At 50.5% G+C, this 57,671-nt stretch carries 50 protein-coding genes and 1 riboswitch (2 of these 51 cut by a window edge); of the genes, 16 read left to right on the forward strand and 34 right to left on the reverse strand.

The window, feature by feature from the left end; genetic code table 11:
- A protein-coding gene (locus EC843_RS06010; RefSeq protein WP_232886676.1) for an autotransporter domain-containing protein crosses the window boundary here: on the reverse strand, window positions 1–1,053 show its 5' end (the start). It extends 1,092 nt beyond the left edge of the window; only the first 1,053 of its 2,145 coding nucleotides appear in the window; its start codon is at window positions 1,051–1,053; its stop codon lies off the left edge, out of view.
- Between the two features lie 886 nt (window positions 1,054–1,939).
- Here EC843_RS06010 and yegS point away from each other — a divergent pair.
- A complete protein-coding gene (yegS, locus tag EC843_RS06015; RefSeq protein WP_064545154.1) occupies window positions 1,940–2,839 on the forward strand; it encodes a lipid kinase YegS in 900 nt (299 codons plus the stop codon).
- A 75-nt stretch (window positions 2,840–2,914) separates the two neighbouring features.
- Here the strand turns inward: yegS and fbaB are convergent, their stop codons facing one another.
- A complete protein-coding gene (gene fbaB, locus EC843_RS06020; RefSeq protein WP_064545152.1) occupies window positions 2,915–3,967 on the reverse strand; it encodes a class I fructose-bisphosphate aldolase in 1,053 nt (350 codons plus the stop codon).
- 263 nt (window positions 3,968–4,230) lie between these two features.
- On the opposite strand from fbaB, the gene EC843_RS06025 reads away from it, so the two are divergent.
- The 3 genes from EC843_RS06025 to EC843_RS06035 are packed head-to-tail and all read left to right on the forward strand — an operon-like array spanning window position 4,231 to window position 7,473.
- Window positions 4,231–5,508 carry a nucleoside permease gene (locus EC843_RS06025; protein ID WP_133521901.1) on the forward strand — a complete coding sequence of 426 codons (1,278 nt, stop codon included), beginning with the start codon at window positions 4,231–4,233 and terminating at the stop codon, window positions 5,506–5,508.
- Window positions 5,508–6,524 (forward strand): ADP-ribosylglycohydrolase family protein, encoded by a 1,017-nt coding sequence (locus EC843_RS06030; RefSeq protein WP_133521902.1) that lies wholly within the window; start codon window positions 5,508–5,510, stop codon window positions 6,522–6,524. The genes EC843_RS06025 and EC843_RS06030 overlap by 1 nt, the downstream gene beginning before the upstream one ends.
- The gene (locus EC843_RS06035) at window positions 6,511–7,473 is read left to right on the forward strand and encodes a PfkB family carbohydrate kinase (protein WP_064545146.1); all 963 of its coding nucleotides are present in this window, start codon (window positions 6,511–6,513) and stop codon (window positions 7,471–7,473) included. Before EC843_RS06030 ends, EC843_RS06035 begins: the two co-directional genes overlap by 14 nt.
- Before the next feature lie 110 nt (window positions 7,474–7,583).
- On the opposite strand, the gene EC843_RS06040 is transcribed toward EC843_RS06035, so the two are convergent.
- The 3 genes from EC843_RS06040 to thiM form a co-directional block, all read right to left on the reverse strand.
- Window positions 7,584–8,330, reverse strand: coding sequence for a GntR family transcriptional regulator (locus tag EC843_RS06040; RefSeq protein WP_064545144.1), 747 nt, complete (start codon window positions 8,328–8,330; stop codon window positions 7,584–7,586).
- A 70-nt stretch (window positions 8,331–8,400) separates the two neighbouring features.
- Complete coding sequence (gene thiD / locus EC843_RS06045; protein ID WP_121815245.1) at window positions 8,401–9,210, reverse strand: bifunctional hydroxymethylpyrimidine kinase/phosphomethylpyrimidine kinase; 810 nt, start codon at window positions 9,208–9,210, stop codon at window positions 8,401–8,403.
- On the reverse strand, window positions 9,207–9,995 hold the full coding sequence (thiM, locus tag EC843_RS06050) for a hydroxyethylthiazole kinase (protein ID WP_133522073.1): 789 nt from the start codon (window positions 9,993–9,995) through the stop codon (window positions 9,207–9,209). The genes thiD and thiM overlap by 4 nt, the downstream gene beginning before the upstream one ends.
- Before the next feature lie 34 nt (window positions 9,996–10,029).
- Window positions 10,030–10,126: riboswitch (TPP riboswitch) on the reverse strand.
- A 255-nt stretch (window positions 10,127–10,381) separates the two neighbouring features.
- Between thiM and EC843_RS06055 the strand changes: the two genes are divergently transcribed.
- From EC843_RS06055 to fimZ, 3 genes are all read left to right on the forward strand, one after another.
- The gene (locus EC843_RS06055) at window positions 10,382–10,984 is read left to right on the forward strand and encodes a LuxR C-terminal-related transcriptional regulator (protein WP_133521903.1); all 603 of its coding nucleotides are present in this window, start codon (window positions 10,382–10,384) and stop codon (window positions 10,982–10,984) included.
- Between the two features lie 369 nt (window positions 10,985–11,353).
- Window positions 11,354–12,085 (forward strand): LuxR C-terminal-related transcriptional regulator, encoded by a 732-nt coding sequence (locus EC843_RS06060; protein ID WP_064545136.1) that lies wholly within the window; start codon window positions 11,354–11,356, stop codon window positions 12,083–12,085.
- 554 nt (window positions 12,086–12,639) lie between these two features.
- Window positions 12,640–13,272, forward strand: a complete 633-nt coding sequence (fimZ, locus tag EC843_RS06065) for a fimbria biosynthesis transcriptional regulator FimZ (protein WP_133521904.1) — start codon at window positions 12,640–12,642, stop codon at window positions 13,270–13,272.
- An 83-nt stretch (window positions 13,273–13,355) separates the two neighbouring features.
- Here fimZ and sfmF read toward each other — a convergent pair whose 3' ends face one another.
- From sfmF to EC843_RS06115, 11 genes are all read right to left on the reverse strand, one after another.
- Window positions 13,356–13,847 carry a fimbria assembly protein gene (gene sfmF, locus EC843_RS06070; RefSeq protein ID WP_064545247.1) on the reverse strand — a complete coding sequence of 164 codons (492 nt, stop codon included), beginning with the start codon at window positions 13,845–13,847 and terminating at the stop codon, window positions 13,356–13,358.
- Window positions 13,848–13,878: 31 nt separating this feature from the next.
- Window positions 13,879–14,883 (reverse strand): type 1 fimbria D-mannose specific adhesin FimH, encoded by a 1,005-nt coding sequence (gene fimH, locus EC843_RS06075; RefSeq protein WP_064545132.1) that lies wholly within the window; start codon window positions 14,881–14,883, stop codon window positions 13,879–13,881.
- A 27-nt stretch (window positions 14,884–14,910) separates the two neighbouring features.
- The gene (locus EC843_RS06080) at window positions 14,911–17,511 is read right to left on the reverse strand and encodes a fimbrial biogenesis usher protein (RefSeq protein ID WP_269811543.1); all 2,601 of its coding nucleotides are present in this window, start codon (window positions 17,509–17,511) and stop codon (window positions 14,911–14,913) included.
- On the reverse strand, window positions 17,511–18,206 hold the full coding sequence (gene fimC / locus EC843_RS06085; RefSeq protein ID WP_121815241.1) for a type 1 fimbria chaperone FimC: 696 nt from the start codon (window positions 18,204–18,206) through the stop codon (window positions 17,511–17,513). Before fimC ends, EC843_RS06080 begins: the two co-directional genes overlap by 1 nt.
- Window positions 18,207–18,321: 115 nt before the next feature.
- A complete protein-coding gene (gene fimA / locus EC843_RS06090) occupies window positions 18,322–18,873 on the reverse strand; it encodes a type 1 fimbrial major subunit FimA (RefSeq protein WP_064545243.1) in 552 nt (183 codons plus the stop codon).
- Between the two features lie 10 nt (window positions 18,874–18,883).
- Window positions 18,884–19,018 carry a hypothetical protein gene (locus tag EC843_RS24960; protein ID WP_255424152.1) on the reverse strand — a complete coding sequence of 45 codons (135 nt, stop codon included), beginning with the start codon at window positions 19,016–19,018 and terminating at the stop codon, window positions 18,884–18,886.
- Window positions 19,019–19,390: 372 nt separating this feature from the next.
- Window positions 19,391–21,301: a PTS sugar transporter subunit IIA gene (locus tag EC843_RS06095; protein ID WP_133521906.1), complete on the reverse strand. Its 1,911-nt coding sequence runs from the start codon at window positions 21,299–21,301 to the stop codon at window positions 19,391–19,393.
- An 8-nt stretch (window positions 21,302–21,309) separates the two neighbouring features.
- Window positions 21,310–23,943 carry a mannosylglycerate hydrolase gene (gene mngB / locus EC843_RS06100; RefSeq protein WP_133521907.1) on the reverse strand — a complete coding sequence of 878 codons (2,634 nt, stop codon included), beginning with the start codon at window positions 23,941–23,943 and terminating at the stop codon, window positions 21,310–21,312.
- A gap of 30 nt (window positions 23,944–23,973) precedes the next feature.
- Window positions 23,974–25,077, reverse strand: a complete 1,104-nt coding sequence (locus tag EC843_RS06105) for a PTS fructose transporter subunit IIC (RefSeq protein WP_133521908.1) — start codon at window positions 25,075–25,077, stop codon at window positions 23,974–23,976.
- Between the two features lie 13 nt (window positions 25,078–25,090).
- A complete protein-coding gene (locus EC843_RS06110) occupies window positions 25,091–25,414 on the reverse strand; it encodes a fructose PTS transporter subunit IIB (RefSeq protein ID WP_064545121.1) in 324 nt (107 codons plus the stop codon).
- The gene (locus EC843_RS06115; protein ID WP_064545119.1) at window positions 25,411–25,872 is read right to left on the reverse strand and encodes a fructose PTS transporter subunit IIA; all 462 of its coding nucleotides are present in this window, start codon (window positions 25,870–25,872) and stop codon (window positions 25,411–25,413) included. The genes EC843_RS06110 and EC843_RS06115 overlap by 4 nt, the downstream gene beginning before the upstream one ends.
- A gap of 375 nt (window positions 25,873–26,247) precedes the next feature.
- On the opposite strand from EC843_RS06115, the gene EC843_RS06120 reads away from it, so the two are divergent.
- Both EC843_RS06120 and EC843_RS06125 read left to right on the forward strand, forming a co-directional pair.
- A complete protein-coding gene (locus tag EC843_RS06120; protein ID WP_133521909.1) occupies window positions 26,248–28,671 on the forward strand; it encodes a DUF3772 domain-containing protein in 2,424 nt (807 codons plus the stop codon).
- A 216-nt stretch (window positions 28,672–28,887) separates the two neighbouring features.
- Window positions 28,888–29,262, forward strand: a complete 375-nt coding sequence (locus tag EC843_RS06125) for a hypothetical protein (RefSeq protein ID WP_208111309.1) — start codon at window positions 28,888–28,890, stop codon at window positions 29,260–29,262.
- Between the two features lie 516 nt (window positions 29,263–29,778).
- Here EC843_RS06125 and EC843_RS06130 read toward each other — a convergent pair.
- The 4 genes from EC843_RS06130 to EC843_RS06145 form a co-directional block, all read right to left on the reverse strand.
- Window positions 29,779–31,578 carry a carbon starvation protein A gene (locus tag EC843_RS06130; protein ID WP_064545105.1) on the reverse strand — a complete coding sequence of 600 codons (1,800 nt, stop codon included), beginning with the start codon at window positions 31,576–31,578 and terminating at the stop codon, window positions 29,779–29,781.
- A 774-nt stretch (window positions 31,579–32,352) separates the two neighbouring features.
- The gene (locus EC843_RS06135) at window positions 32,353–33,597 is read right to left on the reverse strand and encodes a cytochrome c (RefSeq protein ID WP_133521910.1); all 1,245 of its coding nucleotides are present in this window, start codon (window positions 33,595–33,597) and stop codon (window positions 32,353–32,355) included.
- Window positions 33,594–34,148: a (2Fe-2S)-binding protein gene (locus EC843_RS06140; RefSeq protein ID WP_064545101.1), complete on the reverse strand. Its 555-nt coding sequence runs from the start codon at window positions 34,146–34,148 to the stop codon at window positions 33,594–33,596. Before EC843_RS06140 ends, EC843_RS06135 begins: the two co-directional genes overlap by 4 nt.
- A complete protein-coding gene (locus EC843_RS06145) occupies window positions 34,145–36,934 on the reverse strand; it encodes a molybdopterin cofactor-binding domain-containing protein (protein WP_133521911.1) in 2,790 nt (929 codons plus the stop codon). Before EC843_RS06145 ends, EC843_RS06140 begins: the two co-directional genes overlap by 4 nt.
- Window positions 36,935–37,136: 202 nt before the next feature.
- On the opposite strand from EC843_RS06145, the gene EC843_RS06150 reads away from it, so the two are divergent.
- Together EC843_RS06150 and EC843_RS06155 are read left to right on the forward strand one after the other, a co-directional pair.
- Entirely contained in the window at window positions 37,137–37,727 is a 591-nt protein-coding gene (locus EC843_RS06150) for a nucleotidyltransferase family protein (RefSeq protein WP_133521912.1), read from the forward strand.
- Entirely contained in the window at window positions 37,714–38,682 is a 969-nt protein-coding gene (locus tag EC843_RS06155) for an XdhC family protein (protein WP_133521913.1), read from the forward strand. The genes EC843_RS06150 and EC843_RS06155 overlap by 14 nt, the downstream gene beginning before the upstream one ends.
- Before the next feature lie 44 nt (window positions 38,683–38,726).
- Here EC843_RS06155 and EC843_RS06160 read toward each other — a convergent pair whose 3' ends face one another.
- The 6 genes from EC843_RS06160 to apbC all read right to left on the reverse strand — a co-directional run bounded on the left by EC843_RS06160 (window position 38,727) and on the right by apbC (window position 43,821).
- Complete coding sequence (locus EC843_RS06160; protein ID WP_064545093.1) at window positions 38,727–39,197, reverse strand: DUF1456 family protein; 471 nt, start codon at window positions 39,195–39,197, stop codon at window positions 38,727–38,729.
- Between the two features lie 68 nt (window positions 39,198–39,265).
- Complete coding sequence (locus tag EC843_RS06165; protein ID WP_064545091.1) at window positions 39,266–39,535, reverse strand: Txe/YoeB family addiction module toxin; 270 nt, start codon at window positions 39,533–39,535, stop codon at window positions 39,266–39,268.
- Window positions 39,519–39,782: a type II toxin-antitoxin system prevent-host-death family antitoxin gene (locus EC843_RS06170; RefSeq protein ID WP_133521914.1), complete on the reverse strand. Its 264-nt coding sequence runs from the start codon at window positions 39,780–39,782 to the stop codon at window positions 39,519–39,521. The genes EC843_RS06165 and EC843_RS06170 overlap by 17 nt, the downstream gene beginning before the upstream one ends.
- Window positions 39,783–39,838: 56 nt before the next feature.
- Entirely contained in the window at window positions 39,839–40,567 is a 729-nt protein-coding gene (btsR, locus tag EC843_RS06175; protein ID WP_064545087.1) for a two-component system response regulator BtsR, read from the reverse strand.
- Window positions 40,561–42,249 carry a sensor histidine kinase gene (locus tag EC843_RS06180; RefSeq protein WP_133522074.1) on the reverse strand — a complete coding sequence of 563 codons (1,689 nt, stop codon included), beginning with the start codon at window positions 42,247–42,249 and terminating at the stop codon, window positions 40,561–40,563. Before EC843_RS06180 ends, btsR begins: the two co-directional genes overlap by 7 nt.
- Window positions 42,250–42,708: 459 nt before the next feature.
- Complete coding sequence (gene apbC, locus EC843_RS06185; protein WP_064545083.1) at window positions 42,709–43,821, reverse strand: iron-sulfur cluster carrier protein ApbC; 1,113 nt, start codon at window positions 43,819–43,821, stop codon at window positions 42,709–42,711.
- Window positions 43,822–43,984: 163 nt separating this feature from the next.
- Between apbC and metG the strand changes: the two genes are divergently transcribed.
- Entirely contained in the window at window positions 43,985–46,018 is a 2,034-nt protein-coding gene (gene metG, locus EC843_RS06190; protein ID WP_064545081.1) for a methionine--tRNA ligase, read from the forward strand.
- 123 nt (window positions 46,019–46,141) lie between these two features.
- On the opposite strand, the gene EC843_RS06195 is transcribed toward metG, so the two are convergent.
- On the reverse strand, window positions 46,142–47,362 hold the full coding sequence (locus EC843_RS06195) for an MFS transporter (protein ID WP_064545079.1): 1,221 nt from the start codon (window positions 47,360–47,362) through the stop codon (window positions 46,142–46,144).
- A gap of 235 nt (window positions 47,363–47,597) precedes the next feature.
- Here EC843_RS06195 and ybjG point away from each other — a divergent pair, with 235 nt between their 5' ends.
- On the forward strand, window positions 47,598–48,206 hold the full coding sequence (ybjG, locus tag EC843_RS06200; RefSeq protein ID WP_064545077.1) for an undecaprenyl-diphosphate phosphatase: 609 nt from the start codon (window positions 47,598–47,600) through the stop codon (window positions 48,204–48,206).
- A gap of 90 nt (window positions 48,207–48,296) precedes the next feature.
- Window positions 48,297–49,064, forward strand: coding sequence for a DNA-binding transcriptional repressor DeoR (deoR, locus tag EC843_RS06205; RefSeq protein ID WP_133521915.1), 768 nt, complete (start codon window positions 48,297–48,299; stop codon window positions 49,062–49,064).
- Window positions 49,065–49,198: 134 nt separating this feature from the next.
- Here the strand turns inward: deoR and dacC are convergent, their stop codons facing one another.
- Window positions 49,199–50,404 (reverse strand): serine-type D-Ala-D-Ala carboxypeptidase, encoded by a 1,206-nt coding sequence (gene dacC, locus EC843_RS06210; RefSeq protein ID WP_064545073.1) that lies wholly within the window; start codon window positions 50,402–50,404, stop codon window positions 49,199–49,201.
- Window positions 50,405–50,652: 248 nt separating this feature from the next.
- Here dacC and EC843_RS06215 point away from each other — a divergent pair, with 248 nt between their 5' ends.
- Complete coding sequence (locus tag EC843_RS06215; RefSeq protein ID WP_064545071.1) at window positions 50,653–51,279, forward strand: glutathione S-transferase family protein; 627 nt, start codon at window positions 50,653–50,655, stop codon at window positions 51,277–51,279.
- A gap of 3 nt (window positions 51,280–51,282) precedes the next feature.
- On the opposite strand, the gene EC843_RS06220 is transcribed toward EC843_RS06215, so the two are convergent.
- From EC843_RS06220 to EC843_RS06235, 4 genes are all read right to left on the reverse strand, one after another.
- Window positions 51,283–52,392, reverse strand: a complete 1,110-nt coding sequence (locus EC843_RS06220; RefSeq protein WP_243739139.1) for a PQQ-dependent sugar dehydrogenase — start codon at window positions 52,390–52,392, stop codon at window positions 51,283–51,285.
- Window positions 52,393–52,507: 115 nt separating this feature from the next.
- Window positions 52,508–52,891, reverse strand: coding sequence for a biofilm formation regulator BssR (locus EC843_RS06225; RefSeq protein ID WP_133521917.1), 384 nt, complete (start codon window positions 52,889–52,891; stop codon window positions 52,508–52,510).
- Window positions 52,892–53,034: 143 nt separating this feature from the next.
- Window positions 53,035–54,252 carry a serine hydrolase domain-containing protein gene (locus EC843_RS06230; RefSeq protein ID WP_208111310.1) on the reverse strand — a complete coding sequence of 406 codons (1,218 nt, stop codon included), beginning with the start codon at window positions 54,250–54,252 and terminating at the stop codon, window positions 53,035–53,037.
- Between the two features lie 3 nt (window positions 54,253–54,255).
- Window positions 54,256–54,561, reverse strand: coding sequence for a hypothetical protein (locus EC843_RS06235; RefSeq protein ID WP_064545063.1), 306 nt, complete (start codon window positions 54,559–54,561; stop codon window positions 54,256–54,258).
- Between the two features lie 208 nt (window positions 54,562–54,769).
- On the opposite strand from EC843_RS06235, the gene rimO reads away from it, so the two are divergent.
- Window positions 54,770–56,083 carry a 30S ribosomal protein S12 methylthiotransferase RimO gene (gene rimO / locus EC843_RS06240; RefSeq protein ID WP_064545060.1) on the forward strand — a complete coding sequence of 438 codons (1,314 nt, stop codon included), beginning with the start codon at window positions 54,770–54,772 and terminating at the stop codon, window positions 56,081–56,083.
- 41 nt (window positions 56,084–56,124) lie between these two features.
- On the opposite strand, the gene EC843_RS06245 is transcribed toward rimO, so the two are convergent.
- Together EC843_RS06245 and EC843_RS06250 are read right to left on the reverse strand one after the other, a co-directional pair.
- The gene (locus EC843_RS06245; RefSeq protein WP_133521918.1) at window positions 56,125–57,504 is read right to left on the reverse strand and encodes an MFS transporter; all 1,380 of its coding nucleotides are present in this window, start codon (window positions 57,502–57,504) and stop codon (window positions 56,125–56,127) included.
- 23 nt (window positions 57,505–57,527) lie between these two features.
- Window positions 57,528–57,671, reverse strand: the end of a protein-coding gene (locus EC843_RS06250) for a glycoside hydrolase family 31 protein (protein ID WP_064545056.1). Its footprint extends 1,905 nt past the window's final position; only the last 144 of its 2,049 coding nucleotides appear in the window; the start codon falls outside the window, past its right edge; the stop codon is at window positions 57,528–57,530.

Consider the following 57,671-nt stretch of genomic DNA (forward strand, 5'->3'; position numbering starts at 1 on the left):
TACCGGTTTTGGTGGGTCAATCGGGTCAACGGGCTTCTGTGGTTCAACGGGTTTAGACGGCTCAAGTGGCGTCATACCTGTGGAATAGTGTAATTTCCACAGCACTGCGCTCGTTTCGCCGTTATTCGTTTCTACATACCCGGCAACCACTTTGCCATCATCAGAAATCGCCTCGGCGCTGGACTCGCCACCATTCAGGCTTTTATCCAGAGGGCTTAGCTCGAACATTTTGTTCGCGCTTGAGACATAGACAAATCCGCGCTGATTATCATCTTCATTCCATGAAGAACCGACAATAAATTCGCCATCATGTGAAACCGCAGATGCAGATGAAAAACCGGTATTGTCTTTTTTCAGGGTGCCCAGTTCTTTCATGCCTTCGGCATCAGTATGACGAAATGCATGCATTTCATCATTGTCATCATCTGAATAACCCACCGTCACCAGGCCATTTGAAGAGACGGCATTGGCAGCGGATGAACCATCATTATTTTTACGCAAAGAACCTAATGAAACAGCACCTTTAGCATCAGTATATTTAAATGCCTGAGCTTCATTGTTGATTAACGCTCGGCCGACAATAACACTGCCATCGTAGTTGATGCCGTTGGCACTAGAAGGACCGGAATTGCTGTTAGTTAAAAATGAAAGCCCTTCAACTTCTGAAAAACGGTAGGCGTGTTGGTCTGCCAAACCAACAATGGTTTTACCATCACCAGATACCGCAAGAGCAGAAACTTCCTTAAGGCTTTTATCTTTACCTACAATGGTGACGTTACCCGTGACCAGGTTATATACATAGGCTTCTGACTCAGTGGCTTGAGCATCATTAAAGTAACCCGTCGCAACTTCACCGTTATCGGAAATCCCGGTGATATAAACATCACGACCATCGTTATTCAATACTGAGATATCAATATCCTGACCATTTTTTTTGATAAATGAACGGTAAACCTGATCAGATATTTCATAGGTACCACCGATCACACTACCATCAGAAGATATTGCCGTACCTTGCCCGACATTTTTTAAAACCTCGAGTTCATAATCCATTGTTGAAGCAGCATAAGAAATCGAGATATTAGAAACGATTAAAGATGCCAGCAATGACAATTTAAAATTATTAGGTTTATTTAATTTCATAATTAAATTTATTACTTCCAGTAATTATAATATCCATGAAGTACAGGATACTTCTTAAGAAGAAGTACCAGTAGCGAGGTCACTTGTCATGACACGTATCTATATTGGGGGCGAAATATAATGCAACATAAGTGAAATTGACAAGATAATTGTGATAATTTTCGTCGAAAAATAAGAGCGCGTGACTCTTAAAAATCATTAAAAGTTGATTACTGGAAATATTAAAACAATTCAAACCCTGACATTATGTTACTGAAAAACATGACATAGATCACATTTTTCAGGCTCGTTTTCAGCCTCATTCACGCTCGTTTTTCCCTGCCGAAGCGTTCGCCTGCGTGGTTACCGATCTAAGAAAAAGTCTTAGTGAATTATAGCAATTTAAAACCATTTAAAAGATAAAAAAACCAACTCAAATGCAATTTAGTCGCATTTACATCCAAAAATCAACATAACACCAACTTCATCAACTGGTCTGATAACCCTGTTTTTAGTGTTGATGTTAGCTCGATACACCAGGGTTTTACACGCAATCAACGCAGATGAGCCACCGTTATGCAGGCACGACTTTACCTGCCCATTAATTAATAGTGATATTGTTCAGGTTTAATTACGGGAAATATTGTTGACGTAATTCAAATAAATTAACTCGTGAAAAGTACAACATCCTATTAAAAATAAAATCTCTGCCAAGGAACTTCTTTTTTGCTTAACTCCACAGACTCAGCCTGTTCTTACTCGTCATTGCCACAGATAAGATACACTCTGAACTCAACCACATTTCCAGAGGTGTACCATGGAGCAGTTTCCAGTCACGCTTATTATCCTGAACGGCAAAGGTGCGGAAAACGACATCTTGCGTAGCGCCGTGAAGGTCATGCGCGAAGAAGGATATACGTTACATATTCGCGTCACCTGGGAAAAAGGGGATGCGATTCGTTATGTGGAAGAAGCATCGCGCATAGGCGCAGATACCGTGGTTGCGGGCGGTGGCGATGGCACTATCAACGAAGTGGCGACGGCGCTGGCACAACTTGCTCCGGAACATCGTCCGGTGCTAGGCATTCTCCCGCTAGGCACCGCCAATGATTTTGCCACCAGCGTCGGCATTCCTCAGGAACTCGACAAAGCTTTGCAGTTGGCGATTGTCGGTAAAGGTGTCGATATCGACCTGGTGCAGGTTAACGAGTCTTACTTCTTTATCAACATGGCGACCGGTGGTTTTGGCACGCGTATCACCACTGAAACACCAGAAAAACTAAAAGCCGCCCTGGGTGGTATCGCCTATTTTGTTCATGGTTTGATTCGCCTGGACACGCTCAAACCTGACCGCTGCGAAATTCGTGGGGAAGGTTTTGAATGGCAAGGTGATGCGCTGGTGATCGGTATCGGCAATGGCCGCCAGGCAGGTGGTGGGCAGGAACTTTGCCCCCAGGCATTGATTAATGATGGTTTGTTAGAGTTGCGGATTTTCACTGGCGAAGAGTTGCTGCCAGCAATTTTTAAAACTCTGACGCAATCAGACGACAACCCCAATATTATTGACGGGCGTTCATCCTGGTTTGAGATAACCGCCCCGCACGATATTACCTTTAACCTTGATGGCGAGCCGCTGACCAGCCAGAAATTCCGCATTGATATCCATCCCAATGCGCTCAGTTGCCGCTTGCCGCCAAACTGCCCGCTGCTGGGTTAATTCCCGGATGAGTGCCCTCACCCTAATCCTCTCCCACAGGCGCTGGAGCTAGCCTTCAGGGAGAGGGGCAATAAATCAGGCGATAGTCACTTTGCTATCCAGATAAACATCCTGAACCGCATTAATTAACTTAACGCCCTCAGACATAGATTTCTTAAAGGCTTTGCGCCCCAGAATCAGCCCCATACCGCCTGCGCGTTTGTTAATTACCGCAGTGCGCACCGCGTCAGTCAGGTCAGTTTCACCACCAGCAGCACCGCCGGAGTTTATCAGCCCGGCCCGGCCCATATAACAGTTCGCCAGTTGATAACGCACCAGATCGATCGGGTTATCGCTAGTCAGTTTGGTGTAAACACGGTCGTCGGTATAACCAAAGTTCACCGCCTTGTAGCCGCCGTTATTTTCCGCCATCTTCTGTTTCACAATATCCGCGCCAATTGTGGCCGCCAGATGGTTCGCCTGCCCGGTGAGATCAGCACTAACGTGGTAATCCACGCCATCTTTTTTGAAATCTGGGTTACGCAGATACGCCCACAGCACAGTAACCAGCCCCAGTTCATGCGCACGTTCAAACGCCACCGAGATCTCTTCAATCTGGCGGCGTGATTCCGGCGAACCAAAGTAAATGGTCGCGCCGACCGCCACCGCGCCCATATTGAACGCCTGCTCAACACTGGCGTACAACGTCTGGTCAAAGGTATTTGGGTAACTCAGCGTTTCGTTGTGGTTCAGCTTGACGAGGAAAGGAATGCGGTGCGCGTAGCGGCGCGACACAGAGGCCAGCACGCCATAGGTTGAGGCAACACAATTACAGCCCGCTTCAATCGCCAGCTCAACAATGTTTTTGGGATCAAAATAGAGTGGATTGGCCGCAAACGATGCCCCAGCAGAGTGTTCCACACCCTGATCGACAGGTAAAATAGACAGGTAACCGGTGCCTGCCAGCCGCCCGGTGTTATACAGCGTCTGCATATTACGGAGCACCGCAGGCGGGCGGTTGTTATCCACCATCACGCGGTCTACATAATCCGAGCCAGGCAGAGACAACTGGTCTGCCGGAATAGTCATACAACGATGCTGTAACAAGCCGTCGGCATCTTTGCCAAGCAACTGCGCAATATCAGTCATAATACGCTCCCGTTATTTCAGCGAGCGCCCTGCCCGCTGTTGATGAATAGTCCTGCTAAAAAACAAGCAGACCTAATCCTGGTCGTGAGTGGCGTTCTTCGCCACTCCGGGAGCACTTTTGGTTGGTTTTGGGTTGTATAGTCTGGTAAACACGGATGCGTTTTTTTGCCACACCGATCATATAATCAACACAAAGGTATTTAAAAGGTATTATTGATTGGTATGGTTATGGTGTACCCAACACAATCATGAAGGTTCAACGTATGAAACGTACAACAATTAGCCTTTCATTCATGATGTTTATTGAATGGTTTATCTGGGGCGCCTGGTTCGTCCCGCTTTGGCTGTTCCTCAACAAAAGTGGCTTTAGCCCAACTGAAATCGGCTGGTCTTACGCCTGTACCGCTATCGCCGCTATTCTGTCGCCGATTCTGGTCGGCTCGCTGACCGACCGTTTCTTTGCCGCGCAAAAGGTGCTGGCACTGTTGATGTTTGTCGGTGCGGTGCTGATGTATCTGGCGGCGCAACAAACCGAGTTTGTCTATTTCTTCCCGCTGCTGCTGGCCTATTCCCTGACCTACATGCCAACCATCGCGCTGACTAACAGCATCGCATTTTCCAATGTCGACGATGTGGAGCGGGACTTCCCGCGCATTCGTGTAATGGGCACTATCGGCTGGATTGCCTCGGGTTTAGTGTGCGGTTTCTTGCCGCAAATGCTCGGTTTTAGCGATATCTCGCCCACCAACGTTCCGTTACTGATAACCGCCGGTAGCTCATTGCTGCTGGGTATTTTTGCGCTGGCCTTGCCCAACACACCACCAAAAAGCACCGGCAAAATGAGCCTGAAAGTGATGCTCGGTCTTGATGCGATTGTGTTGCTCAAAGACAAAAACTTCCTGGTCTTTTTCTTCTGCTCATTCCTGTTTGCTATGCCGCTGGCGTTCTATTACATCTTCGCCAACGGGTATCTGACCGAAGTCGGTATGCATAACGCCACTGGATGGATGACGCTGGGCCAGTTCTCCGAAATCTTCTTTATGCTGGCGCTGCCATTCTTTATTAAGCGCTTTGGCATTAAAAAGGTATTACTGCTTGGTCTTATCACCGCCGCCATCCGCTACGGCTTCTTCGTTTACGGTGGCGCCGACCACATCTTTACCTACGGCCTGCTGTTCCTTGGCATTCTGTTGCACGGCGTGAGTTACGACTTTTATTACGTCACCGCCTACATTTACGTTGATAAAAAAGCGCCCGTCCATATGCGCACCGCAGCACAAGGGCTGATTACGCTGTGTTGTCAGGGGTTCGGTAGCCTGCTCGGCTATCGCATCGGTGCAGCAATGATGGAAAAAATGTTCGCCTACCCAACGCCTGTAAACGGCCAGACCTTCAACTGGGCCGGAATGTGGGGCTTTGGCGCCATCATGATCACAGTCATTACCGTGCTGTTTATGGTGTTTTTCCGCGAGTCGGACAAAGAGATCACCACTATTGCCGTTGCTGGCAACCAAACTGAAAAAGATTTAAAGGAAGCATAATGATGGAAAATCGAATTCTTGGAGCCTTTTATGGCCAGGCGTTAGGTGATGCAATGGGAATGCCGTCGGAGTTGTGGCCACGCTCGCGGGTGAAAGCGCACTTTGGCTGGATTGACCGCTTCCTGCCCGGCCCTGCGGAAAATAACGCCGCCTGTTATTTTAACCGGGCAGAGTTTACTGACGACACCTCGATGGCGCTGGCGCTGGCGGACGCGATTATCGAACATGATGGCGTGATTAATGCCGATACCATTGGCCGCCACATTTTAAGCTGGGCTGAAGGCTTTGATGCGTTCAATAAAAACGTCCTCGGCCCGACATCAAAGATTGCATTGAATGCGATTAAACAAGGCACGCCGGTTAGCGCGCTGGAAAACAATGGCGTAACCAACGGGGCGGCGATGCGCGCTTCACCGTTGGGCTGCCTGCTGCCTACCGGCAATCTTGATGCTTTTATTGATGAAGTGGCGCTCGCCTCAAGCCCGACGCACAAATCCGACCTCGCCCTTGCCGGTGCGGTGGTCATTGCCTGGGCAATTTCGAAAGCCATTGAAGGAACAAGCTGGGAAACCATCTGCGATGAACTGCCGTCGATTGCTCGCCACGCGCAGGAAAAGCGAGTCACCACGTTTAATGCCTCCCTTGGGGCGCGTATTGAACTGGCGTTAAATGTTGCCAGAACCGCGCGCGGCACCGAGTCTGGCATGGAACAGATTTATCAACTGGTCGGTACCGGCACCAGCACTATTGAGTCTGTCGCGGCAGCCATTGCGATGGTGGAACTGGCGCAAACCAATCCTAACCGCTGCGCGATTTTATGCGCCAACCTCGGCGGCGATACCGATACCATTGGGGCGATGGCGACGGCGATTTGTGGTGCGCTTCATGGCGTAGAAAGCATTGATAGCGAACTTAAACGCGAGCTTGATGATGTCAACCAGCTCGATTTTACGCGCTACAGCCGCCTGTTTATGGGCTATCGCCAGCAAAGGGAGGCGCGCAATGAAAGCCGCTGAATTACGTTCCCGCTTACCAGGGCTGGCAGCAAAACGCCCGGTTTGCGTACTCGGTTCGGCGGTGATTGATGTCATTGCCGACGCTTACTCTCTGCCGTGGCGCGGTTGCGATATCGAGCTGCAACAACAAAGCGTGAATATCGGCGGCTGTGCGCTGAATATCGCACTAACACTGTCACGCCTCGGCATCGCTTCGAAAAATGCGCTGCCCATTGGCCAGGGAACCTGGGCGGATATCATCCGCAGCAGTCTTGAAAAACAAGGCATCGAAAGCGAAATCCACACCAACAGCGGCGATAACGGCTGGTGCCTGGCGCTGGTCGAGCCGGATGGCGAAAGAACGTTTATGTCGTTTCGTGGTGTCGAACATCAGTGGAATCAACCGTGGCTGGATAAGTTACAGCTCGCTCCTGGCACTTTGCTGTCGCTTTCGGGTTATCAACTGGCCGGGCCATGTGCGGAACTGTTGGTGAGCTGGCTTGAATCGCTGAACGGCGTCACGGCATTTATCGATTTTGGCCCACGCATTGCTGATATTCCCGCCCCGCTGCTGACGCGGATTATGGCCTGCAAACCGATTGTTTCGCTTAACCGCCAGGAGGCCGCGATTGCAGCCGAATGGCTGGAGGTGGCTGGCGACAATATAGAAGGGATTTGCCGTGCCTGGCTTGAACGTTATGACGCGCCGCTCATCGTGCGGCTCGATAAACAAGGCGCGTGGTTTGGCTCCCACGACGCCATCGCGCTGGTGGCTCCTTTCCCGGCACAAGTGGTTGATACCATTGGTGCGGGCGATAGCCATGCGGGCGGCACGTTAGCGGGGCTGGCTGCAGGATGGAGTCTGGCAGAAGCAGTTTGTCTGGGAAATGCAGTTGCGTCTTATGTTGTCAGCCATCGGGGCGGCGACTGTGCGCCGTTTCTGGAACAACTATACCGATACCCAAAATAATTCGAGCGGCATCGCGGCGGCAAGAGAGCGAGTCCCGATGAGCTTAGTAAACTAAGTGATTCGGGTGAGAGAACGCAGCCAACAAAGATGCAGCTTGAAGTATGACGGGTCTACTCCTCGCAAACAAAAACGTATAGATCGCTGCGGCAGTAGCTGATGCTGTACTCGATGGGCCGGTTTTGCGGGTCAAAAGCAACCTGTTTGATAACCAGAACCGGCACTGGCGTTTCCAGTTTGATGTGCGACTGGAATTCGCTGTCCGGCATTCTGGCGCTGACGCGGCTACGGGTGCGCTGAGGAATAATGTTCTGGCTGCGAAAGTAGTCATACAATGAAACACCGATTTCATCAGGGTCGGCGATCAACTCCGCAGGAACGTACGATTCTTCCACTGATACCGCATCTTCATCAACGTAACGAATACGTTTGAGCAAGAACACGTCGCTATCTGCCGCCACGGCTAATTGTTCTGCCACTTCCGGCGAGCATTTCACCACCCGTTTATTGACCCACAGCGTGTTCGGCTTTTTACCGCGCAAAACCACCTGTTGAGAAAACCCGCGCGCCTCTTTGAGCGAATACTCAAAAGTGGAGTTAATTTGCGTACCGTAACCTCTGGATCGCGTCACCACGCCGTCGTCTTCCAGCGTCTGCATCGCTTTGCGCACCGTAATGCGCGAAACGCCAGTCAACTGGCTGAGATCGCGTTCGCCCGGCAAAATATTGCCCTGCGGCAAAATACCGCTGCGTACTGCCGCCTTCACCGTTTCGGCGAATTTCAAATACAGCGGCGTGTTATCAGCCTGCGAAAACCGCTGGATAAGTTGCTCAATGAGCTGAGTGTGAACCTGTTCCATGTCGCGCAAATGTCCGGAAGATAAGGTGAAACCAGTATAACTCAATGGTCTTATAGTGGTATTACCTCAATCACCACCATTGGTGAAAATGATGCACCGGTCCAATTCCGTTACCCACTTCCAGCGAATCTGCTTGCTCTAAAGCCTGAGACAACCACGTTTTCGCCGCCAGAATTGTTTGCGGCCAGTCGTGATAGCGTGGATAAAGTGCGGCGAGTGCCGCAGAAAGCGTACAGCCAGTGCCATGAGTATGGCGCGTTTGTACGCGCGGCGCGGTAAAGCGCTGTGCGCCATCGCGGGTAAATAGCCAATCCGGGCTTTCAGCATCGTCAAGATGTCCGCCTTTCATCAATACCGCTTTACAGCCCATAGCTAACAAAGCGTCGCCCTGTAGCTTCATTTCGTGTTCATTGCGTGCGTGTGGGGCATCCAGCAAGGCGGCGGCTTCCGGCAGGTTCGGCGTAATCAGCGCCACTTGCGGCAGAAGCCGACGGCGTAAACTGTCAACCGCCGAGGGCGCAAGCAAAGGATCGCCACTTTTCGCCAGCATCACCGTATCGAGCACGACATTTTGTGCGTGGTAAAACGCCAGCCGTTCAGCCACCGCTTCCACAATATCGGTTTCCGCTAACATGCCGATTTTAATGGTATCAATGCGCACATCACTGAGCACGGAGTCCAGTTGCGCGGCAACAAAGGCCGGTTCAATACGATAAACCGACTGCACGCCACGCGTGTTCTGCGCCACTAACGCGGTAATCACACTGGTGCCATATGCCCCCAACGCCGAGAAAGTTTTCAGGTCGGCCTGAATACCCGCGCCACCGCTCGGGTCGGTTCCGGCAATAGTCAGCGCATTGATACGTGTTAACCCTTTCATGCCAACGCCTCCCCATTCAGCCCGTAAAGTGCGTCGATAAATGCCGGAATAAAACTCCCGGGACCACGGCTGGCTGATATAGCCTGCTGGCCTGCAAACTTCATAAACTGGCAAGCCGCAGCGACGTTATCCAGCCGCGAGCCCGGCAAAGAGCAACAGGCGGCAACTACCGCTGAAAGCGCACAACCGGTGCCGACCACACGCGTCATCAAAATGCCGCCGCCCGCCACGCTCCAGCTGTTTTCACCATCGGTAATGTAATCACGCTCACCCGTCACCGCGACAATCGCGCCAGTCAGTCGAGCAAGCGCCTGCGCCGCAGGTAGTGCGGAAAATGCATCATCGGTGCTATCCACGCCTCTTCCACCAGAATGCTCCCCCGCCAGTGCGAGGATTTCAGATGCATTCCCGCGAATGGCCGCAGGTTTTAGCGCGAGCGCCTGATGGGCGAATTGAGTACGGAACGTCAGGCCGCCAACGGCAACCGGATCCAGCACCCAGGGTGTGGCGGATTCATTTGCAGCATGAATGGCTGCAAGCATGGCATCACGGCGATCGGCTGTCAGCGTGCCAATATTGACCAGCAGCGCATGGGCAACCGGGCTAAATTGAGCGGCTTCTTGTGCTTCAATCACCATGGCGGGAGCCGCACCAATAGCCAGCAAAACGTTGGCGGTAAAACTCTGCACGACGTCGTTAGTCATGCAGTGAACAAGCGGGGAAATGTTGCGAAGTTGCTGTAAAGACAAAACGGCGCGGTGGCCGGGTAGCAGGTCAGGCTGCATCATAAAGCTCCTGTCCGGCGTGAAGAAGGGATGCCGGACAGGCATCTGACTTCCCTACGCTGGCATTATCCAGATCAGGTGGTACGGGTATTTCTCAGCCTTCACAAAGAAGGGCACCCCGAGTCATTGATTAATCGTATATGTGATTAATCGCCCATCAGGATAAAGCGAGTGGCCAGCGCTGTAAACCAGGGATATCACTGTGGGCTAAATGGGTTGATTCATTTTTTTAATTCTCGCCATTTCTTCACTTGGCTACCAACCACCAGGAAATCCCCTGGCAATGTCTCATCCCGAGCGAGTTGTCAATTAAGTTTCAGGTTATTTAATTTCAGTATTTATTTCATTACGATCGTTATCCGTTCTATTACTCACCGAGAAACCCCATGCTTACAATTGCGATACGGGAAAATAATAGTCATTTTGCTCATGGTCTAAAAATTATCATTGAAAAAATTTACCGCCAGCGAAATGAAGATTTTTATTTTTTACCCGGCGAAGAACATAGTACTGCCGATATTGTTTTTATGTCACTGGCTGATAATTGGTTTACTGCTGACTGTTTTGAAATTCCCAATGCGACAAAATCCCAACGAGTTATTCTTATTTGCCGACATAAAGAACACCAAAGCCTCATGTTCCGCCCATGCCTGTATATGCTTCCGGTTATCTTTCGCGAAGATGAGGTTGATGAAGTCACCCGTAAAATAGCCCACTGGACGGAGACTGGCTGGCGCAGAAACAACACCACGGCGGTGTCTGCCAGGATTTGCTACTACTGCACCACATGCAATTTCACCAGTGCTGAACGGCAGTTACTTATCTACATCGCCCGGGGACATTCGCTACAGGATGCGGCCCATCTAATGCAGATAGAGGAAGATACTGCAAGAATATATCGTAAAGTGATAATGAAAAAACTGAAAATCCGGGACCAGTATGAGTTGATGAACTTTATAAAAATCCATCTTCTTTCTTTAATTCATTAGCCAATATTTTTGCGCCGCAACGACTAGTTAGCGTTCCTTATCATTTAACACCCACAAATGTTATTATCTCTTTAAGAAACTACTTACATGCTCTTAAGGCATGCCTAATATATTATATTTTTATTTTCTGACAGAATACATTGTAACGATATAATCAGAAGTCTAAATCATTTAGCTTCTGATTAATTTTAGCGATGCAATCTCAGTATTAACTCATACTGTCAGCGAAAAATATGGAAATGACATCTGCTTCAACAGTGACGCTGGTCCAAATCAGAGCGAACACGCCCTCAGTTCGCGCAGTGGATGGCTAAGCATTTGTACATAGCCGCACGCAAACGCAGATATCGTCGTATCAGAAATGGCAGCATGGCCAATCTCTATAGCAGTACAACACTGATTGTCTTTGACCGCCTGGAATACCTGCAACAAAAAAATCACGCAGAACCCCTTGCGCAACCACTTGATCTTATCCTGGTGACAACCGATTCCTGGCTTGCCCTGGCGCTGACGCAACACTTTTTCAAGTCTCAACATACGCAGGTCTGCGCTTCTCTAAAGGAAGTTGAGGCGTGGCTTGAACAAATTCCCCTGCCACGCATTTTCCTCGATCTTGATGGTGTTAATGAAGCGCCCCTTGATATGTTGAATACGATACGGCAATGGCAAAAAACCTGGCCGCAACTCAACATAACGCAATTAACAGCCTGCCGCTGCGTAAGCGCCGTGAAGCTGATTAATGCTGCGTCACGCTTTCCTGTCGTGGAACGCTGGCAGGAAATCACCAATCTGGTCAACCGATTGACACAGCAACAAAGCCTGCAGGAGCTATCTTCCTCATCGGATTTATCCTCTTCGACACTGTTCTCTAATCGGGAGTGGAATATTCTGTTGGGGGTGGCGCAAGGAGAATCGCTGAAAGCAATTGCCGTTAAATTAAACAAGCCCTATCACTACGTCGTTTATACCCTTGGACGTATTGCCGCTCGCCTTGATCTTGAGAACAATAAATCTCTGATACATCTGCTGAATAAAATGTCTCCCGCCATTGAGTTGAAACAAACAGAAGTGCTAACGAAAGCACTTTCGAGCGAAACATAGGAAATTGCCTATTTTTAATGTATTAATTTTGTTAAATAAGATCAAACAACTAACAATTATAACTATTCCTGGACACTCTTTTTTCCGCCCGCCAAGCGACTACAGAACGATGTCCCATCTGACAACCTCATGCCAGATATAACAAATAATACACATTTGAGATATCGCACTATTCTTCACATTAAAAACAAACTTTTTATCCAAATATTTTAACTAACATGGTTGTATTATCCAAATAACAAATACTCAACCTGAATAATTAGAATTTGATCGCACCATTACTGGCTATAGATAACAGCAGCCTTTCTCTGAATTTATATAGATGTATAATCAAATTGCTTGATTAGAAAATCTAAATATGTATTTTCGATTAGACAAACAATTATCCAGTTACACTCGAATTCATTAGCAAACAGTACATTGAGGTATGGTTTTAAGTTGAAGGGAACATATTGCATACATTATAAAATAATAGCTAATAAAGCGTTTCATCACTTTAGCCGCCAGTGACTATGTATCAATGCGATGAGTTTCTCAAAAAATGAGGCAATAATATGAAACCTGCATCCGTAATTATCATGGACGAACACCCTATTGTCAGAATGTCGATTGAAGTACTGTTACAGAAAAATAAAGATATAGAAGTCGTGATGAAAACAGATGACAACCGCGAGGTCATTAACTACATGAGCAGCCATCTTGTCGACCTGGTGATTCTTGACATTGAATTGCCGTCCATCGACGGATTTGCTTTATTAAAGAGAATCAAAAGTATACAAGCCGACACCCGCATACTTTTCTTGTCATCTAAGTCTGAAAAATTTTATGCTGGCCGCGCCATTCAAGCTGGTGCAAACGGCTTTGTCAGCAAAAGGAAAGAACAGGAAGATATCTATCACGCGGTAGAAATGTTGCTTGCAGGGTATTCGTTCTTTCCCTCTGAAACCCTGGAATTAATTAGCAACCCGGCATCACGCAATGGTGCAACTGACGACATGCCATTATCTAATCGGGAGATAACCGTATTACGTCACCTTGCTAATGGGTTATCAAATAAGGAAATCGCCGAACAACTGCTGCTCAGCAGCAAGACCATTAGCGCACATAAGTCAAATATCTTCTCCAAGCTTCACGTCTCCTCGATTGTCGAACTTATCGACTATGCCCGTGTAAAAGAATTATTATAAAAACACGTCGCAGGTCACAATTAAAATAATAAAGCCGGGAATAAAACCCGGCTTTATTATTTCACTGCGGTATATTTTATCCGTTAATAATAATTAATCATAAACGTAGCATCTGCGTTGGCCGGTCCCGGTTGCGGGTTATCGGCCAGGGCGATGTAATTAGCAAAAAAGGCTAATACCGCATTACCATTCTCATCTACAACCACATCCTGGCTCGCCTGCCCCAGTGGCAATTGCGTTTTATCCCGGTCGCGCAGCTCAATAGCCACATTGCTGACACTACTCTCATTTAACCCCAGCAAACCGGGGTTGCCAGTGGCTTGCTTCCCCGAAAAAGTGATTGATGCCGCTCCTGGCGGGCAGCCGTTTAGTTTCAAACTGAACGGCATACTTTGCGTAGTGCTGCCTGCAGTACGCAGTTGTTTTGTCGGCCAGCTACCGAGTTGCACCGTTTTATTGTCATCACCCATTTCGACATAACAGCTAAAATCCACCACGTTGCCACGCAGCTCGATATTGACTTCGCCTAGCGGGGAATCGGCCTGCGCACTGTTCATGACGCCAGCGACCAGCATGCAGACCAGCAGAAAATTGCCACTCCAGGTTTTAGTCATAATCCACCCGCAAATAGCCCCGCGCGGTAAACGGCCCTTCTGCAGGTTTATTCCCGGTGACGCTCACAGGCCAGGCGCGAATCCCCACCTGCGCAGCAGCTGCATCATCGAGGCGAAAATGGATTTTACTGCTCAGATTATTAGGAATTAACGGCAAACCACTGCTATCCGCAACGACAAAGCCGAGATCGTCGTTGTTAGAGACCATGATATTGCCGGAAGCTTTTTCAGCTTCAATACGTAAAGAGAGATAGGCCTGCGCCGCCACATTGGTGCACTTGATGGCAACGGTTTTACTTTGTGGCGTAACACTTTGCGGACGGTTCCCGGCTCCTGCCTGGCTAAATAACGAAGCACCAATGTCGCCAAAATCAAATTCGACGATTTGGCCTGCATTGATTTCGCAACTTTGCGGTACTTCAATTTTACCGCTGTAGCTGATGGTATAAACCGGTGTGGTCAACGGGTCGGTGTTACGCGTGGTGACATACACCGTAAACATGGTCTGTTTTGGAATCGGCACCATGTTGATAAATCGCCGTGTCACCTTGAGTTTAAAAACCAGTTTAGAATCATTAACTGGAAAGGGTTGTTGTTTAGAAACATTAGGATGGCTGCCCATCTGGATATAGTTTTTCGGCGGGAAAAACTGCCCCGAATAGCTGTCGGTGATGCTCATTGCCCCTTCGAGATAGTCATTGAGTTTCATATATTGATACCCACCAATGGTTTCTTGCACCGGCAACGCGTTCACATAACTACGCATGGTGGTGTTGCCGCTGGTCCCTGCCGGGCAGGTGGCATTGACGCCAACCCAACCGGTTTTGTTAGCAAGCGTAATGATTTGCCCGACGTTATTATTTTCACTGGTGAATACGTCTGACAGGTCATAAAAGATATCCGTCGGCACGCCGTTTGAGTTTTTGCAGACCGTGGCAGACGCCGGTAGTACACATGCCAGAAGCACCGCCCCTGCTAAAGATGTCATCAATTTCATAAACAAATCCCTGAATAGTGCGCCATTCTATGAACAGGTGGCACTCACCACGGCGACTGCCTGAGTCAGGCTTTCTGGCGGTAATGTATAAGGTGCGTAACAGTGTGAATCTTTGCCATCGCCCCACTGAATGAGCAGTTTTCCCTGCAGCGGCAAGCCGCTGAGATAAATTTGCCCCTCATCTCCCACCATACTGGTGACACCGCTGGTTTCTTCACGCACCATCGAGCCGAATGGCACGGCGCGCCCGCCACGCGTCACGTTGAAGATAGCCCGCACGCCAATCCGTGCCTTAAATTCGGCCCGTACCAATGCCCCTTCCGTTGGCACCACGCTACTGACGTTATTTTCAACATCGGTATGGTCATCCATGGTGTTGGTATCCAGTGCGATACGGTTGTAGCGGTAAACCGTGGCATAAGGCATCACGGCGTAACCGCGCCAGTCGGTTTTCACCCCGGTTTGGTTTTCGACGCCAACACCGCTGGCACCCGGCGCTTTAATTAACACATTGGTATCTCCGAGCGGCTGGCTAAAAGTGATGCCATCGGCATGTCCTACCACACCACCCGATGCTTGCCAGTTATAGTCATGTTGGTCGCGGTCGTAGTTGTAACCCAATCCCACCGTGCCGTAAGTGGCTTGCCAGTTGGTACTTGCACTTCCGGTGTAGCCGTTGCTGTCACTGTATCCCTGAGTGACGTTGTAGCTCAGGTTTTGCCCTTCAAGTAATGTGCCGCCGATCCCAGTTTGCAGCGTGGAGTCACCTTCTGAATTGTTGCTGGCGGCAAATGTGGCGTAGGCGCGGTCGAGGGTGCTGGAACGTGAGTAACCATGCCCCAATAACGTGCTGAACGGCACCGAGAGGTTAAATGCCATGATGCGATCGCTTGCGGAAATACCGACCGATTTGTTCCATGACATCGACATCGAGTAACTGATTCCGCGCCAGCCACTGGCATATCCTGCCTGGTAAGAGGTGTTGTTCTCGTTGGTTTCCCAGTAGGTTTGCTGGCTGCCTGAAACGTAGAATGAGCCATAATCGCCAAGCCCCTGAGAAATGTTGACCTGAAAACGTCCACGCTTACTGTAGCGCAAGTTGTGATAACTCTGCACCACCGGCTCAGTGTTGTGGTTGCCGTCTTGTTCATCGGCGAATTCGTAACCTTCGATATTTTTGTAGGCCACTTCGTCCAGCGTGTAGAAGCCACGAGTTGAGTAGCGGTAGCCGAGCAATTGAAAGTTAGTACCGTAATTGCTGAGGGATTTGGCATACAGGAAACGAAGCGATTGGCCTTCATGTTCGCTGTCATCCGCCAGTTTGCTACGGGCATGAGTGACATCAAGTGAAATGGCCCCCCACTCCCCGATATTTTTACCCGCGCCCAGCGCCACCGAGGCATAATCCTCGGCAAGTTGTGTGCCGCCGTAAGCTGTATAACCGCGGGGTAAACCGGCAATCAGCGTAGCCTGAGTGAAAAATGGCGTTTCTTGTTGGTCGCTACCGCTGCGGAAATCCCCGGCAACCAGGTCGAATTTTAGCCGCCCTTCACGCTGCAACAGCGGAACGGTGGAATAAGGCACCGTGTATTTTTGCAGCGTACCGTCTTTTTCTTCCAGGGTAACGTCAAGATCGCCGCTTGAGGAGGTAGGATTCAGGTCGTTAATAGCAAACGCGCCTGGTGACACATAGCTTTGGTAAATCACAAAACCATTCTGGCGGATGGTGATTTTGGCGTTTGTCCGTGCGATGCCGCGCACCGTTGGCGCGTAACCTTGTAGGCTATCCGGGTACATGCTGTCTGCCGAATAGAGCCGTGCACCGCGAAAACCCAGGCTATCGAACACATCACTGCTGGTGTTGCTGTCGCCAAGCACCAACTCGCTTTTGAGTGGGATGATTGTCCGCTGCGCATATGTGCTGATGTTATTCCAGTTGTTGGAATGGTAACCATCACCGCGCGTATAACTCCAGGCACCACTGTTGCGCAGCCGCCACGGCCCATAGTTCAGGCCACTTTGCAGGCTTAAATAATAGTTATCGTCATAACTGCCGTGGTTTCCAGTAAAGCTGTAGTTGAGCAGTACCGCAGGGATGCCTTCGTCCCATTCTTGCGCAGGAATATACCCGCGAGCGCTATTAAGCAACGACACTTGCGGCAGGCTTATATCCAACCGCAGTTTGGCAAAATCAAAGTGGGTTTCTGAACCAGGGATGAGCTCCGCCAACGGCACGCATTCCCCAGGCTTTAATTTCGCAAGCGCAGGATAAGCAAGCATATTCAGCCCCAGACGCTGCAACCAGCCTGTATCAAGGCACGGCACCAGACCGTCCGCGCTTACCTTTCCATCCGCCTTGTTACTGGCATCAAAGCGCAGATCCTGGGTTGCGATAAATTCAGCGTTACGCCAGATATCCACACGATACACACCAGGAGCCTGTTGGCTCCCTTTTTCAAAACGCGATAAATCCGCAACAGCAGCATCTTCTGGCGACAAAAAACCAGGGTTAAAATAGCTTTCTCCTGAACTGATTGCAGGCCAAAGCGCTGCCATCACCATCGCCGCAATCGGAGTAACTGACTTGTTCATCATCTGCCCGGTATCCTTGTTGTGCAGAGCCCGCATTACAGCATTGCGCCCTTTTGCACAGGGGTTACCGCACCGTAATCATTCACGGTCTGGAAGGAGATGGTTCCTTTTAGCGTGGCTGGGACCGTCACCTGCGCCACACTTTTTGGCGCAACCATGGTATTTGCCAGTTTCTCGTTACCGACCTTCAGATTGACCGTACTGATGTAATAAGGCGAAGGATTGTGAATACTCAGATGCTCGCCGCTACGGCTAAAACGCAGTTGTTTAAACGCTTCATCTGGCTGCATTTGCAGGTTTTTAGGGCGAACAAATAATTTGATACGTGACAAAATCGCCAATTGCAGCACGTTATTGCCTGCGAGATTGGATTTATCCACCGAGGGAATCGCTTTCACGTTCATCCAGAAAATGGACTCACGATCGGTTGGCAACGGTGGCCCGGCGTAAATAATCCGCAGCGTGTTTTCACTTTTAGGCTCACTGACAAAAAGCGGGGGCGTAACAATAAATTTTTTGTCTTTTTCCCCACGATTATTCTCAATCCACGAATTCACCAAATAACGCTCTTTGTCATCGCTATTATTAATTGAGAGCGAAGTTTGTTTGGCATCGGCCGGATAAATAACTCGTGTTGCCCCCAGAGCAACGCCTCCAGCAGCATGCACATTAAAACATGTTAATAACAGGCACAGCATTACCGCCAGACCTGGTTTAAATAAAGTCGTCATTACAAAGCACCATCATTATTATTAATCGACGTAACAGAGCCAGGTGCGGCATGCGGAATAATAATCTTCTGTTTAGCCTCATCCCTGTGGCTATCGTCATCCCTGCCTGGTCCGATTACTCGTATTTCATCACGAAGGTGGCATCTGCGTTCGCCTGGCCTGCTGTTGCAGTAGCAGCGGTCGCTTTATAACGCGCGGTAAATGGCAAGGTGTTGGTGCCATCAACCAAAGTTTTCGCGGTAGAGAATGTGCTGCCATCCGGGGTCAATACTTGCGATTTATTGTCCAGAATTTCGATACCTACGCCGCCTGCGGTGGTGCTGTTATCACCAGAGTTAATAGCCAGAAGCGTTGGGTCAGTGCCATCCGTTTGGCCTGAAAAAGCCACAGAAGCCAGTGTGGATACGCTGGTATCACAATCGTTCAGGACGATGGTAAAAGGGATCTGCGCTGAAGTGTCACCCACTTTAGTGAACGCCGCGGTACGGTACTGGCCGAGTTTCACAATCTGATCGGCAGACTTGGTGCTTACCGAACAGGCAGCATTCACCAGCTCACCTTGAAAGTGTACGGTGCCGCCATTTACCGTCACCGCATCGGCCTGTGCCGCACCGCTCACTAATGCAATGCCAGCAACCAAAGAGCAAGCAATTTTACTAAATTTCATGGAGATTCCTTTAATTATTAAAATATCCTGTTTGAATAATGTATCCTTCATTCATTATTCCAGTTGATTTACTGAGCCAAATAGCCCCCAACTCCCCAATCCATGCGGAGATATTTTCATCTTCTCGAAAACGATGAATTAACATTTAAAACACCATCTTCTCGATGTTAATAATTTAAATTAATCGCATAGCTAATAACATGTGTAAATCCTTTATCTTGCCTAAGGAATGTCTTATTAAAGACCCGGAAACAACGGCGGGAAATCAGTAAATAATAGTGATTTGCTACTTAAATGGCTTTTATTACAGTAGGTTATTAGTATCTTCTGGATTAAGAAATTTGTTTCAAACTTGTTAAAATCCACCCCATACTACGCTACAGGGTGCCAGGGAGTGCTGGCCTTACCGCCTGACTGCAACTCGAATTATTTAGGGTATAGACGTTAGGAAAGGATACCGGGAGGGATTTTGTAAGCGGCTAAAATGATTATGTATAACATTCTTATTCCGAATGTTTTATAAAAAATATTTTTGTGACAATGCTATAAACTCAGAATAATTTTCACACTGACTTAAATTATCAATAACGTCGTTATCAAGAATATTTGTCAGATAATCATAAATAATCATGCTATCGACAAAAGCATCCTCACTAATGGCTAGCATATAGACCAGTTTAACTTTTTTCCCCACATCCCATTCAATGCCATCAGGAAATATAGCCACCGTCACCATAGTACTTAATGCTACCAGACCTAATGGATGTGGAATGGCGATTTTATCATCCAGCAATGTTGACGCTCGCACTTCTCGTTCAATTACTGAGTCTAAATAATGCTCATCAACTCTTCCTTTTAATTCTAATTGTGAGGAGAGAAAGTTAATCAGCGACTCCTTGGTATGGACGTGGCTTTCAAATACAAAAAAGTGATCCGCAGAAAAATAATTCACCATCGCCGCAGGTGGCGTGTTTTCAGCGGTTAAAAAGTACTTCATGTTTTCTAACTGCCATCTTTCTGGCAACGGAGGCAAATTGATAACACGTTTGTTCTTCTCTTCAATGACTACAAAGCTTATAACAATGCTCTCTTCCACACGGGTCATCGCTTTGTACTGCTCAACCGAAACACACTTTGTCATAGCAATGTTGGGGTACATCCTGATTATTTTCTGGCAGACGATCCGGGTTGAGGCTTCACCTTGATCATTGACGACTAATGCACTGATAGTGTGACCTTCGTCTTTCAGATGAATCTCTTCAAGAATGGCCCCGATATGCATGACGAGATAGCCAATCTCATCATCGCTAATTTTGTTAGAAAAGAAGTGTTCCAGCTCACTAAAAGCAGCCAGCGTCATTTCGTACATCAACGGATAGTGACGCTTAATTTGCTCAATCAACGGGTTGATAATAGTGATGTTATTATTAACGCGTATACGCATGGCCTGAATGTGACTAAGCAGATTCTTGCGTGACAGCTCATCATAACTGACGTCGCAGAACCAGGACGAACTGACATAACTCAAAAAATGGTTCATCACCGCACGTTCGGCGTCGTGCTGCTCATGCTCGAGCGCATTTTCACTCGTCATTGAACAAAACGCGGCGAGATTCATCGCCATATAATCGATTTCGCTTTGCGCAATGTTAGGTACGGCATCCGCCAGCAGCAGGGGAAGAATATCGCGCGCGACTATTTTTAAGTGCGGTTCGCAAGCGTCAAACTCATAATCCAACAGCCAACTTCCCCGGAGAATGCGCTCACAGGTAATCCCACAAATCAGGGTAAAAAACCGCAAATTGACATCGCTTACCACTAATCCATGGCTAACAAAGTAGTCACTCAGCGCCAGCTTGATGTTGGAAATCTTCGCCAACGAATCAAAGATCCCCTGGTAATCTTCTTCCGCTTCTTTTGAGCGCAGCAGGTTATCGTAAATGCAGCGACGAAACGCTATTTCGCTGCCAGAGAGTTTAAATTTATCGACCCCTCCAGAAACGATACTCAGGTCATAGAGGGCAAAATGACGCTTAAGCAAAGCAATGTCGTTTCTCAGGCTGTAGATACTGATAAACCACGTCGACTCCAACTCCTCAAGCGAGATTTCCGCATCCTGGCGCAATAGCGTCGACAGTAAAGCCCGGCGGCGTTCTGCTGTCGAACGAGTCTCTTTCCAGGGCCTTTGTGACTGTTCAAGCAGCGTTTTATGACCCGCCGGATTGTTAACCTGAATGGAAAAACCTTTCTTACGATGGTGAATGAGACTGTTACCAAACCCGCCAACGATATCATTTAGATCTTTCAGGTCACTGCGGATGGTTCGCGTGGACACATTCATCTCTTTGGCCAAAGAGGTTTGCGTCACATTCCCTTGAGCAATCTGGGTGAAAATATCTCTGATCCGCTTATTGGTAAACAGTCTCATTTCTCTCTTCACACTATTTCAACGTACAACGTCTGCACATCATTAGGGTTTAGCGCCGCCCTTTCCTGTGACGGGGTTTTCTCGTCCAGCAAGACGTAACGAGCATTATTCAGCGCCGGAATGGTGGCTGTGGCATTCAGATTTGGGTTATAGAAGCGGCAAATTAACCCCTCGCCCTCTTCTGCGCATTTCACCACGCTGACCAGTGCATCTTCCGGGCCATCAGGCAGGGCCAGCAGACTGTATTCCTGCGGATATGTGCGTTGTTCATCGCTCAGGCAAAAACGCAGACGGCCATTGAGGAAGTCGCTGTCCTGATAGACCGGAAACGATGTCAGCAACGATTTCGATAGCCGCGCATGCTGTGCCTCGTCAAACGAGCCGCTATAGATACGCCAGCCAAATGCGAAGGACAACGGTCCAGACAACTGTGCATCTGGTGTCGCCACTACCGACTCACCCGACGCACGCCCCGGACGATAGAGCAGGTTCTCTTTGCCCATGTAACCGAATGAACGGAATAGAGTAACGGAAATGGTATCGAAATTGTCGCCGACGATTTCATATTCACGCACGCCATTGGTATGCAATGTGAAGCCATGATTTTCATCATGCAGGTTCACGTAGCTTTGCATTGGCTCAATGGAAATCGGTTTTTCATGCCAGTTTTCTGCTTCCCACACTTTCAGGGCGTTACTCAGTTGCACCGGGCGCGCAACCACACCAAACAACTGATCCGCATAAGAGACATTTGCCAGTATGTCCGTCGCGAAATGGACGCATAAACGATGACTGAGCACCTGGTTATCCACGTCAACTGTAAAGCGGATTATGTCGTCATACTGCAGAGTCACATGCACCGCGACTTTCATTGTAGAGGTGGCGATACCCTGCGCCCGCTCTTCGAGGTTGCCAGGAACTTTAAGTACATAATCAAGTAACAACGACTGATTCAGGCCATTATTCTCCCGGTGGGCTGAAGCCAGGCAACCTTCGGAGGTAACAATCAAGTCACCACGCGGCGGCGAATAGTTGTAGGAATCTCCATCATCGCCATTTTCCACCAACAGCATCTGGCGCTCATAGCGTTTACCGGTGGTTTTATGCTTGATGGTGAGCAACCCGTTCTCTTCCACTTCCATGCGATAAAATGCGTTCTCGATGACCATCATATTATCCGTGACCCGCTTACTTGCCCCATCAGCATCAAAATCAAGATGCCAGCGGGTATAACCGAGAGCAGGTAAGTCACTGCTGTTCACCGTCACTTTAGTGCGATAAACCTTCTCCGGTTTATGGTATGGCTTGCCAGGATTAAGTCGAATGGTCTGGTTCAATACGTAACTGGTCAAATCGGTCTGTTGTTCAATCACATAGGGCAATGCATTGCCCGCCGAATCGCGCAGGGTGAATGGGATACCCGGCAACCATGCCTCGAAGGTCACCTGTGGCGCGGCTGTATTAGTTAGCGGGTTGAATACAGTGAACGTGTAATCGTGCTCGCGCTGGGTACGAATGGCAATTAATCGGCTATGCAGCTCCAGCAAATTGATGGCTAAATCGCGAGCCTGCTTATAGCGGAAGAAAATATCCTGATTAGTATCGTCGCTGTTACAACCGCCGATGCTGTCATGGGCGGCGTTATAAAACATCAGTTTCCAAATATCAGCGATGATTTTTGACGGATACGCATGCCCAAGGCTGCGGCTAATTGCCAGTACTGGCTCAAGCGTATTGACCAACAGCGATTCAATCTCGTTATTGAGTAACTTCAGATCGGCCCGGCATGAGAAAATCGTCTTGTGCACGCGGGAGTGTTTGCCCTCAGTCAGCTCTCCCTGGAGTATCCGCACATCGTTTGCAGACTCTTTTTCCAGCGCCTCCAGGAAGTCCAGAGGGCTACTTATCTGGTAGTGTCGTTCATCGTCGCAGGCATTGAATTGCTTCACCAGATCCGGCAGATTCTCACGCACCGGAGCCTGATCAAAACCGTGCGGGTAAAGCAAGTTTACACGGTCACTACGCGCTTCAGTCGGTGACATTTTTTCATTCAGGAAGGTCGCCATTTTTTGCGGAGTTTCATCAAGAAGCCCACCATAGTGGTAACCCCATGGCATCTGCACTGCAAAGATCCGATCGCCGTTTTCACCCTGCCAGACAAACTCGGTTTCCCGCAGCGTGTTGTCCGCGATACCACGCCAGAAAAGCGCGTGGTGAATACCGAACTGTTTGTAGATCTGCGGCATATTGCCCCCCTGACCAAAACAGTCAGGAACATAGCCCAGAGCCATGCTGCTGCCCGCATCAGTAGCGACCTTAATTCCATACCAGAGGTTGCGTACCAGCGACTCTTGATGAATAACCAGTTGATCGGTTTGGGTGTACCACGGTCCCGTGAGCAAACGTTTTTCAGCAATTAATTTAAACAATACATCTTTGTCTTCCGGAGCCCACAGCAAATAGCTTTCAATTAACGCACTTTGCGCATCCAGCAGGTAACAGGGAAAGTCATCGTTATTCTCCAGTATACGAATCACATTTTTGATGTGATTAAAGAGATAAATACGTGAACGCGATGATGTGAAATACCACTCCTGATCCCAGTGAGTATGGCTGTAAATATGGACAATTTTATTTTTCATACCAATCTCCCATTACGCAAAGTGCAAAACTTAATCAAATTTTATTTCAATCTCTTCAGTAGGATTATTACTGGATTTAATACCTGACTCTTCATCATTGAAATTCACCAGTAGATTGGCCCCAAAAGCAATAACAGCAGTGCCAACCAATGCACCAATGAAATAAGCCCACGGGTTTTCAACGGTGAAACCACCATATAGCCCACCCAACGGCGGCATAATTGGATAAGCTTTTAATAACGCAACGGTAACCGCCCCCAGAGTCCCTGCCAGAACATTAAGAGGAATTAACCGCGCCGGGTTGCGCAGGGTGAAGGGAATGGCACCTTCGGAGATCCCCAGAATCCCCATAATAATCGAACCATTGCCAGCTTCTTTCAGCGTCTGATTAAAGTTGTCAGGGCGTAAAAAACGAGCAGCCGCGTAGCCTAGCGGTGGAATAATAATGGCAACATTAACCAGAATAGCAGGAAGATATACACCGCTCAGGAACAAAACATTTGCTGTTCCCCATGCCGCTTTGTTAACCGGCCCGCCGAGATCAAAGCAAATCATCCCGCCAAGAACAGCCGCCAGCACAACTGTACTGGTGCCATCTTTCGTCATCTGCTGAACCCAGGCCATCAGCGAGGTGTTCAGCCAGCTCAGCACATCCCCGAGCAGCAATAACATCACCAGTACCTGCAAGCCAACGGTGATAAATGGCAGAATAATCAGCGGGACGGAGCTTGCCGCCGAGCCGGTAATTTTTATCTTACGTGCGACCCACTCAGATGAATAACCGGCCAGCAAACCACCCAGCACTGCGCCGATAAAACCAGAGCCGGTTAGCGAGGCAATTAGGCCAGCAGTAAAACCGGAGGCCAGACCCTTTTTACCTGCCACTGAATAGGCAACATAGGCACCGAGAACATAGTTCATTAGCCCAATAATTTTAAATCCAATGTCCTGCGTGTGGTACAGCCAGTTTGCCAGTCCATGGCTATTAGCGAAGGCATCAAGATTAGACTCACCGATCGCCAGACCGATAATTTTGGCAACCGCCACCATCAGGGAACCGGCAATAATAACTGGCAGGGCAAAGGAAATACCCGTCATAAGATGATTCTTTATCTCTATCATTAATTTCTTCATGACATCACCTTGATTATTTATTCAGACGAGCCTCAACAGCCGAAACGCATTTCGTTATGACATCAGATGCATGGCTAACACATTGGCCTATCTTTACCCGAATAATGACTTTCCCGGCGAAGCGTTCTTCTTCTTCAATGGTACGGTCAGCAGCAATAAGTACGAAATCTGCAGCTTGAATATCATCATCGGTGATTCTGTTCATGATCCCCATGGCACCCTGTTGCTCTATTTTTATCTGGTGCCCAAGACGCCCTCCCTCTTTTTCCAGGGATTTGGCTGCCATCGGAGTATGGGCTAAACCAGCAATACATGATGTGACGCCGACAATATTCATACTTCCTCCTCAATAGCGATACGCGATTTCATATACTGAAATAGTTCGTCTTCATCGTTGACCGCAAATAAACGCGCTCTGAATTCGTCATCAACGATTTGGCTTGCAAGGCTATTAATAATTTGTAAGTGCAGCAATTTCGCTCCAGATTCAGGAACCAGCAGGCCAAAAATAATTTGTACTGGAAGATCGTCCAGACTTTCCCAATCAATGGGATTTTGCAGACGAATAAAAATCACCCCGGCATGGGAAACATTGGCAGTTTTGGCGTGGGGAATAGCAATCTGGCTTTCAAAACCCGTCGAATATTGATTCTCCCGCGCCCAAAGATCCGCTTCAATTTTATTAGCATCTTCGGCCCACCCCTGTGCGACAGCATGTGTCGCCAGGAAGCAAAAAATTTCCCGCTTATCCCTGAATGTTTTATTTAAGAAAATATTATCACGAGTAATGAGCATATACGTCTATCTCCAGCAACGTATTATTGTAATTAGGTTGACTGATATACTAGAGCATATTGTTCATGCAAAAAGAGAGATATTTTCCGCCTGGAAGAGGAAACGAATTATGTGGGGAGGCAAGAAAAGAGAGAGCCGGGTCAAAAAAGCATACTGGTTTGTGATGCGCTCCATATTTATTTGTCACCAATTAAAAAATAGTACCATTACAAAACCAGTGGCCAATTAGCAGAGCAACACGGTTCATATGGCCGCCAACCTGACGCCATCGGGAACATAAATAGACTTACTCTGATTGGCATCCGCTAAATTCCGAGTATCCTTATCCGCTTGTCTCCAATTTCTGTCTTTTCGATATCCCGGAAAATTCTTTCTATGCGTAAACCATTAAGAATGCCGCTGCTCTTACTGGCATTGCTATCTTGTTTGATGATGACCCCTTTTCTTTCTCAGGCTGATGACGCCGCCGGGCAATCTGCTACGGAAGAACCGGTTAAGGTCAACGCCAGCACTGAGTTACCTGCGTTGCAAAAACGCCTGGATTCACTCAAACAGCGCGTCTCGACTGCGAAAGCGGACAAACAGTTCACCACCCTGAATGACGATGCGCTAAAACTGGTCAGTGATGCGGATAAGCTCGCCGTTGCTTTGGCTCCGCAGTTGGCACAGATTCAGGGGCAACTGGATGTGCTTGGGCCAGCCCCGGCACCGGGTACGCTGACGGAAACACCGCAGGTTGTCAGCCAGCGCAAACAATTGAACAACAGTAAAACCTTGCTCACCACGCAAATTGAGCAAAGCAAAGCCATTGCCGTGGGGGCGCAAAACCTCTCATCACAAATTTCAGGGCTGCGTCGTGACGCACTGAAAACCCAAATCGCGCTTAACACCGGCAGTATTCTTGGCGAGAACTTCTGGTCGCCAGTCTTTGACCCAAGCGATAAAGATGCCTCGCGTTTCGACGATTTCGGCACACAAGTGAGTGCGGCCTGGCATCAGGCCTGGAGCGACGACTGGCGTTTTGGGAGCGCAGTTTATCTGCTGCTGGCGTTAGCCATTGGGCTATTTGGCCGCAAAGCGCTGGACAAGCCAATGAATTGGGTGCTGCCTCGCTGGCTGCCGCAAGGTCGTTTTCGTCGCAGTTTCCTCGCCTGCTTTACCACATTAAGCACCACGCTGACGCTGGGTATCAGCATGCAGTTGTTGTGCTATACCCTGACCCGCCTGCCTGACACCTCGCAATGGGTGCTTGAATTTGCCGACCAGATGGTCGAACTGACCTATTTTTCAGCGGTGATTGCTGGCCTGGGTATCGCGTTACTGTCAAATAGCCATCCTTCCTGGCGTCTGCCGGGTATTGCCGACCCACTGGCAAAAACGCTGGCCTCGTTCCCAATTTTGCTGGCAACCTTCATCTTTATCTTTGGCATCATCGAACAGTTGAATGCGTTAGTCGGTGCCAGCATTGCCGCCACGCTGTTTGGCAACGGACTGGCGGCCTTACTGGTGGCGCTCAATTGCCTGATTGCACCGATTCGGGTGAACAGGATCCGCCGAAAAATGAGTGCCGAAGGCGAGCAAACCGAGGCCCGCTCGACGGTTGCCGGTCTGATTCATCTGGTCATTAGCCTGACTGCCTTCGTTATCCTGATGGCATTGCTGATTGGCTACATTCCGCTGGCGCGCTTCGTCACGTTCGAACTGCTGTGGATTGGCCTGGTGGTTTGTAGTCTATATCTGCTGATTCATTTCGTGGTCGATTTATGTGAAGCGGTCTTTTCACCAACCACCCAGAGCGGGAAGCTCCTCAAAAGCACGCTGAGCCTTAATGACCGCCATCTCTCGCTTGCCGCCACGCTGTTCTCCGCTTTAGGCAAAACCAGCCTGTTGGTGATGGCCGCCGTTGCACTGTTGAATGGCACCTTCGGCACCACGACGCCGATGGAGTTGCTGATCAAAATTGCCGAAATATGGGGCGGTAAAGGTCTCGAAGGGATGAATATTATCCCGGCACACGCCGTTAACGCCGTGTTGTGTCTGGCTGTCGGCTGGTATGTACTGCGCTCAACACGCCGCTGGCTGGATAACGATTTCCTGCCAAAAACCAATATGGACAGGGGCCTGCGTGCCTCGCTGGTCACGCTGTTCACCAACGTCGGCTACGTGCTGATTATCATGCTCACGCTGTCGATGCTGGGCATTGAATGGAACAAACTGGCGTGGATCGTCAGTGCCTTGTCGGTAGGTATCGGTTTTGGTTTACAGGAGATAGTGAAGAACTTTATCTCCGGCCTGATTCTGTTAACTGAGCGCCCGGTGAAAGTGGGAGATTTGGTGAGTATCAGCGGCGTTGAGGGCGATATTCGCCGTATTAACGTGCGCGCCACCGAGATCCAGTTAGGTGACAAATCCACGGTTATTGTGCCCAATTCACAGCTTATTTCGCAGAACGTGCGTAATGCCACGATGGGTAACGCGCAAGGCGTGGCAACCATTACGCTGACCTTCCCGCTGGATATCGACCCGGAGCAAGTGCGTAATTTGCTGCTCGAAGCCTATAAGCTGCATGAATCTATTCTGGAAAACCCCGCGCCGTCAGTCAGCTTTAAAGAGCTGGGGCCAACCGGGATTGTGCTGAGTGTCACCGGTTATGTGAATAGCCCACGTATGGTCAGCTCAACGCGTAGCGACCTGCTGTACGAGATCCTTAAAATGCTACGTGCCGCAGGGATAAGCCTGAGCCAGACACAAACGATGGTTCTCGAACAACCTGCCCCTAAACGCGCAACTGAAGAATAAGAGCCTGGCCGCAACGCCTGAAACGCGTTGCGGCTTTATTCTCTGCTCCCACAACACATCAATATTAAGAATCTTTACCCCCTCAACTCATTCACCAATTTGATATAAGTCAATATCGTATCTGGCGCACGGCAGCATTATCTCGCACCGGAAATATTCCACTTCTCGACTTCACCACGGTGAAGATTGAGCACGATAATGATAAGAGAGTTAATGATGAGCAAACTAAAAACGATGGCGCTGGTTCTGGGTTTTGTCGCCTTTTCCGCGAGTGCCGCATTGCCGCTGTTTAACGGCAAAGGTCATCCGGGCGAAGTGCATATCGACCAGGGCGGCCCGGTTTATCTCAACGGTAAACAGATGAAGCTGAAGAAAGTAAACGATAACTACTATGAAGCCACCGGCCAGGGCGTAGTGTTGTCGATTGCTATTTCTCCAGATGGTAGCGCGGGTGTTAGCTGGACCGGTAAAAACCGCGCGAACGGTATGATCATGCCAGCCGGTGAAGCTTCCGCTAAAGGCCCTTCAGGCCGTGAACTGGATTGCAGCCGTGCTGATTTGACCAACGCAGAAATGAAAGCCTGCCAATAAAAAAACCGGTCATGGAAGACCGGCTTGAGACTGATGACAAACTTCTTCGTAGGTCGGATAAGCGCAGTGTCATCCGACACAACTGGCGTAAATGGTGGATGACGCTACGCTTATCCACCCTACAAAACACATTTATCACCCTTTATCAGCAATCTGAAGCCGGTCATGGAAGACCGGCCTGAGACTGATGACGAAACTTCTTCGTAGGTCGGATAAGCGCAGCGCCATCCGACACAACTGGCGTAAATGGTGGATGACGCTACGCTTATCCACCCTACAAAACACATTTATCACCCTTTGCCAGCAATCTGAAACCGGTCATGGAAGACCGGCTTGAGACTGATGACAAACTTCTTCGTAGGTCGGATAAGCGCAGCGCCATCCGACACAACTGGCGTAAATGGTGGATGACGCTACGCTTATCCACCCTACAAAACACATTTATCACCCTTTATCAGCAATCTGAAACCGGTCATGGAAGACCGGCTTTTAGTACTGCTTAAATAACGACTTAAGTTATGACAACAATTCAATCGGCTCTGAGTTACCGCGAGCACGCCACAGCACAAACCAGCGTTGAATCGACGCTACCATAATCACCAGCCCCAACGCGACCATCACAATCGAAATCGTACCGTTGAAGATGTTGAAGCCTTTAGCTGCGCTATTGAAGTAAACGTTCTTCACCATCCAGTAGGCGGCATAGTTTACTGTCACATACAGATACGACAGCGGGATCAGACAGGTCAGTACGTACCAGCGTTTTTCCGACATACGCAGAATAATGGTCGCACCGATCATCAGGCCAATGGAAGCCATCAGTTGGTTCGATACCCCAAACAGCGCCCACACTGAGTTGATGTCGCCGGAGTTCAGCAGATAACCCCACAACACGCAGGCCACGATGCTGCAACCAATTGCGCCAGGCATCCAGTTGGTGCGTTTCAGCGGAGACCAGATGTCGCCGAGGAAATCTTGCAGCAAGTAACGCGCAACACGGGTACCGGAATCTACCGCAGTCAGGATAAATACCGCTTCAAACATGATGACGAACTGGAAGAAATACGAGGCTAAATGGCTGAACCACGGGATACGCGTGAAGATGTCTGCCATCCCCACTGCCAGAGTCACGGCCCCACCGGTACGCCCGTATAAATCCAGGCCGATGGATTCGCTAAGCTGTGGCAGATTGACCACATCCATGCCAAGACCGGCAAAGACTTCAGGTGTCGCGTTGATGGCGAAGTAATCCGCAGGATGCAGAGCGGTTGCCGCGATTAACGCCATCACACCGACCACACATTCAGCCAGCATCGCACCGAAAGCCACTGGCAGAATGTCGTTCCATTTATCGATTTGCTTCGGCGTGGTACCGGAACCGATAAACGCGTGGAAACCAGAAATCGCGCCACAGGCGATGGTGATAGAAATAAACGGCCAGACTGGGCCTGCTAATACCGGGCCGTTACCGTGAATAAATTGCGTCACCGCCGGGAACTGAATTTCCGGGTTAATGAACACCACACCAATCACCAGCGCACCGAATACGCCGATTTTCATGAAGCTGGAGAGGTAACCACGCGGCGTAAGCAGCATCCACACAGGCAATGCGGTGGCAAAAAATGCATAGAATGGCAGAACCAAACTGACGGTAGATGCGCGGAAACTCAGCCATTCACCGAAAGCAGATTCCTGAATATACGGCCCTGCAATCACACAGGCGAAAATCACGATAATGCCAACCCAGGTTGCACCACGCATGCTGCCGGTGAAACGCTCCCACAGACCGACACCAATCGCCACCGGGATGGTCATGAACACCGCGAAGGTGCCCCACGGGTTACGTTCCAGTGCGTGAACCACCACCATCGACAAACCTGCCATGGTAATCGTGATGATAAATAACATCGCCAGGCCAGTACACCAGCCGGCTACAGGCCCCAGCTCCGCTTTCGCCACTTCTGAGAGTGACTTACCGCGGTGCTTCATGGAGGCAAAAAGTACCACGGTATCGTGTACCGCACCGCCCACCACGCAGCCAATTAACAGCCATAAGAAGCTTGGCAGATAACCGTATTGTGCTGCCAGCACCGGGCCGACCAACGGACCAGCGGCGGCAATCGCCGCAAAGTGGCTGCCAAAGTTAACCCATTTTTTAGTTGGGACGTAATCTTTGCCGTCCTCAAGAATATGTGACGGTGTGATTTCCGAGTCATCGGCATTCAACACTTTACGGACGAAAAACACCCCGTAAAGGCGATAGCAGATAGCCAGAATACACAGGGTCGCGATAACAAACGTTAGTGCGTGTTGCATAACCCACTCCAGTGCCAAAGATAAAAAGTTCAGCGATATGCTGGCATAGGGTGGGAGTGCAATGAGCGGGAGTTTTAGTGAGTGGTCAAATGGCGGGATAAGCGGTTAGATATGGGGAGTAAGTGGTATAGCCTATGGCGGAGCGGCGATTTTCCGTTCACCTGAGGGGAGCCTATGGCGGATCGGTGATTTTCCGTTCACCTGAAAGTTATTTGATCCCACATAGATTAGTGAACGGTGAACGTATCAAGGGGTTTACGCCAACCCCTTGATAATCCAGGCGTCCGGCAAGTCAATCGCCGCTGCGCGGTAAACCTCCATTTTGCCTCCGTGTCCGGGTCGGTTGCGATTCGCTCCCGGCGATCGCGCCCTCCAGCCGTTCCCGACGGCTGGACCCGGCCACCTGGAGTCAAAACGGAGGCGATTGAAGCCGGAACCCAAGGTCAACTTCAAAACCAAAACCAACAGACCACACCGCGCTGGTTTTGACCTTGTTCCCGGCTTCAATCGCGCCGTTTTTTACCCTTCAGTCGGGGTCACGTGGTCGGGAACCACGTGAGAGAGCGATCGTCCGGAACGAGTCGCGAACGACCCCGAATGTTGGGTGAAAAACGGTGTTTACCGCTTGCGGCGATTGATTTGCCGGGCGACGGGGTCGTAAGGGGGATGTCGTAATCCCCCTTACACGTTCACCGTTCATTGATATTTATGGGGAAGGAGAACTTCCAGGTGAACGGAACACCGCCATACCCGGCATAGGCCCCAACGCCCAGTTTACTTCTGCGCTGCCCGCAACGCTTTCACCTGCTCCGCCGTCACATCCCCCGGCAAACCACCCCACGTCACGCGCAGGTAATTCACCAGTTCAGCAACTTGCTCATCGTTCAAGCGGTCACCGAAACCAGGCATACTCTGCATACTTTCGCCGTTCGGGAAATTCTGCGCTGGCAGGCCGTCAAGTACTGAGACAATCAGGTTTTTGGCATCTGGCTGGCGCAACGTGGCGTTGTTGAGCATCGACACCGCCACGTGCGGTTTGCCCTCGCCTTCACGTGCGTGGCAACCGGCGCACTGGTCGAGATAAGTCATGCGCCCTGCTTCGTTACCTTTGCCCAATGCCGCCGGAACCGCAGCAGGAGGCATTTCGCCCATCAGATACGTCGCCATCGCTTTTTGATCTTCAGGCGTCAGATGCTGGGTGCTGAGGTCGACCACCATGTGCATTTCGCTAAACGCGCTGCCCTGCGGGGCAAAGCCAGTGGTGAGGAATTGCTTCACATCGTCAGGCGTCCAGCCACGTTGTGCTAACGCTTTTGGCGTAATATCAGGAGCCATAAAGCGCCCTAATTCCCCGCCTTGCATCGCTTTATCCAGCTTCATCTGTCCGAGTAACCCACGCTCGGTATGGCATTCACCGCAATGCCCCAGCACATCTGCCAGATAACGCCCGCGCTGCCAGTCGGCAGAATTACCTTCAGATATCGCCGGTAAAGGATCCTTGTTATGGAACAGAATATTCCAGCCAATCAGCGCGATACGCTGGTTGAACGGGAAACTCATTTCGTTATCTGGTGTTGCCACATTGACGGCCGGGCGCGTCATCAGATACGCGTAAATATCATCTGAATCCTGGCGCGAGATATTTTTGTAAGAGGTGTATGGCATCGCCGGGAACAGGTGACGCCCGGTCGGGGTCACACCTTCGGTCAACGCTTGATAGAAATCGTCCTTCGTCCAGCGACCAATGCCGTTATCCGCAGAGGGTGTCAGGTTGCTGCCATAAATGGTGCCGTAAGGGGACTCTAACGGATAGCCGCCCGCCAGTGGTGCGCCGCCAGATGCGGTGTGGCAAGCCGCGCAGTCAGCGGCTTTTGTCAGATAACGACCACGTTCGATTTGTTCCTTGCTGGCGGTCACTTTCTGCACCGGGCCGTCATACGTGCGGTATTCCCGCCAGTACAAAATCGCCACAATAATGACGACAATCGCCAGCACAATTAGCGCAAGACGTTTTTTCATTTCACCGCCTCCTTCACTAATCCTGGCGTTTTCAGCACCACATCACGCACCGCTTCGTAGTAGCGCACGTAGCCGGTACAGCGGCAGATATGGTTTTCCAGCGCAGTAGAAATTGCCCCTTCCAGTTCTTCACGGGCAATCGGTTCGCGCTTGAGTTTTTCAACGAAAATCGTCGCCGCGTTGACAAAGCCCGGTGTGCAGTAGCCGCACTGGAAGCTGTAATGATCGAGGAAAGATTGCTGAATTGGTGAAAGCTCGACCACTTCGCCTTGTTCATCAACTTTGGCGTGGCCTTCAACGGTGCGCACTTTTTTGCCGTTAAAGAAATGCGCGCCGGTAATGCAGGTGCGCACTTCTTCGCTGGTGCCGCTTGGGTTATCAACAATCGCCACACAGGCGTGGCAAATCCCCTGCCCGCAACCCAGACGTGAGCCAGTCAAATAGACATATTCATGCAGGAAATCGATCATCATCAACCCTTCAGGCACGTCGATTGGGCCGTACGATTTGTTGTTGATGGTCAGCGTCATTGGTTTAGTTTTGATGCTCATGGTAATACCTCACGAATATTTTCAGCACGGACAGGCAAATCACGGAAACGGTGGCCGGTGGCGTCGGCGATGGCGTTAACCAACGCGGCAACCACTGGGATCATCACGACTTCAGCCATACCTTTTGGCGGGTCGGTTTCCGAAAGCGCAGGCAGCACATCGCCAGTCTGTTTCCAGACCGCAACGTCGCTGGCACGCGGCAGGTGATAACGGTTGAAGTTCCATGTGCCGTTGCCGGGTCCGTCTTCATAAAGCGGTAAATATTCGTGTAGCGCGTGGCCGATACCCATCGCCAGCCCGCCCTGCAATTGCCCGGAAACCAGCTCCGGGACGATTAAATTGCCGCACTCCATAATCGAGTGGTGATTCAACAGTTCGACTTCGCCGGTCGCCAGGCTCACAGCCACTTCAGCCAGCGTGCCGACTGCGCTGTAATAGGTTACAGAGGCGTTATTACGCTGGGTTGGCGGATAGTAAACATGTTCGCGGGCAAGTGTGGTGAATTCACCGTTGCCGTTACGCACCGACAGGCCGTCAATCGGCAGGCGTTTGCTTTGTCCGCCAATGTTGAAATCGGCTTCGGCCCACTGCCAGCGGTTAAAGACGTGTACCGTCGCACCGGTCATCATCCCCATTTCGTGGGCTTTTTTCGCCAGCAGTTCGAGGCTTAAAATTTCCATGCCAGCGGCAGTTAAACCGCCTTCTACCCAACGAGCGTCTTCGATACGCACCACTAATGGTGCAGCCTGACCGCCGCCAATACCGGTGGTCCAGATAGACATTGCCGCAGGCCACAAGCCGTGTTCAAACACCAGGCGTGCCGCTTCACGCGTGCTGTGGGAGAAGTAATATGCTGAGTTACTGGCGCTGGATGGCGAACAGTAAGACGGCGACCAGGAAGGGTTCGCCGCCAGTTTGTCCTGTTCTTCCTGCGACATAATGTATGGGTCGCCGCTGGTGACAACCGGCAGCGTGCTCCAGTCCGTGACCGAGAAATGCGCTTCGTCAGCAGGTTTCCCCAGCCATTGTGCGCACAGCACCGATTGCGAAGTCGACATGCCGGTACCCATTTCCGCGCCGCTGTGATGCAAAGCTATGCGCCCGTCAGCACTGACTTCTACCCGCGCAAACGAGGTTTCCGCTCCGGTGCCAAAATCTTTTTGTACACAACCAAAGCCCACGCCAAAGCGCTTGCCGGGGTTCTTCATTTCAAATTCAGCTTTACGTTCAGCACGTTTCAGCCACATCTCATGTTTTGCAGCTTTTGCCAGCACTTCATCCACACGAATCGCCCCAGCCGGGATCGCCCCCTGGGTGTTTTTCATGCCCGATTTCAGCGCGTTGCGCATACGGAATTCAATCGGATCAATCTTCAGTTCTGCAGCAATTTCATCGACCATCATTTCGGTGGCAGCCATGCTTTGCAGCGTGCCGTATCCGCGAGCGGAACCGGCATCAATAGCGCGAGAAGCAACGCCCACCGCCGATAAATCACTTTTCGGGAAGTAGTAAATGGACTGCGCCGCCGTTGCTCCAACCATCGACACAGACGGCGTAAAGTTGCTGCGCCCGCCGCCGTTGGCCGTCATATCGCCAAGGAACGACTGCATGATGCCGGTATTTTTGTTGACCGCGATGGTGTAATTCATGTCAAAGGCGTGGCGTTTGAGCGAGCTCTGGAACTGCTCGTAACGGTCGTTCGCCAGGCGCACCGGATGCCCGTCGCCATACATTGCCGCCACCGCGCCGTAATACGGGAAGTTGTAGTGATCTTTGGAACCGTAACCGACGGTGTAACACGGATGCAGAATCAGCTGTTTCACCGGCGTGGTGCGTTTTGCCAGCATGCGTGGCATTTCGTCAGCCACTTCCTGCGGGGATTGCGTTGGCACAACTAAGTGCAAAGTTTGGGTCGCTTCATCGAACCAGCCGTTGGCGTTATCTGGCTCAAGTGCCGCGGTATCGATAGATTGGGTGGTGTAACGGCGAGACATGACCAGCCAGTCTTGTGGCGGATTTTTCAGTTCGTCAGCAATTTGGCCTGCGTAGAACATCCCTTCTTCATCGAGTTTGCCGCCTTCACGCCCTTCCGGCCAGACCGGCAAATGCCTTCTCATCGACAACGGGAAAATCGGCATATCTTTCAGACTGGAGAAATGGTCGTCATCTTGCGAAGTTGCGCCACCGACGCGCACGAAGCGGAAAGTGCCCCATGGGTCACGCTCCAGCGGGCCAGTTTCAGCGCCGTATTGGATCACTTCGTCTTTGAATTTCAGTTTATCTTTGGCAAAACGAAAGCGAGCAAAATCGTGGTAGATCAGAATAGCGACCGCTTGCCCGAGGTAAGCTGGCGTTTTGCCGGTCGGCAGGAGCATGTCTTCGCCGTAAAACGCCGGGAATGCCAGGCCATCACGCGCCAAATCAACGGCTGTGACAACGCGATCCGGTTTCAGGTCATCGCCTAATAGCGAGAGATCGATACCATTAAACAGCCTGTCGGCTTTGGTGGTGCGCAGAATAAAAGCGTGCGCCTGTTTCTGCGGCCAGTGCGGCATATCGACAGCGCGAATATCACGCGCAAAAACTTTATGCCCCATGACTTTCGCCCGGCCATCAATACGGAAACGGATGCGCTTGTTTTTCGCATCCCAGTTCGGAGACTGGAGAATTTTTTGCTCAAATAGCGCGGCATAGGCTCGGCTATAGAGAGGGGCGAGATAGACCGCGACTCCGGCAACCACCGCGCGTTTAATAAAGCTGCGCCGTGATGGATTAAAATTGCTCATAAAACATCCCATTTAAATTATTATTGTCTTTTTTTCAAACAATTGAGTGTATTTTCAACGTATTTCCGTAGTGAATATAAGTATATGTATTTAACTTAAATCATGTGAGAATTAACATCTCATTTTCATAAAAAAAACATTGTTGCGCAAATCATTGGCGTTTTGGCGCAAATAGAAAAGCACTGAGGAATCAGTCTTGAACATGAAAGCTGGCATTATTATCACCGCAGCCGGGCGTGCAGAGCGCTTCAAAAAAGCGGGTGGACAAGGCAATAAACTCAATGCGTTGCTCAACGATGGCAGCGTGTTTGCGCAAACACTGCACCATGCTCTGGCTTCTGGCCTTGCGGTACATGTGGTGACGCGTCCGGAAAATAGTGAAATTCAAGCGTTGTGCCGCGCACAACAGGTTCCCTTTACGCTTATCGCGAGCAGCGGATTGGGCGAGTCGATTGCCGCAGGTGTTTGCGCAACCCCACAGTGGCATGGCTGGCTGATTCATCTGGCGGATATGCCGTTTGTCCCCCCTTCTGTTTTTGTCGAAGTTGCACAGGCTCTGGAATTTCACCCTTTGGTGCGCCCTTATGTGAATGCACAACCTGGCCATCCGGTGGGGTTTTCACCGGCCTGGTTTGGCAAGCTTTGCCAGTTAACCGGTGACAACGGTGCGCGGGAATTGCTGCGTGGTGAAACCATTCATTTTATCGAAGTTAAAGATAGCGATTCACAGCGCGATATCGACCTCCCCTCACAACTGATACAACGGAGTGAGAAAAATCATGCAGCACCTTGATATCAGCGTGGTCCACCAGGCGTGTATCTGGCTTGTTCAGCAACCGGTTTGGTTGTGTACGGTATTAAACACTTATGGTTCATCGCCCCGTTCACCAGGAGCCTTGATGGTCGCCACCGCAGATCGGCGTTTTTGCGGTTCGCTTTCCGGTGGCTGTGTAGAAGAGGATTTTTTGCAACGTATAGCGCAAGGTGAGTATCAACAAGCCAGCCAGATTGTGCGTTATGGCGAAGGAGGGCTGGAACCAGGGATAGCACTACCCTGTGGCGGCGTGCTGGATATTTTGGTCGAATACCTGCCTGCTACGCCGGGAAATGTGGAATATCTCGAAAAAATGCATCAGGCGCTGAATGGCCATTTTGCGCTGGAAAAATGCCTGACGTTGCCTGAGCCTTGCCGCCATCTGGAAGTGAAAGAATTCGCTGATATGACCCAGGTTGCACGCGATGGACAACAGGTGACACTGCATATTGCCGCCGCTCCACGCCTGCTGATTGCCGGGTTGTCGAGTGTGGCGCTGTATTGCGCCGAGTTTGCCAGTGCGTTGGGTTTTGAAGTGTTAGTTTGCGAGAACCGTCCAGAAGTGCTGGAAAACTTTGCCGCCCAGCTAAAAGCTGACATTACGCTGCTGAAACAGTTTCCGGCTAACTATCTTGAGCAACACCCCTGCCACGCTAATACCGCGATTGTCGCGTTGACCCACGATCCACGCATGGATGACCTGACGATGATGGAAGCGGTGAATACACCCGCATTTTACATTGGTGCGATGGGGTCGCAAAAGAACAGTGCGCGCAGGCTTGAGCGCTTAGAAAAACTTGCGGAGTTAAGCACATCAGAGCTGCAACGTATTCACGCGCCCATTGGCTTGCCGCTTGGCAGCAAGACACCCGCAGAAATTGCTCTGGCGGTGATGGCGGATATCGTGAAACGGAAAAATGAAGCGCGGGGATAATTTTTTGGGCGGATAAGCGTAAGCGTCATCCGCCGCAATAAGGCTTACTTCTTCGCGACGTGCACGCGAGCAGTTAAACCACGCAGGAAGTAACGCAGGAACTGGTCGCCACATTCGCGGAAGTTTTTGTTCTCTGGAGCGCGCATCATCGCGGTGATTTCTGGCATTGAGATGCGGAATTCCTGGGTGGTCAGAATTTCCAGAACGTCGTCGGTTTTCAAATCAAACGCAATACGCAGCTTTTTCAGGATGATGTTATTGGTCATCTTGCGTTCAATTTTCGGTGCAGGTTTGCTTTCATCCTTACCGCGTTTGAAGTAAATCAAACCGTTAAGGAAGTTCGCCATCAGGATGTCTGGACACAGTTTGAAGTTCTCTTCATCTTCTTTTTTGGTCCAGGTTACGATTTGCTCAGCAGTCACGGCAGTGTCGGTCAGGGCGAAAATTTTCACCATATCGTCGTTGCCCAAATTCAGCATGTAGCGCACGCTGCGTAATACGTCGTTATTCATCATAGTGATGGTTCTCTCGTTCTAAATCTTGAAAGCGGGCAGTATATAGCGTTCTGAAGCTGTGCGCAGATTTAGTAATGCAGGCGACACTGGAAAATGGTGAGCAGATCGTCGCTAACACTATAAACCAGACGATCGGCCTCGTTTATCCGCCGGGACCACAACCCACTGAGGTTTTCACGTAACGGTTCAGGTTTTCCTAAACCATCAAAAGGATTTCTTTGCGCATCTTCAATCAGTTTATTAATGCGCTTTAACGTCTTTCTATCTTGCGTTTGCCACCATAGATAATCATCCCAGGCGTGATCGGTCCATGCGAGTAATCTATTCGTTGTCTTCATCAATAATCTCTCTCCGTGAGATTTTACCTGCCTGTACCTGCGCCATTGATTCCATCAGGCGTGTCGCATTTGCCGGAGAGCTGAGCAAATGAACGGTTTCCATCAAGGAATTGTAGTAATCCAACGACATCACTACCGCATCTTCAGCATCACGGCGGGTGATAACTGTAATATCGGCATTGTCCACAACGTCATCAAGAACGGTTTTGAGCCGATTACGCGCCTCAGAAAATGTAATAACCTGCATGTAAGCTCCACTTGTGCAATTTATTGTACAAGTATAGGCCGGTGAGTGGATAAAAACTACATCGCTTTTAGCCCCAACGCCTCTTTCAGGCTCTTTAAATAGCGGCGGCTAACCGGAACGGATTGCCCGTCGCGCAGCATTAGCTCTGCCTGGCCGCCATCTTCAAAACGGATCTCTTTGAGGTGCTTCATATTGACCAGATATTGCCGATGGCAGCGTACCAGGGGAGTGCGGCTTTCCAGCGTACGTAATGTGAGTTCAGTAAATCCTTCAGTACCTTGCGCGTTAGTGACATACACACCGCTCATCCGGCTACTGGCAAACATCACTTCTTCCATTTGTAGCAGGTAGATGCGGCTCTGCCCGGTACACGGGATAAATTTGAGATCTTCCTGGTTTGGTGCCAGCAGGGTGATGTCTTGATCGATGCGTTCATGGCGCAAACGGTGCAAGGTTTTCTCCAGCCGTTTGCTGTCTATCGGTTTGAGCAAATAGTCAAAAGCATGTTCTTCGAATGCCCGTACCGCGTATTCATCAAACGCGGTGAGAAACACGATGTACGGACGCTGTTCAGGGTCGAGCATGCTCGCCATTTCCAGGCCGCTGATGCGTGGCATCTGAATATCCGCAAACACCACGTCAGGGTGCAAACGATGCACAGCACCAATCGCTTCAACTGCATTACCACACTCCCCCACAATCTCAATGTCAGGCTCGTTTTGCAGCATGATGCGCAAGTTTTCACGCGCCAGCGGCTCGTCGTCGACAATCAGTACTTTTAACATGGGGTTTCCTCCAGAGGTAAACGTAGGGTAATACGGGTAAACCGGTCTGCTTCCATATCCACTTTAATACCGCAGTCATCGCCGTAGCGGGCTTGCAGGCGTTTATCCACGAGGCTCATACCCAGCCCGCTGGCACTGGGGTTTTCCTGATATAACCCGGCGTTGTCTTCCACAGACAAGTGCAGATGTTCGCCTATTTGACAGGCGTTAATGGTAATTTCTCCCACCCCGAGCAGTTGCGAGGTGCCGTGTTTAATCGCATTTTCGACAATCGGCTGCAAAGTGAAGGCGGGTAAGCGAACCAGCGCCAGCGCCTGCGGAACATTCAGTTGCACGCGTAAGCGCGACTGAAAACGTGCTTGTTCGATTTGCAGATAGGCGTTCACATGCTCGATTTCATCGGCAAGTGTCACTATCTCGCTCGGGCGCTTTAAGTTTTTACGGAAGAATGTCGAGAGATATTGCACCAGTTGGCAAGCCTGTTCGTTATCGCGGCGGATCACCGCCACCAGCGTATTCAGTGCGTTAAACAAGAAATGCGGGTTGACCTGCGCGTGGAGTAGTTTGATTTCTGATTGCGTGAGCATCTGCTTTTGCCGTTCGTACTGCCCCGCCAGAATCTGTGCGGATAACAGTTGTGCGATGCCTTCGCCAAGCGTGCGGTTAATCGAGCTGAACAGGCGGTTTTTCGCTTCATACAGTTTGATGGTGCCAATCACGCGGCTGTTTTCGCCGTACAGTGGGATCACTAACGTTGAGCCAAGCTTGCAGTTTGGATGCAGCGAGCAGCGGTAAGGTACTTCGTTACCATCGGCATACACCACTTCACCGCGTTCAATGGCCTGCCAGGTGTAAGCCGAAGAAATCGGGCGGCCCGGCAGATGGTGATCCGCGCCAATGCCGGTAAACGCCAACAACTTTTCATTGTCGGTAATCGCGACGGCACCGATATCCAGCTCCTGATGCAGTACCTGCGCCACTTTCATGCTGTTTTCCTGGTTAAACCCCTGGCGCAAAATCCCTTCGGTGGAGGCCGCAACTTTCAACGCCGTGGCAGAAAATGCCGAGGTGTATTTTTCAAGCATCGCGCGTTTGTCTAGCAAGATGCGCATAAACAGCGCGGCACCGACGGTGTTGGTCACCATCATCGGCGCGGCAATACTTTTCACCAGGTTGAGTGCGTCAGCGAACGGGCGTGCAATCAGCAGAATAATGCCCATCTGGAAGAATTCAGCCAGCAGCGTGATACCACCGGCGGTCAGCGGGTTAAACAGCAAATCGCTGCGCCCACGGCGAATCAGCAAACGGTGTAACAAGCCGCCGAGCAAGCCTTCAACAATGGTAGAAAACATGCAGCTCAGCGCGGTCATGCCGCCCATGGAATAACGATGTAGCCCACCGGTTAGCCCGACCAGGCCACCCACCAACGGCCCGCCGAGCAACCCGCCCATCACCGCGCCGATCGCTCGCGTATTGGCGATGGAGTCATCAATGTGCAGACCAAAATAGGTACCCATAATGCAAAAAATGGAGAAGGTGACGTAGCAGAGTAATTTGTGTGGTAAACGAACGGTGACCTGCATCAGCGGGATAAACAGCCGCGTTTTACTCATCAACCAGGCGATAACCAGATAGACGCACATCTGCTGAAGCAGCAGTAACACCAGGTTAAATTCGTACATTGCGCCCGCCGTTGAGTCTTTGAGGGCGCGTAACATACAACGTTCACGCTTAACTTTCTTTGAAGCGATTCAATAATTATTGATTTTGGGAATAAATAGCCCTCACCCCGGCAATTTTGTCAGGTTGAGCTCTGTAAGATGAGAGGTTTTTCCGTTCACCAGTGTGTTCAGTTATCTCTTTAATTCCCGAAAACGGTGAACGTGCCAGGTGGCTCACGCCAGCCCCCTGGCAACCCCGGCGCCCGGTGATTAAATTGCCGGGAGTCCGGGTTCTTAGGGTGGCGACGGTGGTCACCCTAAGACGTTCACCGGTTCAGTGGCTATGTGAAACACTGAACACTGGGTGAACGGAACTGTCTCCCGACTCGCGCAGATGTGACTAAGAGACAGCCCCTGGAGAGGGAACTCGGTTTTCTCCTTCTCCCTCAGGGAGAAGGTCGGGATGAGGGTTGTTTTAAATTACACCGCTCTAAACGCGATATCCGCCGGGATCACTTCACCCTGCCAGTAAAGCGTTGAGGCCACACTTCCCGCCAGTTGGCGGTAGATTGCAGTAAATTCGCTTTCCGGACGGCTGACCACTGTCGGTTTACCGGCATCAAGATCTTCACGCAGCGTAATGTGCAATGGCATCTGCCCCAGCAATTTGGTGTGGTATTGATCCGCCAGTTTCTGCGCACCGCCGGTGCCAAAAATCGCTTCGTGATGGCCGCAGTTACTGCAAATGTGCATGCTCATGTTCTCAACGATGCCCAGTACCGGCACGTCGACTTTCTCGAACATGACGATGCCTTTGCGCGCATCAATTAACGCAATATCTTGCGGCGTGGTGACCACCACAGCGCCGGTAACCGGAATGTTTTGCGCCAGCGTTAACTGGATATCACCCGTACCCGGCGGCATATCCAGCACCAGGTAATCTAAATCCGGCCACATGGTTTCTTGCAGCATCTGCATCAGCGCTTTGCTGGCCATTGGGCCGCGCCACACCATGGCGTTTTCGTCTGTGACCAGGTAACCGATGGAGTTGGTTGCCAGACCATGCGCCACAATCGGCGTCATGTGTGTGCCGTCCGGTGAGGTTGGGCGTTCGTGTTCTGCACCCAGCATGGTCGGGATTGATGGGCCATAAATATCCGCATCCAGAATCCCGACTTTCGCCCCTTCGGCAACCAGCGCCAGCGCCAGGTTGACTGCCGTACTCGACTTGCCAACTCCACCTTTGCCAGAGCTGATCGCAATAATATTCTTCACGCCGTTAATGCCAGGGTGGTTCTTCACGCGTTTTAACGTGGCGATGTTGTGGCTGAGTTTCCAGTCAACCGCTTTTGCGCCGGTGATGCGCAATAAGTCTGAGCTGCATTGCTCTTGTAAAGCCTCAAAACCACTACGCCAGGCGAACGGCATCAACAGCTCGACGTGTAACGTGTCATCGAGCATCGCGACATGATGCAGGGCTTTTAGGGCGGTCAGATTATGTTTGAGGGTGGGGTGCTGAAAATTGGCCAGTGTCCCGGCGACCATAGCGCGTAGCTGCTCGGGGGATTTGCTTGCCTGGGATTGAGAGTTCATCCCGACTCCTTATGTTTTTTTATCGGACATTGCAGTTTGTTAAGCATACCAGAAGCCATCCGGCGCGATAAAAATTTCCTTGTGCACCTTGTGTGGTTTACCGCGGGGCGGCACTCGGTTAACATCTAAAGCCCTTTTCTCTTTAGAAGATGCAATTTCTACTATGGCTCAAACCGCGAAAAAATTATTGGTAACGTGCGCACTTCCGTACGCTAACGGCTCAATCCACCTCGGTCATATGCTGGAGCACATTCAGGCTGATGTCTGGGTCCGTTACCAACGAATGCGCGGAAACACGGTCAACTTCATCTGCGCAGACGATGCCCACGGCACACCTATCATGCTGAAAGCACAGCAGTTAGGCATTACACCAGAGCAGATGATTGCCGAAATGAGCCAGGAGCATCAGACTGATTTCGCTGGTTTTAACATCAGCTATGACAACTATCACTCTACGCATAGCGATGAAAACCGTGAGCTGGCGTCGCTGATTTATGGCCGCCTGAAAGAGAACGGTTTTATTAAAAACCGCACCATTTCTCAGCTCTACGATCCGGAAAAAGGCATGTTCCTGCCGGATCGTTTCGTCAAAGGCACCTGCCCGAAATGTAAAGCTCCAGACCAATACGGCGATAACTGTGAAGTTTGTGGCGCAACTTATAGCCCAACCGAGCTTATCGACCCGAAATCGGTGGTGTCTGGCGCAACGCCTGAAATGCGTGATTCCGAGCACTTCTTCTTTGATTTGCCATCGTTTAGCGAAATGCTGCAAGCCTGGACCCGAAGTGGTGCGCTGCAAGAGCAAGTGGCGAACAAAATGCAGGAGTGGTTCGAGTCTGGCCTGCAACAGTGGGATATCTCCCGCGATGCGCCTTATTTCGGCTTCGAAATTCCTGGTGCACCGGGTAAATATTTCTACGTCTGGCTGGATGCGCCAATCGGTTACATGGGTTCGTTCAAAAACCTGTGTGACAAACGCGGCGATACCGAAAGCTTCGACGAATACTGGAAGAAAGATTCCACCACCGAGCTGTATCACTTCATCGGTAAAGACATCGTTTACTTCCACAGCCTGTTCTGGCCAGCCATGCTGGAAGGCAGCGGTTTCCGCAAGCCGACCAATTTGTTTGTCCACGGTTATGTGATGGTCAACGGCGCGAAGATGTCCAAATCGCGCGGTACGTTCATTAAAGCCAGCACCTGGCTGAACCATTTCGATGCCGACAGCCTGCGTTACTACTACACCGCGAAACTGTCCTCACGTATCGACGATATCGACCTGAATCTGGAAGATTTCGTGCAGCGTGTGAATAGCGACATCGTCAACAAAGTGGTCAACCTGGCTTCCCGTAACGCAGGCTTTATTGCCAAGCGTTTTGACGGACAACTGTCTGCACAAATCGCTGACCCGGCGTTGTACAAAACCTTCACCGATGCGGCGCAGTCAATTGGCGAAGCGTGGGAAAGCCGCGAATTCGGTAAAGCCGTGCGTGAAATTATGGCGCTGGCCGACGCAGCAAACCGTTATGTCGATGAGCAAGCACCATGGGTAGTAGCAAAACAAGAAGGCCGCGATGCCGACCTGCAAGCCATCTGCACCATGGGCATTAACTTGTTCCGCGTGTTGATGACCTGGCTGAAACCGGTTCTACCTACGCTTTCTGAGCGAGCTGAAGCCTTCCTGAACTGTGAGCTGAGCTGGGATGGCATCAACACCCCGCTGGTGAACCATAAAGTGAATACCTTCAAAGCGTTGTATAACCGCATTGAGATGAAACAGGTTGAAGCGCTGGTTGAAGCCTCGAAAGAAGAAGTGAAAGCGACAACGGCACCGGTAACTGGCCCACTGGCGGATGACCCGATTGCTGAAACTATCGCGTTTGATGATTTTGCCAAAGTGGATTTGCGTGTTGCGCTGATTGAGAAAGCAGAATTTGTTGAAGGTTCTGACAAGCTGCTGCGTCTGTCATTGGATCTGGGCGGCGAGAAACGTAACGTGTTCTCGGGTATCCGTTCTGCTTATCCTGATCCCGCCGCACTTGAAGGCCGTTTGACGATTATGGTCGCCAACCTGGCACCGCGTAAAATGCGCTTCGGCATCTCTGAAGGGATGGTGATGGCAGCAGGTCCTGGCGGGAAGGATATCTTCCTGTTAAGCCCGGATAGCGGCGCACAAGCGGGTATGGCTGTTAAGTAATTTGTCCCCTCACCCCGGCCCTCTCCCAAAGGAGAGGGAGGAAACCGGACTCCTCTCTCCCTCAGAGTGAAAACCGGCTATCCCCTCTCCCTCAGGGAGAGGGTTAGGGTGAGGGTGGTTTTGCTACGCGTCAGTGCGATTACCCACACTCTTATCTTTCAAAAACACGAACATCAAACCCAGCCAGATAACCCCACCCAACAAATTCAGCAGGCTGAACAAACCATTGCCACCAAACAGATAAGCATGCTTACTCACCTCGATACCAACGGTGAAAATTAGCATCTGCAACATACCCATCGCCGCCGAGACAGTACCTTTGCTCATATCACTGGCGAACAGTGTCAGACGCACCAGGCCTGCGTTGGCAAGGCCAATACCAAAGGCGTAAATACTCAATCCGGCCGTCATCCATAGATACGCATGGGACGATGCTACGGTTGCTACAGCGGCAACCACCAGCCCCGGCACAATCCACCAGCCGCCAAGAATAATCAGCGAGCGTACGCTACGGCGTGAGGTTAAACGCGCCAGCACCAGGTTACCCAGAATCAACGCGCCAAAGATCGGCACTTGCAGCAACCCGTATTCGTAGGTCGACAGTTTTTCACCGCTGATAATGATAATCGGTGATTGCGCAATCCACGCCAGTAGCGGCAGGCTAACAAAACCAATCGCCAGCGCGCCTGCAACAAAACGCCCGTTGCTCAGCACCAGCTTGTAATCATGGCCCAAATCTCGCAGCGAGAGCTTCTCACCCAGACGCGTCGCAGTTTCCGGCATTGCACGGTGTAATCCGTAAAACGAAAATGCCGCCAGCGCCGCAAACAGCACAAACATGGTTTCCCACGGCGCGTAATGAATCCACGCGGCACCGACCAGCGGGCCAAGCAATGGAGCGATTAGCGCCACATTCGCCATTAGCGCGGTGATTTTTATACACACCGCTTCCTCGAAGGATTCCTGGATTGCGGCATACCCCACCGCGCCAATAAAGCACAGGCTGACGCCCTGTAAGAACCGCAAGAAGGTAAATTGCTCGATATTCTGCGCCAGCAGCGTGGCAAGACAGGTGACGATAAACCACACCACGCCGGTCAACATCACCGGGCGACGGCCAATACGGTCTGATAGCGGCCCGAGCAACCACTGTAAAAACATCCCGCCCGCCAGATAGGCCGTCATGGAGGTCGGCACCCATTCGATTCCCGCATTGTATTGCTCAACAACCGCCAGCATGCCTGGCTGGATCATATCGTTGCCGATATAGGTCGAGAATTCATAGAGCACCAGGCACAGCGGGAACAGCAATGCCTGGCGACCCAGTCGCTTATTATTTTGCATGAGTTACTCAGAAGGATAATGACTTGAAGAAACGAAAAACATGCGCAGTTTAATAAATTGCCAGCGCAGTAGATAGTCATTGTTGCAAACAACCGGTCGATTGTTCTGTGGTTTAAGGTTCTCTTAATATCCTCTACATAATCTGTAAATTCTCTTTTGGCTCCAGGTGCCCGAGCAAGGCGCAATGAATTTTTAGCCTGGCGCTATTTTTGCTGGTTTAGGGACTTAAAACATTATGCTCGAACAACTCAATCAGGCACTTTTCTTGCTGATTAACGCCACGCCAGAATCACCCGAGTGGCTAATTAAGCTCGCGATTTTTATCGCCAAAGATTTGATAAGCATCGTACCGTTGCTGATTGCCATTCTTTGGTTGTGGGGCCAACGCCAACACATGGCAGCCCAACGAATGATGGTTATCAAAACCGCTTTAGCTCTGATTATCAGCGTGTCGTTATCGTGGATTATTGGCCATCTCTTCCCGCATGACAGACCGTTCGTCACTGGATTTGGCTATAACTTCATGCATCATGCACCGGACGACTCGTTCCCGAGCGACCACGGCACGGTGATTTTCACTTTCGCGCTGGCATTTTTGCTCTGGCATCGTGTGTGGTCGGGTGTGCTGTTGTTTGCCATCGGTTGCGTCATCGCCTGGTCGCGAGTTTATCTCGGCGTGCACTGGCCGCTGGATATGCTCGGTGGGTTGCTGGTCGGACTCTGTTCTTGCCTGCTGGCGCAAATGGTATGGAATCTGCTTGGCAAACAGATGTATGCAAGCCTGCATCAGGCTTATCGTGTCTGTTTTGCCCTGTTCATCCGCAAAGGCTGGGTGCGTGACTAACTGTTTTTGCAAAGGTAAGATGCGTTAATTAACGCCCTCACCCTAACCCTCTCCGCCTGGAGAGGGCACAAAAAGGTTTAGCTGCTCATCATGGAAACCCGGCGCGACGAACGCATCAACCGCCTGATTCAGGCGCTTAAACGCAGCGACAAAATTCACCTCAAAGAAGCATCTGCTTTGTTAGGTGTCTCTGAAATGACCATTCGCCGTGACCTGAGCAATGACGCTGGGCCGGTCGTACTGCTGGGCGGCTATGTGGTTCTCGAACCCCGTAGCGTCACCGCCAATCACTATCTGCTAAGTGACCAGAAAACCCGTTGCATTGAGGAAAAACGCCACGCTGCACGCCTCGCAGCGGCACTGGTGCGCCCGCATCAAACGGTGTTTTTTGACTGCGGCACCACAACGCCGTACATCATTGAAGCCATCGATGACTCTCTGGAATTTACCGGCGTTTGTTATTCGTTAAACACTTTTCTGGCGTTGCAGGATAAACCCGGCTGTCGGGTGATTTTAAGTGGCGGTGAATTTCACGCCAGCAATGCGATTTTCAAGCCGATTAATTTCCAGGAATGCCTGAATAATTTTTGCCCGGACATCGCTTTTTTCTCAGCGGCAGGCGTTCACCCTCGTCATGGCGCAACCTGTTTTAATCTTGATGAATTACCCGTAAAAAACTGGGCATTAGCGATGGCACAACAGCGTGTACTTGTCGTCGACAGCAGTAAATTTGGCAAAGTTCGCGCAGCCTGCATGGGGCCACTTTCCGCATTTGATTTGCTAATCAGCAACGAACAACCCGACGCCGAGTTTGTGGCGTTTGCCACGGCGGAAAATCTTGCCCTGCAATGGAAATAGCAAAATAGTCCTCCAAAATAATTCGAGTCGCAGAAAGGCGGCAAAGGAGTGAAGCCCCAGGAGCTTACATAAGTAAGTGACTGGGGTTCACGAGTGCAGCCAACGCATCTGCGGCTCGAAGTATGAAGGAGGGATTAGGCAAACCAGCTGCCGAACCACGAATGGAACTTCATCATCACAAAGTCCCACATCCGGCTAAAGAAACCACCCTCTTCCACTGGCTGCATCACCATTAACGGACGCTGTTCGATTGACTTGCCGTTAAGCTGGAAATCGATAGTCCCGACAACCTGGCCTTTTTTCAGCGGCGCGGTCAGTTGTGGATCGTTAAGTTTGAAACTTGCCTTCAGGTTCTTCAGTTGGCCGCGCGGAATGGTAACCGAGCCACCTTCACCCGCACCCAAATTCACTTCGCTTTTATCACCGAACCACACGCGCTGAGTGACAAAAGTAGCATCTGGTTTAATCGGCGTGACGGTTTCAAAGAAGCGGAAGCCCCACGTCAGCAGCTTTTCACTTTCATTGAAACGAATACGGTCAGTTTTGGTGCCCAGCACCACGGAAATCAAACGCATATCGCCAGAAGTTGCGGAGGCCACCAGGTTGTAACCTGCGCCTGTGGTGGTGCCGGTTTTCATGCCGTCGACGTTAAGATTTGAGCTCCACAACAAGCGGTTACGGTTCGGCTGCTTGATGTTGTTAAAGGTGAACTCTTTCTCTTTGTGGATGGCGTACTCTTCTGGCACATCGTGAATTAAGGCTTTGCCCAGCAGCGCCATGTCGCGTGCGGTACTGAACTGCCCTGGCGCATCAAGGCCGTGTACGGTTTTGAAGGTGGTGTTAGTGAGATTCAGCTTTTGCGCATAGTTGTTCATCAGGCTGACGAACGAATCCTGGCTGCCCGCCACATAATCGGCAATCGCGATGCTGGCATCGTTGCCTGACTGAATGATCACGCCTTTATTTAAATCTTCAACCGAGACTTTATCGCCGGGTTTAAGGAACATCAGCGAAGATCCACGCAGCGCCGGGTTACCGGTGGCCCATGCGTCTTTGCCGACGGTGACCATATCGGTCAGTTTGATTTTATCGGCTTTGATAGCCTGGCCAACCACATAGCTGGTCATTAATTTGGTCAGACTCGCCGGATCGAGCTGCAAATCGGCATTACCCTCCGCCAGTACTTTGCCGCTGGCGTAATCCATTAAGATCCAGGCTTTAGCATCAACTTGCGGTGCATCAGCCGTCTGTTCAGCACTCACCGCAGGTGCGGCTAACAGCAGCAGGGTTGACCCTGCCAGTAAAGCTCGTAGCGAAGCAGGAATTTGCAAAGTTTTCATAACACCACCCAGTATCCATTCTAAAAAAGTCACGACACACGCCGTTACTTAATATTTCAAGTTGCCAGTAAGCTAACGTGTGAAACCGCTTAATGAAACATAGCGTTGGTAAAGTTTTTTAAGTTTATTCGATAACTGCGTGAGTTGCCGCCACGTTGATGAGTTTTTTAGCAACCGTTGAACTTGCGTGCTGTTTTCTTCGCCAGCACACGGCATACTGAGATGCAAACTAACAAAGAGGAAACAAAATGATCACAGTTTGGGGCAGAGACAATTCAACGAATGTGAAGAAAGTTTTGTGGTGCCTGGAAGAGTTAGGCGTGGAATACCGCTCGATTCCGGCTGGTGGAAAATTTGGCAAAACCCATGATGCAGAATATCTGGCGATGAACCCAAATGCGCTGGTGCCGTGTATTCACGACGATGCCACCGACCTGACGCTGTGGGAATCCAATACTATCGTGCGTTATCTGGCCGCACAGTATGGCAAAGAATCGCTGTGGATTGCCCAACCTGCCGCTCGAGCACGCGGTGAAAAATGGATGGACTGGGCAGCTACCTCGTTGGCAGGCCCACACCGTGGCGTGTTTTTCAGCCTGGTGCGCACCGCGCCGGAATTGCGCGATCAAAAGCTGATTGAAGACAGTGTCGACGCCTGTAACGCCCTGTTTGCCATGGTGGACGCCGAACTGGCGCAGCAAAAATGGTTGGGTGGCGAGACATTCAGCGTGGCGGATATTGCGCTGGCGCCAAGCGTTTATAACCTGTTCAATCTCGATATCAAGTGGAATGATTTCCCCAACCTGCAACGCTGGTATCAGCAACTGACCCAGCGCCCGGCATTCAAGAAAATCGTTATGATTCCATTGAGCTAAAAACTAGCCAGAGGGGCTGATTTTCAGTAATTGCCCGTCAGATTCGTCGGTCAGGACATACAGATAGCCGTCCGGGCCGACGCGCACATCGCGAATACGTTCACCCCGCTCATCCAGTAAACGCTGTTGATCGGTGACCTTGTCGCCAGAAAGCGTCAGTTCAATCAGGTTTTTCTCTTTTAGCGCACCGATAAACAGTTTCCCTTTCCACTGCGGAAATTTGTCGGCGTCGTAAAACGCCATGCCGCTCACCGCCGGAGAGACTTTCCAGTAATAAATTGGCTGTTCAGTACCGGCTACAATTCCTCCTTTGGCTTCAGGGATCGGCATTCCGCTGTAATTGATGCCCCAGGTTGCCAGCGGCCAGCCGTAATTTTTACCCGGTTTTGCCACGTTGACTTCGTCGCCACCGCGCGGGCCATGCTCGTTGAGCCACAATTCCCCATTGGCCGGATTAAACGCCATACCCTGTGGGTTGCGGTGCCCGTACGACCAGATTTCACTGCGCGCGCCTTGTTGACCGGCAAATGGGTTATCCGCTGGCACGTCGCCGTTTTGCGTCAGGCGCACCAGTTTGCCCTGCAACTTATCCAAATCCTGCGCCGTTGGCCGTTGGTTGTTTTCGCCCAATGCGATAAACAGATAGCCCTTGCCATCAAACGCCATGCGCCCGCCAAAGTGGTTGCCGGTCGACAGTTTCGGCATCTGACGGAACACCACTTTGAAGTTTTCCAGCCGCTGCATATTGCTGCTCAGCGTGCCGTAACCGACGGCAGTACCCGCCTGGTCATCACTGTTGGCTTCTGCAAAGCTCAGCCAGACGCGGCGGCTTTTTTCAAAGTCTGGCGCCAAAACCACATCCAGTAATCCCCCTTGTCCATGCGCCCAAACTTTGGGCACGCCAACAATCGGGTCACCTAAACCTTCGCCTGGTCGCCAGCGCCGTAATTGCCCATCACGCAGCGTTATCAGCATTCCTTGATTATTGGGCAGAAAAGCTAACGACCAGGGATGATCGAGCTTACTTTGTAGCACCTCCACTTTGGCCTCAGCGGCGAGGGCAACGCCTGCCCAAAGCAGTAAAGATGCGGCAATGAATGAGCGGAATGGCAACCGTGACATAGCTTGCTCCTTTGCGGATCTACCCGATAAGGTTAGCTTTGCAGAATTTCAGGGATGGGAGTTTTACAAAAACTTTACCAGAGGGGAGTCGCCTCCCCTCGAGGTTTCAACTTTCTACGGCCAGTTGGTGACTCATAATATCTTTCAGGCTGGCGGAAAGTTGTCGCAGGCAGTTTTCCAGTTTTTCAGCATCTATGGCGATATATTGCGGGCAGTCGTGACACCCTGTCATCAGGCAAACGGCGGCTGAAGATACCGCGCCAATTCCCTGATTGATGCTCGCCATTTCTGGTGCGGCAAGATGGGAATTGAGGCGTGAAGCCATCTCACGATACTCAGCAGACAAGTCGAACAAATTATCGCGTAAATGCCCAGTTTCAATCACAGACATATAGCCTTTTGCTTTTCTCATCAAGAGGTAAGCAGCGATGTCTATTTTGGCGATAATCATCTTTTTCAAGAGATCGTGTTTGAGTGATTCCCCATTCATACATTTACCCCCCGTGTGATTAGAATCTATAACACACAGTAATAGTATGGATAAATTTTAGGCAAACCAGTTTTATTTCCCCGTATTTCTTGATCCTCAGCAACAAATTTTACAAATAGTAATATCTACGTAGAAACAAGGTGTTACGAAGCAGTTACCCCGCGGCAAGTGGCGGCTTGATACTTTTCCTCAAACATTTGACGTAACACACTGTGTCCAAGGTTGTTTTGCCAGGTGAAGCTATTTTGTAACACCACCACCGCGAAATGATTCTGGCGATCAATACCGATGTAGCTGGAATAACCACCGATATATCCGACCTGATAAGTGATGGCTTGTTCGCCGTAGGTGTCCGTTACCCAGGCGATATTAGCCGCTTCTTTGTCACGCGGGTAATAGGTTTGCATCGTGTCTTGAATGGCTTTATCCAGTGTGGCATCGCCGGTGCTGGCAAGATGTGCGCTGGCAAAAGTCAGTAAATCGGCGGTGTCGGTATACAAACCGCCTGCACCGAGCATATTGCCGGTGAACTGCCAGTCAGGTACCACTTGCCCACGGGGAATAAACTTCGGCTGGCTTCCGGCATGCCCGATGGCGCGCTGCGGGTAACTTTTCAGTTTTTGCGGGGTAAAGCTACTATTGCGCATCCCTAATGGATCGAAAATCAGCGTTTGCACCAGTTGGTCGGCGCGCTGGCCGGTTTGATAACGCAACACATAATCCAGCACCGCATAGCCGAGGTTGGAATATAGAGGCCCGGTGCTGCCTGGTTTTGAAAAATCAGCCAGATCGGCCACTACTTCGTCGCTATCGAGATGTGCGTAAAAATTCTCACCGTTTCCCAGATAACGAATAAAAGCCGTCAGCATCGGCAAATCCATATTTTGCCGTGGCAAGCCGGAGGTATGGGTCACCAGTTGCAGCAAGGTGATTTGCTTCGCATCGGCACTTAATGGCACCGACGGCGGCATTAAGGTTTCCAGCGTATCAGACCAATGCAGGCGCCCCTGCGCCACTAATACCGCGGTCGCTTCGGCGGTCATGCCTTTACTGAGGGAACCGACGGCAAATAACGTCTGTTCATTGACGGGATGGTGGTGTTTCGTATCGGTGACACCAAATTGCCAGTAGTGACGTTGGTTATTGGCGTCAATCACCCCAACCACCATCGCCGGCGACTGCTGTTCAACCAGAGCGGGCAGCCACTGGTTAATATCGTGATTTGCAGGCGAACCGCAAGCACGTTGCGCCTTTTGCGGCACTTCCGCCTCAGGAGCAACGTTCGACAGCGTGCCACACCCCGCCAGCATAAAACCGAGCAGCAGCGTACTCAGACGCGTCAGGTGACGGGGTGAATTCATTTATTAATTCGCCGCAACACAAGGTTTGGCATCAAGACCAATCAGCATGGTGCGGTTTTCGCCAACTTTCTTCAGGCCGAAGTTACTGCTGTGATAGCGATAAAACGCCTGCCCGTTAGTCATATTTTGATAGGAGTAACGGTTGCCGTTATACCAGGCGTAGTCGCCATCGATAGCCAGTTTTTCGCCGCCGCAAACAAACTTCTGCGCAGTTGCCGGTGGGGTGTTAAGTGGCGTAGGAATAATGTTGCAGGCAGTGGTCGCCAGGACAGCAATTAGCATCCCGGAAAGGGCTAAAATCTTAGGCATTAGGGATTCTCTGGTTGAACGGGACGTTACAATTAAGTTAAGCGGGGAGATAATAGAGCCTGCGTCCTGGCTAAGCAAAAGCTAAGGCATGTCGATTAGTCTGAATTTGATCCTGCGTCACTTTAAAAACAACCAGTAGAGCCATACCGAAAACCCGTGTAGAATCGCCCGGTTTTTATTTTCTGTTTACTTTGTGAGCGTGACCTGTATGCAACAACCCCGTATTGGCTTTGTCTCCCTCGGCTGCCCAAAAAACCTCGTTGATTCTGAACGAATTCTAACTGAGCTGCGCACCGAAGGTTACGATGTAGTGCCTAGCTATGATGATGCCGATATGGTTATCGTTAACACCTGTGGCTTTATCGACAGTGCCGTACAAGAGTCGCTCGAAGCGATCGGCGAAGCGCTGAACGAAAATGGCAAAGTGATTGTGACCGGCTGTTTAGGGGCCAAAGAAGACCAAATCCGCCAGGTGCACCCTAAAGTTCTGGAAATCACCGGCCCGCATAGCTACGAGCAAGTTTTGCAGCACGTTCACCACTATGTGCCGAAACCAAAACATAACCCGTTCCTGAGCCTGGTGCCGGAACAAGGCGTGAAACTGACCCCGCGTCACTACGCGTACCTGAAAATTTCTGAAGGCTGCAACCACCGTTGTACTTTCTGCATCATCCCTTCGATGCGTGGCGATCTCGACAGCCGTCCAATTGGCGATGTGTTGTCCGAAGCTAAACGTCTGGTTGATGCCGGTGTGAAAGAGTTGCTGGTCATCTCACAAGATACCTCTGCTTACGGCGTTGATGTTAAACACCGCACCGGTTTCTACAACGGCGAGCCGGTGAAAACCAGCATGGTTAGCCTGTGCGAGCAGCTTTCCAAACTGGGCGTGTGGACACGTCTGCACTATGTTTATCCGTATCCGCACGTTGATGATGTGATCCCGTTGATGGCCGAAGGCAAGATCCTGCCGTATCTGGATATTCCTTTGCAGCACGCCAGCCCGCGCATTCTGAAGCTGATGAAGCGCCCAGGCAGCGTGGATCGTCAGTTGCAGCGCATTAAGCAATGGCGTGAGATCTGCCCGGATCTGACGCTGCGTTCCACCTTCATTGTCGGCTTCCCTGGCGAAACTGAAGAAGACTTCCAGATGCTGCTCGACTTCCTGAAAGAAGCCCGTCTGGATCGTGTCGGTTGCTTCAAGTTCAGCCCGGTAGAAGGTGCGACCGCTAACGAACTGGCCGATCCGGTGCCGGAAGACGTGAAAGAAGAGCGCTGGAACCGCTTCATGCAGCTGCAACAGCAGATTTCTGCTGAACGTCTGCAAGAAAAAGTGGGCCGTGAGATTCTGGTGATCGTTGATGAAGTTGACGAAGAAGGCGCGATTGGCCGCAGCATGGCAGACGCTCCAGAAATCGACGGTGCGGTTTATCTGAATGGCGAAACCAAATTGAAACCAGGTGATGTCGTGCGCGTGAAAGTGGAAAACGCAGACGAATATGACCTGTGGGGTTCAGTGGTTTAATCCTTCAAAAGAGCCTTTCCTGTTTGGAAAGGCTCTTTACTTTAACGACCTAATTCCTGCTCCATTTGTGCGACCATTTTATTATCAATCCTGAAAAACCACACCGTCGCTGCCAGCAATAAATGCAGCACACCGGGTATCGCAGTGGAAAGCATCGTGATCCCCGCTAAAGACAATGGTGTCTGGTTTTCCATACCGGAACGGTAAGCCACGACGGTCAGTACAACGCTGACGATAACCCCTGCTACTGCCCATGCCAGCTTGACAAAAAATAGGTTAAACGCAAAGTTCATGCCCGATGAACGGCGGCCTGACTTCCATTCGCCATACGTATCAGCAAAGGTCACAAGGGTAAAGTGCATCGGTAAAATAAGACCCACCACGACACAACAAACAAAGACTAAAACCAGCCACACTGTGGTCGCTGTCCCGGGAACAAACCAAACTGCGAAGTGAGCGAGTGCCAGAACCATATTCACCCAGAAATAGAGGGTTTTAATCTCAAAACTGCGCGTCAAATATTGCACCAGAATTGAACCTGTAATTCCTCCCAACGTCGCCATGCCAAAAAATAACGAGGTATAGGTCGCATCACCATGCAGTACATAAGTAATGAAATACATGGCGACCCCACCCTTAGTGTTAAAGATGCTGATGATCAGTAACGACATCACAAAGGTCAGTAAAAGCTGATCGTTACGCCGGATACTTTTCAGGCTTTCACGCAGGTTAAACGTATGATTGTTTCGAGCCACTACTCGCTCTTTCACACCATAAAAGCACAGTAGAAACATCGCGATGGCTAAACATGCCAGAACGCCTACACCATACTGATATCCCCGAACCGCATTCCCCTTGCCAAAGTAATCCACCATAATCGGCAAACCAACCGAGACGGCGAAACCCGCCACGCCACACAACGCAAAACGCCAGGACTGGCATGAAACAAGCTCCAGCGGATTAGTGGTGATTTTGGTGATCAATGCGCAATAAGGCACGTTGTTGAGGGAATAAAGCACCGAGAGCGCAAAGTAGGTCACAACGGCGTAAAGCACCTTCCAGTGATAAGCCAAATCCGGAACGCTAAAAGTCAGAAATGCAATCAGTCCTAATGGAATGGCTGTCCAGAGTATAAACGGCCGGAACTGCCCCATTTTGGTCGAGGAGCGGTCAGCAATAACCCCGATCAGTGGATCAGAAATAGCGTCAATCACACGTAGCACCAGGAATAGTGTTCCCACCACCGCCGGTGTTAACCCAAAAATATCGGTATAAAAGAAGGTTAAAAAGTTCGAGATAAGTCCGGTAATAATCGTGCCACCAGCATCTCCCAAGCCGTAACCTATCTTTTCACTTACTGAAAGTTTTGCCAGCCCAACTGGGTGACTGGCCACACCCAAATCATTAGATATTCCACTCATCATGCTCTCCCTATTTACCCGTGTCAGAATGGGCGAATCAGCCGCAGAACCTCTGCGCCATCACGTACCAGCAAAGGTAACGTTTCGAGTGGTGCGGCAACGCTGATAAACCGGCCGCCCTCATGGCGGTCACCCGAAACCACGTCAACCCACACCGTGTTACCCGG

The sequence above is a fragment of the Buttiauxella sp. JUb87 genome, from assembly GCF_004361975.1.
GTDB classification, from domain to species: Bacteria; Pseudomonadota; Gammaproteobacteria; order Enterobacterales; family Enterobacteriaceae; genus Buttiauxella; species Buttiauxella ferragutiae.

Excerpts from the sequence above, each read along its gene's own strand:
- yegS (WP_064545154.1), top strand. The coding sequence starts at position 1,940 with ATGGAGCAGTTTCCAGTCACGCTTATTATCCTGAACGGCAAAGGTGCG.
- fbaB (WP_064545152.1), bottom strand. The coding sequence starts at position 3,967 with ATGACTGATATTGCGCAGTTGCTTGGCAAAGATGCCGACGGCTTGTTA.
- EC843_RS06025 (WP_133521901.1), top strand. The coding sequence starts at position 4,231 with ATGAAACGTACAACAATTAGCCTTTCATTCATGATGTTTATTGAATGG.
- EC843_RS06030 (WP_133521902.1), top strand. The coding sequence starts at position 5,508 with ATGATGGAAAATCGAATTCTTGGAGCCTTTTATGGCCAGGCGTTAGGT.
- EC843_RS06035 (WP_064545146.1), top strand. The coding sequence starts at position 6,511 with ATGAAAGCCGCTGAATTACGTTCCCGCTTACCAGGGCTGGCAGCAAAA.
- EC843_RS06040 (WP_064545144.1), bottom strand. The coding sequence starts at position 8,330 with ATGGAACAGGTTCACACTCAGCTCATTGAGCAACTTATCCAGCGGTTT.
- thiD (WP_121815245.1), bottom strand. The coding sequence starts at position 9,210 with ATGAAAGGGTTAACACGTATCAATGCGCTGACTATTGCCGGAACCGAC.
- thiM (WP_133522073.1), bottom strand. The coding sequence starts at position 9,995 with ATGCAGCCTGACCTGCTACCCGGCCACCGCGCCGTTTTGTCTTTACAG.
- EC843_RS06055 (WP_133521903.1), top strand. The coding sequence starts at position 10,382 with ATGCTTACAATTGCGATACGGGAAAATAATAGTCATTTTGCTCATGGT.
- EC843_RS06060 (WP_064545136.1), top strand. The coding sequence starts at position 11,354 with ATGGCCAATCTCTATAGCAGTACAACACTGATTGTCTTTGACCGCCTG.
- fimZ (WP_133521904.1), top strand. The coding sequence starts at position 12,640 with ATGAAACCTGCATCCGTAATTATCATGGACGAACACCCTATTGTCAGA.
- sfmF (WP_064545247.1), bottom strand. The coding sequence starts at position 13,847 with ATGCTGGTCGCTGGCGTCATGAACAGTGCGCAGGCCGATTCCCCGCTA.
- fimH (WP_064545132.1), bottom strand. The coding sequence starts at position 14,883 with ATGAAATTGATGACATCTTTAGCAGGGGCGGTGCTTCTGGCATGTGTA.
- EC843_RS06080 (WP_269811543.1), bottom strand. The coding sequence starts at position 17,511 with ATGCGGGCTCTGCACAACAAGGATACCGGGCAGATGATGAACAAGTCA.
- fimC (WP_121815241.1), bottom strand. The coding sequence starts at position 18,206 with ATGACGACTTTATTTAAACCAGGTCTGGCGGTAATGCTGTGCCTGTTA.
- fimA (WP_064545243.1), bottom strand. The coding sequence starts at position 18,873 with ATGAAATTTAGTAAAATTGCTTGCTCTTTGGTTGCTGGCATTGCATTA.
- EC843_RS24960 (WP_255424152.1), bottom strand. The coding sequence starts at position 19,018 with ATGTTAATTCATCGTTTTCGAGAAGATGAAAATATCTCCGCATGGATT.
- EC843_RS06095 (WP_133521906.1), bottom strand. The coding sequence starts at position 21,301 with ATGAGACTGTTTACCAATAAGCGGATCAGAGATATTTTCACCCAGATT.
- mngB (WP_133521907.1), bottom strand. The coding sequence starts at position 23,943 with ATGAAAAATAAAATTGTCCATATTTACAGCCATACTCACTGGGATCAG.
- EC843_RS06105 (WP_133521908.1), bottom strand. The coding sequence starts at position 25,077 with ATGAAGAAATTAATGATAGAGATAAAGAATCATCTTATGACGGGTATT.
- EC843_RS06110 (WP_064545121.1), bottom strand. The coding sequence starts at position 25,414 with ATGAATATTGTCGGCGTCACATCATGTATTGCTGGTTTAGCCCATACT.
- EC843_RS06115 (WP_064545119.1), bottom strand. The coding sequence starts at position 25,872 with ATGCTCATTACTCGTGATAATATTTTCTTAAATAAAACATTCAGGGAT.
- EC843_RS06120 (WP_133521909.1), top strand. The coding sequence starts at position 26,248 with ATGCGTAAACCATTAAGAATGCCGCTGCTCTTACTGGCATTGCTATCT.
- EC843_RS06125 (WP_208111309.1), top strand. The coding sequence starts at position 28,888 with ATGAGCAAACTAAAAACGATGGCGCTGGTTCTGGGTTTTGTCGCCTTT.
- EC843_RS06130 (WP_064545105.1), bottom strand. The coding sequence starts at position 31,578 with ATGCAACACGCACTAACGTTTGTTATCGCGACCCTGTGTATTCTGGCT.
- EC843_RS06135 (WP_133521910.1), bottom strand. The coding sequence starts at position 33,597 with ATGAAAAAACGTCTTGCGCTAATTGTGCTGGCGATTGTCGTCATTATT.
- EC843_RS06140 (WP_064545101.1), bottom strand. The coding sequence starts at position 34,148 with ATGAGCATCAAAACTAAACCAATGACGCTGACCATCAACAACAAATCG.
- EC843_RS06145 (WP_133521911.1), bottom strand. The coding sequence starts at position 36,934 with ATGAGCAATTTTAATCCATCACGGCGCAGCTTTATTAAACGCGCGGTG.
- EC843_RS06150 (WP_133521912.1), top strand. The coding sequence starts at position 37,137 with ATGAAAGCTGGCATTATTATCACCGCAGCCGGGCGTGCAGAGCGCTTC.
- EC843_RS06155 (WP_133521913.1), top strand. The coding sequence starts at position 37,714 with ATGCAGCACCTTGATATCAGCGTGGTCCACCAGGCGTGTATCTGGCTT.
- EC843_RS06160 (WP_064545093.1), bottom strand. The coding sequence starts at position 39,197 with ATGATGAATAACGACGTATTACGCAGCGTGCGCTACATGCTGAATTTG.
- EC843_RS06165 (WP_064545091.1), bottom strand. The coding sequence starts at position 39,535 with ATGAAGACAACGAATAGATTACTCGCATGGACCGATCACGCCTGGGAT.
- EC843_RS06170 (WP_133521914.1), bottom strand. The coding sequence starts at position 39,782 with ATGCAGGTTATTACATTTTCTGAGGCGCGTAATCGGCTCAAAACCGTT.
- btsR (WP_064545087.1), bottom strand. The coding sequence starts at position 40,567 with ATGTTAAAAGTACTGATTGTCGACGACGAGCCGCTGGCGCGTGAAAAC.
- EC843_RS06180 (WP_133522074.1), bottom strand. The coding sequence starts at position 42,249 with ATGTACGAATTTAACCTGGTGTTACTGCTGCTTCAGCAGATGTGCGTC.
- apbC (WP_064545083.1), bottom strand. The coding sequence starts at position 43,821 with ATGAACTCTCAATCCCAGGCAAGCAAATCCCCCGAGCAGCTACGCGCT.
- metG (WP_064545081.1), top strand. The coding sequence starts at position 43,985 with ATGGCTCAAACCGCGAAAAAATTATTGGTAACGTGCGCACTTCCGTAC.
- EC843_RS06195 (WP_064545079.1), bottom strand. The coding sequence starts at position 47,362 with ATGCAAAATAATAAGCGACTGGGTCGCCAGGCATTGCTGTTCCCGCTG.
- ybjG (WP_064545077.1), top strand. The coding sequence starts at position 47,598 with ATGCTCGAACAACTCAATCAGGCACTTTTCTTGCTGATTAACGCCACG.
- deoR (WP_133521915.1), top strand. The coding sequence starts at position 48,297 with ATGGAAACCCGGCGCGACGAACGCATCAACCGCCTGATTCAGGCGCTT.
- dacC (WP_064545073.1), bottom strand. The coding sequence starts at position 50,404 with ATGAAAACTTTGCAAATTCCTGCTTCGCTACGAGCTTTACTGGCAGGG.
- EC843_RS06215 (WP_064545071.1), top strand. The coding sequence starts at position 50,653 with ATGATCACAGTTTGGGGCAGAGACAATTCAACGAATGTGAAGAAAGTT.
- EC843_RS06225 (WP_133521917.1), bottom strand. The coding sequence starts at position 52,891 with ATGAATGGGGAATCACTCAAACACGATCTCTTGAAAAAGATGATTATC.
- EC843_RS06230 (WP_208111310.1), bottom strand. The coding sequence starts at position 54,252 with ATGAATTCACCCCGTCACCTGACGCGTCTGAGTACGCTGCTGCTCGGT.
- EC843_RS06235 (WP_064545063.1), bottom strand. The coding sequence starts at position 54,561 with ATGCCTAAGATTTTAGCCCTTTCCGGGATGCTAATTGCTGTCCTGGCG.
- rimO (WP_064545060.1), top strand. The coding sequence starts at position 54,770 with ATGCAACAACCCCGTATTGGCTTTGTCTCCCTCGGCTGCCCAAAAAAC.
- EC843_RS06245 (WP_133521918.1), bottom strand. The coding sequence starts at position 57,504 with ATGAGTGGAATATCTAATGATTTGGGTGTGGCCAGTCACCCAGTTGGG.